General features: G+C 72.6%; 55 protein-coding genes and 1 pseudogene (1 of these 56 cut by a window edge). 36 read left to right on the top strand and 20 right to left on the bottom strand.

Going from position 1 to position 55,978, the window contains the following annotated elements; translation table 11 throughout:
- Together ACGFI8_RS36235 and ACGFI8_RS36230 are read left to right on the top strand one after the other, a co-directional pair.
- Positions 1 to 508, top strand: the 3' portion of a protein-coding gene (locus ACGFI8_RS36235) for an Hsp70 family protein (protein ID WP_392811550.1). Its footprint begins 1,922 nt before the window's first position; only the last 508 of its 2,430 coding nucleotides appear in the window; the start codon falls outside the window, past its left edge; it ends in the stop codon at positions 506 to 508.
- Positions 509 to 673: 165 nt separating this feature from the next.
- The gene (locus ACGFI8_RS36230) at positions 674 to 916 is read left to right on the top strand and encodes a hypothetical protein (RefSeq protein WP_392811548.1); all 243 of its coding nucleotides are present in this window, start codon (positions 674 to 676) and stop codon (positions 914 to 916) included.
- On the opposite strand, the gene ACGFI8_RS36225 is transcribed toward ACGFI8_RS36230, so the two are convergent.
- Both ACGFI8_RS36225 and ACGFI8_RS36220 read right to left on the bottom strand, forming a co-directional pair.
- Positions 887 to 1,447, bottom strand: coding sequence for a Uma2 family endonuclease (locus ACGFI8_RS36225; RefSeq protein WP_392811546.1), 561 nt, complete (start codon positions 1,445 to 1,447; stop codon positions 887 to 889). The genes ACGFI8_RS36230 and ACGFI8_RS36225 overlap by 30 nt on opposite strands.
- A gap of 132 nt (positions 1,448 to 1,579) precedes the next feature.
- Positions 1,580 to 2,728 carry an acyl-CoA dehydrogenase family protein gene (locus tag ACGFI8_RS36220; protein ID WP_392811663.1) on the bottom strand — a complete coding sequence of 383 codons (1,149 nt, stop codon included), beginning with the start codon at positions 2,726 to 2,728 and terminating at the stop codon, positions 1,580 to 1,582.
- A 119-nt stretch (positions 2,729 to 2,847) separates the two neighbouring features.
- Between ACGFI8_RS36220 and ACGFI8_RS36215 the strand changes: the two genes are divergently transcribed.
- From ACGFI8_RS36215 to ACGFI8_RS36190, 6 genes are read left to right on the top strand one after another with little or no spacing between them, the layout of a single operon-like run.
- A complete protein-coding gene (locus tag ACGFI8_RS36215; RefSeq protein ID WP_392811545.1) occupies positions 2,848 to 3,825 on the top strand; it encodes a nuclear transport factor 2 family protein in 978 nt (325 codons plus the stop codon).
- Entirely contained in the window at positions 3,822 to 4,580 is a 759-nt protein-coding gene (locus ACGFI8_RS36210; protein ID WP_392811543.1) for a nitroreductase family protein, read from the top strand. Before ACGFI8_RS36215 ends, ACGFI8_RS36210 begins: the two co-directional genes overlap by 4 nt.
- Positions 4,577 to 5,287, top strand: coding sequence for a nitroreductase family protein (locus ACGFI8_RS36205; protein ID WP_392811541.1), 711 nt, complete (start codon positions 4,577 to 4,579; stop codon positions 5,285 to 5,287). Before ACGFI8_RS36210 ends, ACGFI8_RS36205 begins: the two co-directional genes overlap by 4 nt.
- Entirely contained in the window at positions 5,284 to 6,240 is a 957-nt protein-coding gene (locus ACGFI8_RS36200; RefSeq protein ID WP_392811539.1) for a zinc-binding dehydrogenase, read from the top strand. The genes ACGFI8_RS36205 and ACGFI8_RS36200 overlap by 4 nt, the downstream gene beginning before the upstream one ends.
- Entirely contained in the window at positions 6,237 to 6,962 is a 726-nt protein-coding gene (locus ACGFI8_RS36195) for an enoyl-CoA hydratase/isomerase family protein (protein ID WP_392811537.1), read from the top strand. Before ACGFI8_RS36200 ends, ACGFI8_RS36195 begins: the two co-directional genes overlap by 4 nt.
- 32 nt (positions 6,963 to 6,994) lie before the next feature.
- Positions 6,995 to 7,456 carry a MaoC family dehydratase gene (locus ACGFI8_RS36190; RefSeq protein WP_392811535.1) on the top strand — a complete coding sequence of 154 codons (462 nt, stop codon included), beginning with the start codon at positions 6,995 to 6,997 and terminating at the stop codon, positions 7,454 to 7,456.
- A gap of 82 nt (positions 7,457 to 7,538) precedes the next feature.
- Here the strand turns inward: ACGFI8_RS36190 and ACGFI8_RS36185 are convergent, their stop codons facing one another.
- The 3 genes from ACGFI8_RS36185 to ACGFI8_RS36175 are packed head-to-tail and all read right to left on the bottom strand — an operon-like array spanning position 7,539 to position 9,615.
- On the bottom strand, positions 7,539 to 8,051 hold the full coding sequence (locus tag ACGFI8_RS36185; protein ID WP_392811533.1) for a flavin reductase family protein: 513 nt from the start codon (positions 8,049 to 8,051) through the stop codon (positions 7,539 to 7,541).
- The gene (locus ACGFI8_RS36180; RefSeq protein ID WP_392811532.1) at positions 8,048 to 8,875 is read right to left on the bottom strand and encodes a VOC family protein; all 828 of its coding nucleotides are present in this window, start codon (positions 8,873 to 8,875) and stop codon (positions 8,048 to 8,050) included. Before ACGFI8_RS36180 ends, ACGFI8_RS36185 begins: the two co-directional genes overlap by 4 nt.
- On the bottom strand, positions 8,872 to 9,615 hold the full coding sequence (locus tag ACGFI8_RS36175; RefSeq protein ID WP_392811531.1) for an enoyl-CoA hydratase/isomerase family protein: 744 nt from the start codon (positions 9,613 to 9,615) through the stop codon (positions 8,872 to 8,874). The genes ACGFI8_RS36180 and ACGFI8_RS36175 overlap by 4 nt, the downstream gene beginning before the upstream one ends.
- A 207-nt stretch (positions 9,616 to 9,822) precedes the next feature.
- On the opposite strand from ACGFI8_RS36175, the gene ACGFI8_RS36170 reads away from it, so the two are divergent.
- From ACGFI8_RS36170 to ACGFI8_RS36120, 11 genes are read left to right on the top strand one after another with little or no spacing between them, the layout of a single operon-like run.
- A complete protein-coding gene (locus ACGFI8_RS36170; protein WP_392811530.1) occupies positions 9,823 to 11,331 on the top strand; it encodes an ABC transporter substrate-binding protein in 1,509 nt (502 codons plus the stop codon).
- A gap of 2 nt (positions 11,332 to 11,333) precedes the next feature.
- Positions 11,334 to 12,188, top strand: coding sequence for an ABC transporter ATP-binding protein (locus ACGFI8_RS36165; RefSeq protein WP_392811529.1), 855 nt, complete (start codon positions 11,334 to 11,336; stop codon positions 12,186 to 12,188).
- Positions 12,185 to 13,108 carry an ABC transporter permease gene (locus tag ACGFI8_RS36160; protein ID WP_392811527.1) on the top strand — a complete coding sequence of 308 codons (924 nt, stop codon included), beginning with the start codon at positions 12,185 to 12,187 and terminating at the stop codon, positions 13,106 to 13,108. Before ACGFI8_RS36165 ends, ACGFI8_RS36160 begins: the two co-directional genes overlap by 4 nt.
- 5 nt (positions 13,109 to 13,113) lie before the next feature.
- Entirely contained in the window at positions 13,114 to 14,010 is an 897-nt protein-coding gene (locus tag ACGFI8_RS36155) for an ABC transporter permease (RefSeq protein WP_392811525.1), read from the top strand.
- Positions 14,007 to 14,810, top strand: coding sequence for an ABC transporter ATP-binding protein (locus tag ACGFI8_RS36150; protein ID WP_392811523.1), 804 nt, complete (start codon positions 14,007 to 14,009; stop codon positions 14,808 to 14,810). Before ACGFI8_RS36155 ends, ACGFI8_RS36150 begins: the two co-directional genes overlap by 4 nt.
- Entirely contained in the window at positions 14,801 to 16,240 is a 1,440-nt protein-coding gene (locus ACGFI8_RS36145) for a hypothetical protein (protein WP_392811521.1), read from the top strand. The genes ACGFI8_RS36150 and ACGFI8_RS36145 overlap by 10 nt, the downstream gene beginning before the upstream one ends.
- Positions 16,240 to 17,424: an acetyl-CoA acetyltransferase gene (locus ACGFI8_RS36140; protein ID WP_392811520.1), complete on the top strand. Its 1,185-nt coding sequence runs from the start codon at positions 16,240 to 16,242 to the stop codon at positions 17,422 to 17,424. Before ACGFI8_RS36145 ends, ACGFI8_RS36140 begins: the two co-directional genes overlap by 1 nt.
- Positions 17,421 to 18,332, top strand: coding sequence for an SDR family NAD(P)-dependent oxidoreductase (locus ACGFI8_RS36135; RefSeq protein WP_392811519.1), 912 nt, complete (start codon positions 17,421 to 17,423; stop codon positions 18,330 to 18,332). The genes ACGFI8_RS36140 and ACGFI8_RS36135 overlap by 4 nt, the downstream gene beginning before the upstream one ends.
- A 2-nt stretch (positions 18,333 to 18,334) precedes the next feature.
- Positions 18,335 to 18,829, top strand: coding sequence for a VOC family protein (locus tag ACGFI8_RS36130; RefSeq protein ID WP_392811517.1), 495 nt, complete (start codon positions 18,335 to 18,337; stop codon positions 18,827 to 18,829).
- Positions 18,829 to 20,352 carry a class I adenylate-forming enzyme family protein gene (locus ACGFI8_RS36125; protein WP_392811515.1) on the top strand — a complete coding sequence of 508 codons (1,524 nt, stop codon included), beginning with the start codon at positions 18,829 to 18,831 and terminating at the stop codon, positions 20,350 to 20,352. The genes ACGFI8_RS36130 and ACGFI8_RS36125 overlap by 1 nt, the downstream gene beginning before the upstream one ends.
- Positions 20,349 to 21,887, top strand: coding sequence for a class I adenylate-forming enzyme family protein (locus ACGFI8_RS36120; protein ID WP_392811514.1), 1,539 nt, complete (start codon positions 20,349 to 20,351; stop codon positions 21,885 to 21,887). The genes ACGFI8_RS36125 and ACGFI8_RS36120 overlap by 4 nt, the downstream gene beginning before the upstream one ends.
- Here ACGFI8_RS36120 and ACGFI8_RS36115 read toward each other — a convergent pair.
- Complete coding sequence (locus tag ACGFI8_RS36115; RefSeq protein WP_392811513.1) at positions 21,878 to 22,849, bottom strand: MBL fold metallo-hydrolase; 972 nt, start codon at positions 22,847 to 22,849, stop codon at positions 21,878 to 21,880. The two genes, ACGFI8_RS36120 and ACGFI8_RS36115, sit on opposite strands and share 10 nt — an antisense overlap.
- Positions 22,850 to 22,917: 68 nt before the next feature.
- Between ACGFI8_RS36115 and ACGFI8_RS36110 the strand changes: the two genes are divergently transcribed.
- From ACGFI8_RS36110 to ACGFI8_RS36060, 11 genes are all read left to right on the top strand, one after another.
- The gene (locus tag ACGFI8_RS36110; protein ID WP_392811512.1) at positions 22,918 to 24,477 is read left to right on the top strand and encodes an AMP-binding protein; all 1,560 of its coding nucleotides are present in this window, start codon (positions 22,918 to 22,920) and stop codon (positions 24,475 to 24,477) included.
- Positions 24,464 to 25,615 carry an acyl-CoA dehydrogenase family protein gene (locus tag ACGFI8_RS36105; RefSeq protein ID WP_392811511.1) on the top strand — a complete coding sequence of 384 codons (1,152 nt, stop codon included), beginning with the start codon at positions 24,464 to 24,466 and terminating at the stop codon, positions 25,613 to 25,615. The genes ACGFI8_RS36110 and ACGFI8_RS36105 overlap by 14 nt, the downstream gene beginning before the upstream one ends.
- 13 nt (positions 25,616 to 25,628) lie before the next feature.
- Positions 25,629 to 26,672 (top strand): acyl-CoA dehydrogenase family protein, encoded by a 1,044-nt coding sequence (locus ACGFI8_RS36100; RefSeq protein ID WP_392811510.1) that lies wholly within the window; start codon positions 25,629 to 25,631, stop codon positions 26,670 to 26,672.
- A gap of 88 nt (positions 26,673 to 26,760) precedes the next feature.
- Positions 26,761 to 27,861 (top strand): LLM class flavin-dependent oxidoreductase, encoded by a 1,101-nt coding sequence (locus tag ACGFI8_RS36095; RefSeq protein WP_392811508.1) that lies wholly within the window; start codon positions 26,761 to 26,763, stop codon positions 27,859 to 27,861.
- Positions 27,858 to 28,838, top strand: coding sequence for an LLM class flavin-dependent oxidoreductase (locus tag ACGFI8_RS36090; protein WP_392811505.1), 981 nt, complete (start codon positions 27,858 to 27,860; stop codon positions 28,836 to 28,838). Before ACGFI8_RS36095 ends, ACGFI8_RS36090 begins: the two co-directional genes overlap by 4 nt.
- Entirely contained in the window at positions 28,835 to 30,427 is a 1,593-nt protein-coding gene (locus tag ACGFI8_RS36085; protein ID WP_392811503.1) for a class I adenylate-forming enzyme family protein, read from the top strand. The genes ACGFI8_RS36090 and ACGFI8_RS36085 overlap by 4 nt, the downstream gene beginning before the upstream one ends.
- Entirely contained in the window at positions 30,424 to 31,422 is a 999-nt protein-coding gene (locus ACGFI8_RS36080; RefSeq protein WP_392811501.1) for an LLM class flavin-dependent oxidoreductase, read from the top strand. The genes ACGFI8_RS36085 and ACGFI8_RS36080 overlap by 4 nt, the downstream gene beginning before the upstream one ends.
- A 9-nt stretch (positions 31,423 to 31,431) precedes the next feature.
- Complete coding sequence (locus ACGFI8_RS36075) at positions 31,432 to 32,403, top strand: enoyl-CoA hydratase/isomerase family protein (protein ID WP_392811500.1); 972 nt, start codon at positions 31,432 to 31,434, stop codon at positions 32,401 to 32,403.
- 8 nt (positions 32,404 to 32,411) lie between these two features.
- On the top strand, positions 32,412 to 33,395 hold the full coding sequence (locus ACGFI8_RS36070) for an LLM class flavin-dependent oxidoreductase (RefSeq protein ID WP_392811499.1): 984 nt from the start codon (positions 32,412 to 32,414) through the stop codon (positions 33,393 to 33,395).
- Positions 33,392 to 33,727 (top strand): VOC family protein, encoded by a 336-nt coding sequence (locus tag ACGFI8_RS36065; RefSeq protein ID WP_392811498.1) that lies wholly within the window; start codon positions 33,392 to 33,394, stop codon positions 33,725 to 33,727. The genes ACGFI8_RS36070 and ACGFI8_RS36065 overlap by 4 nt, the downstream gene beginning before the upstream one ends.
- Positions 33,728 to 33,747: 20 nt before the next feature.
- Positions 33,748 to 34,509 carry an SDR family NAD(P)-dependent oxidoreductase gene (locus ACGFI8_RS36060; protein ID WP_392811495.1) on the top strand — a complete coding sequence of 254 codons (762 nt, stop codon included), beginning with the start codon at positions 33,748 to 33,750 and terminating at the stop codon, positions 34,507 to 34,509.
- Between the two features lie 9 nt (positions 34,510 to 34,518).
- On the opposite strand, the gene ACGFI8_RS36055 is transcribed toward ACGFI8_RS36060, so the two are convergent.
- Both ACGFI8_RS36055 and ACGFI8_RS36050 read right to left on the bottom strand, forming a co-directional pair.
- The gene (locus tag ACGFI8_RS36055; protein ID WP_392811494.1) at positions 34,519 to 35,523 is read right to left on the bottom strand and encodes a patatin-like phospholipase family protein; all 1,005 of its coding nucleotides are present in this window, start codon (positions 35,521 to 35,523) and stop codon (positions 34,519 to 34,521) included.
- 91 nt (positions 35,524 to 35,614) lie between these two features.
- Positions 35,615 to 36,724, bottom strand: a complete 1,110-nt coding sequence (locus ACGFI8_RS36050; RefSeq protein WP_392811662.1) for a hypothetical protein — start codon at positions 36,722 to 36,724, stop codon at positions 35,615 to 35,617.
- Between the two features lie 246 nt (positions 36,725 to 36,970).
- Here ACGFI8_RS36050 and ACGFI8_RS36045 point away from each other — a divergent pair, with 246 nt between their 5' ends.
- Positions 36,971 to 37,432 carry an SPW repeat protein gene (locus ACGFI8_RS36045; RefSeq protein ID WP_392811493.1) on the top strand — a complete coding sequence of 154 codons (462 nt, stop codon included), beginning with the start codon at positions 36,971 to 36,973 and terminating at the stop codon, positions 37,430 to 37,432.
- Here ACGFI8_RS36045 and ACGFI8_RS36040 read toward each other — a convergent pair.
- From ACGFI8_RS36040 to ACGFI8_RS36030, 3 genes are all read right to left on the bottom strand, one after another.
- Positions 37,332 to 38,507: a sigma-70 family RNA polymerase sigma factor gene (locus ACGFI8_RS36040; RefSeq protein WP_392811491.1), complete on the bottom strand. Its 1,176-nt coding sequence runs from the start codon at positions 38,505 to 38,507 to the stop codon at positions 37,332 to 37,334. The genes ACGFI8_RS36045 and ACGFI8_RS36040 overlap by 101 nt on opposite strands.
- Before the next feature lie 232 nt (positions 38,508 to 38,739).
- Positions 38,740 to 39,618 (bottom strand): DMT family transporter, encoded by an 879-nt coding sequence (locus ACGFI8_RS36035; protein WP_392811490.1) that lies wholly within the window; start codon positions 39,616 to 39,618, stop codon positions 38,740 to 38,742.
- Positions 39,619 to 39,649: 31 nt separating this feature from the next.
- Entirely contained in the window at positions 39,650 to 40,816 is a 1,167-nt protein-coding gene (locus tag ACGFI8_RS36030) for a glycosyltransferase (RefSeq protein WP_392811488.1), read from the bottom strand.
- Between the two features lie 49 nt (positions 40,817 to 40,865).
- Here ACGFI8_RS36030 and ACGFI8_RS36025 point away from each other — a divergent pair, with 49 nt between their 5' ends.
- On the top strand, positions 40,866 to 41,648 hold the full coding sequence (locus ACGFI8_RS36025; protein ID WP_392811486.1) for an SDR family NAD(P)-dependent oxidoreductase: 783 nt from the start codon (positions 40,866 to 40,868) through the stop codon (positions 41,646 to 41,648).
- Positions 41,649 to 41,650: 2 nt separating this feature from the next.
- Here the strand turns inward: ACGFI8_RS36025 and hpnH are convergent, their stop codons facing one another.
- The 9 genes and pseudogenes from hpnH to ACGFI8_RS35980 all read right to left on the bottom strand — a co-directional run bounded on the left by hpnH (position 41,651) and on the right by ACGFI8_RS35980 (position 51,133).
- On the bottom strand, positions 41,651 to 42,655 hold the full coding sequence (gene hpnH, locus ACGFI8_RS36020; protein WP_392811484.1) for an adenosyl-hopene transferase HpnH: 1,005 nt from the start codon (positions 42,653 to 42,655) through the stop codon (positions 41,651 to 41,653).
- The gene (locus tag ACGFI8_RS36015; protein WP_392811660.1) at positions 42,652 to 43,605 is read right to left on the bottom strand and encodes a 4-hydroxy-3-methylbut-2-enyl diphosphate reductase; all 954 of its coding nucleotides are present in this window, start codon (positions 43,603 to 43,605) and stop codon (positions 42,652 to 42,654) included. Before ACGFI8_RS36015 ends, hpnH begins: the two co-directional genes overlap by 4 nt.
- 87 nt (positions 43,606 to 43,692) lie before the next feature.
- Positions 43,693 to 44,157, bottom strand: a pseudogene (locus ACGFI8_RS36010) (hypothetical protein); the annotation flags it as partial.
- 56 nt (positions 44,158 to 44,213) lie between these two features.
- Positions 44,214 to 46,124, bottom strand: coding sequence for a squalene--hopene cyclase (gene shc / locus ACGFI8_RS36005; protein ID WP_392811482.1), 1,911 nt, complete (start codon positions 46,122 to 46,124; stop codon positions 44,214 to 44,216).
- A complete protein-coding gene (locus ACGFI8_RS36000) occupies positions 46,124 to 47,185 on the bottom strand; it encodes a polyprenyl synthetase family protein (protein ID WP_392811480.1) in 1,062 nt (353 codons plus the stop codon). The genes shc and ACGFI8_RS36000 overlap by 1 nt, the downstream gene beginning before the upstream one ends.
- On the bottom strand, positions 47,182 to 48,591 hold the full coding sequence (gene hpnE, locus ACGFI8_RS35995; protein WP_392811478.1) for a hydroxysqualene dehydroxylase HpnE: 1,410 nt from the start codon (positions 48,589 to 48,591) through the stop codon (positions 47,182 to 47,184). The genes ACGFI8_RS36000 and hpnE overlap by 4 nt, the downstream gene beginning before the upstream one ends.
- A complete protein-coding gene (hpnD, locus tag ACGFI8_RS35990) occupies positions 48,588 to 49,457 on the bottom strand; it encodes a presqualene diphosphate synthase HpnD (protein ID WP_392811477.1) in 870 nt (289 codons plus the stop codon). Before hpnD ends, hpnE begins: the two co-directional genes overlap by 4 nt.
- Positions 49,454 to 50,326 (bottom strand): squalene synthase HpnC, encoded by an 873-nt coding sequence (gene hpnC / locus ACGFI8_RS35985; RefSeq protein WP_392811475.1) that lies wholly within the window; start codon positions 50,324 to 50,326, stop codon positions 49,454 to 49,456. Before hpnC ends, hpnD begins: the two co-directional genes overlap by 4 nt.
- 93 nt (positions 50,327 to 50,419) lie before the next feature.
- Complete coding sequence (locus ACGFI8_RS35980; RefSeq protein ID WP_392811473.1) at positions 50,420 to 51,133, bottom strand: polysaccharide deacetylase family protein; 714 nt, start codon at positions 51,131 to 51,133, stop codon at positions 50,420 to 50,422.
- Between the two features lie 194 nt (positions 51,134 to 51,327).
- Here ACGFI8_RS35980 and pqqE point away from each other — a divergent pair, with 194 nt between their 5' ends.
- The 4 genes from pqqE to ACGFI8_RS35960 all read left to right on the top strand — a co-directional run.
- Positions 51,328 to 52,737: a pyrroloquinoline quinone biosynthesis protein PqqE gene (gene pqqE, locus ACGFI8_RS35975; RefSeq protein WP_392811472.1), complete on the top strand. Its 1,410-nt coding sequence runs from the start codon at positions 51,328 to 51,330 to the stop codon at positions 52,735 to 52,737.
- Positions 52,734 to 53,606: a pyrroloquinoline quinone biosynthesis protein PqqB gene (pqqB, locus tag ACGFI8_RS35970; protein ID WP_392811470.1), complete on the top strand. Its 873-nt coding sequence runs from the start codon at positions 52,734 to 52,736 to the stop codon at positions 53,604 to 53,606. The genes pqqE and pqqB overlap by 4 nt, the downstream gene beginning before the upstream one ends.
- Before the next feature lie 292 nt (positions 53,607 to 53,898).
- Complete coding sequence (locus ACGFI8_RS35965; protein ID WP_392811468.1) at positions 53,899 to 54,900, top strand: cellulase family glycosylhydrolase; 1,002 nt, start codon at positions 53,899 to 53,901, stop codon at positions 54,898 to 54,900.
- Positions 54,901 to 55,085: 185 nt separating this feature from the next.
- A partial coding sequence (locus ACGFI8_RS35960; protein ID WP_392811466.1) for an RNA-guided endonuclease InsQ/TnpB family protein occupies positions 55,086 to 55,978 on the top strand: 893 nt, incomplete at its 3' end.

Here is a 55,978-nt window from a genome sequence, read left to right as displayed (position 1 = left end):
CGGCGTCGAGGGCGCCCTCGGCTTCCCGGTCGGCCCCGAGCGCGACGCGCCGCAGTCCCCGCGGGGCACGACGGGGACGATGCAGCGGTTCGAGGGGCGCTGGGACTGTCGGGCGGAGGGGCAGCCGTGGCCGGAGGCCGGTGATGCGACCGTCTACCGGCCGGGAAACCGTGACTTCGGCACCCACGCCGTGTCCGGAGGCATCGGCGTCGTGCACGAACGCGAGGGCGGTACGGCCGGCTGGCTGGGTTTCCCCACCTCGGGTGAGGTCGACGCGGCGGGCGGGGTCTATCAGCGCTTCGAGGGCGGGACAGTATTCCGGACCGAGGCGCACGACGCCTTGGCCGTTCCGGGTGATTCCCCCGAGCCCGAGGACCTCATCGAGCGTCTCGGGTTTCCGACCACGGCCGAGTATCGTCTCGATGACCGGCGCGTCCAATTCTTCCAGCGCGGCCTCCGATCGGTCGAGAACGACCGCAACCGGTACTGGACCGAGCAGCATCTGTGAGCCGGCGGCCTCTTGCGGTATGTCGTCTTCGACGATCCGATCGGCTACCTACCGCAGGCGGCCGGTTCAGCCTCGTTGGCGTGGTAACCCCGTCCGCGAGGACGTTGCTGGGGGTATGGCCGCCTGCGAGCATGCAGATTCACCCGCCGCGCGCGATGCAGCAGCATGATCACCCGCCCGGTACCGACGCAGGCCGCGGAGGGAGTGATTCCGGGGGACCACTCGATGGCCGGCTCCCAACGTATCTGCGATCTGTGCGTCGCCAAGCGTCGGGACGATGTCGACCGGGAGATCACTGACGCGTACCAGCGCGACCTGGACACCTTGAAGAAGATCACCGATGATGCACCCGAGGCTGGCGTGGCCGTCACGCCAGCCTCACGCGTCGGGCAGGTGATCTCCGGGTGACGTTTGGAGCAGCCACGCGAGGGGCATCTGCGCCGCTCGCTCGTAGGTGCCTGCGGGGCCGAGTCCATACAGGGTCACTGTCTGCGCCGCATCTCGGGCGACGGTCCAGTACCGCGGGATTCCGGCCGCTGCACACTCGTCGACCTTGATGACTCGGTCGGTCGCCTCGGAGCCGCGTGACATGATCTCGACCACGAGCAGCAGGTCGGCCACGGTCAGCCATACGGCATGCTGCTGGGGCCGCGACCAGACCGTGAGGTCCGGAATGCGGCCACCGTCGCCATCCGGACCAGGAATACGGATGCCGGCGGCCTGCATCAGCTGCTCCGCGGGCCAACCCGCGAGACCGAGCCACAGCATCAGACGTGTGGCAATAACGGCGTGCTCGCTGTCGGGGGGTGGCACGACGGAGAGCACTCCCTCGGGACTGGTCTCATACCGACGTCCGTGTGTGTCGGCGGAGATCATGGCTGCCAGGTCACCGAGCGTGATAACGGCAGGCATGTGCCTGCCGACTGCCTCCGCGCTCATGTCTCCATGCTACTTGCCCGGCCCGGTCGGGGCGGGGCGCCGGCGTAAGGCTTCGATGTTCGAGCGGTGGGTGCCGGTCATCCCGGGTCGGCCGCCGATCAGAGGGCCTTTGAGCTGGGAGAACTCTGCATCTCAGTCGTTGAGGAGCTGGCGGGCCATGACGATGCGCTGGACCTGGTTGGTGCCCTCGTAGATCTGGGTGATCTTCGCGTCGCGCATCATGCGCTCCAGGGGGAAGTCCTTCGTGTAGCCGTAGCCGCCCAGCAGTTGCACCGCGTCGGTCGTGATCGACATCGCGGCGTCCGAGGCGAAGCACTTCGCGGCGGCGCCGAAGTAGGTGAGGTCGGTGTCGCCCCGCTCGGACTTGGCGGCGGCGGCGTAGGTGAGCTGGCGGGCCGCCTCCAGTTTCATGCCCATGTCGGCCAGCATGAACTGGATGCCCTGGAAGTCGGCGATGGCCTTGCCGAACTGCTTGCGCTCCTGCACGTAACCCAGCGCGAAGTCGAGCGCGCCCTGCGCGATCCCGAGGGCCTGGGCCGCGATCGTCACCCGGGTGTGGTCCAGGGTGCGCATCGCCGTGGCGAAGCCGGTGCCGGGCTCGCCGATGATGCGGTCCGCGGGGATGCGCACGTTGTCGAGGTACACCTCGCGGGTGGGGCTGCCTTTGATGCCGAGCTTCTTCTCCGGCGCGCCGAAGCTGACGCCTGGGTCGGACTGCTCGACCACGAACGCGGAGATGCCGCGGGAGCGCGCGGCCGGGTCGGTGACGGCGAAGACGGTGTAGTACTCGCTGATGCCGGCGTTGGTGATCCAGCGCTTGACGCCGTTGAGTACCCAGGCGTCGCCGTCGCGCTCGGCGCGGGTCTTCATGCCGGCCGCGTCGCTGCCGGCCTCGGGCTCGGACAGGCAGTACGAGAACATCGCCTCGCCGCGCGCGACCGGGGTCAGGTAGCGGCGCTTGAGTTCCTCGGAGGCGGCCAGCAGCAGCGGCATCGTGCCGAGCTTGTTGACCGCGGGGATGAGTGAGGAGGAGGCGCAGGCCCGGGCGACCTCCTCGATGACGATTGCGGTGGCGAGCGCGTCGGCGCCGGCCCCGCCGTATTCGACGGGGATGTGCGGCGCGTGGAAGTCGGATGCGCGCAGCGCGTCGTAGGAGGTCTGGGGGAACTCGCCGGTCTCGTCGGCGGCCGCAGCGTTGGGCGCGACCTTGCCGTCACACACCGCGCGAACGGCCTCACGAATTGCGGCGTGCTCCTCGGGCAGCTGGAACGCCTCGAACACGACAACCTCCTCGTCCGGAACCTGCCCGGACACAATACCATCTGGTCGGTATGTTATGGCCCTTGAGCCGCCCATGCCCCGTGTGGTAAATACCTTCCAGTCGGTATGTAGGGGGCCGTGTGACACGCGCTGTTCGGGCTGGAATGGACTTCATCTCCGCGCTCGACCGAGGAAGCCTCGGCGGCCTCGCCCGCCTGTGCGCCCCCGGTGCGACCTGGTGGGTCGACAGCGGACCGGACCGCCGCGGCGGCGACCCGGACCTCGCGCCGAACGGCAGCGGCCGCTTCCCGCTGCACGGCGTGATGCGCATGGACGAGAAGCTCGCGCTGATGCGGGCGCTCGGCCCGGACGCGTTCCCGACCGGCTGCCGCCAGATTCCGCGCCGCGTCATCGCCGACGACGACGTGTGCGTCATCGAGGTCGAGGGCTTCGGCGTGCACGCCTCCGGGCTGGAGTACGCCAACCGCTACGGGTTCGTGTTCGACGTCGACGCGGCCGGGGCCGTCGTCTCGGTGCGCGAGTACCTCGACACCATCCACGCCCAGCAGGTCGTGGGCGGTGGCGCGACCGTCCCGCGCAGCAGCCTTGACGGCCGGGCCGGCCGGGCCGATCGGGCCGCGCCCGATCTCGCCGGCGCGCCCCCTTCGGTCGTGTCGTCCCTGGCGATGTGGCCGGCCCTCGCCCGCGGCGACATCGACGCGTTCGCCGCGCTCTTCACCGCCGACGCCACCTGGTGGACCGACTCCGGCCGCGACCGCGACCGCGGGCGCCCGCACGGCAGGGGCGACATCGGTGCCAACGGCCCGTTCCACGGCACCGTCCCCATGGCCGAGAAGCTCCACGCGATGCGGGCGCGCCTGGCCACCGGCGCGTACCGGTCCGCCGCCGTCGACGTGACCGCGCACCGCTGGGTCGCCGACGACACCCTCGTCGCCATCGAGGCCAGCGGCGACGCCACCCTCGGCGACGGGTCCCGGTACCAGAACCGCTACCTCTGGATCGTGGACGTCCGCCCCGGCGGCATCGCCGGTGTCCGCGAGTACTGCGACACCCTGCACATCGCCGACATCATGGGCTTCGAAGCGGAGGACGCATGAGCGGGCACAGCCCTCCCTTCACCGACCTCAACCACGTCCTGACGACGACCCGGTCCGTCCGGCTCCGGCTCGACTACGACCGCCCGGTGCCGCTCGGCGTCGTCGGCGAGTGCCTCCAGCTCGCGCTGCAGGCGCCCACCGGCGGCGCGGCCGAGGACTGGCGCTGGGTCGTCGTGAGCGACCCCGCGCTCAAGGGCGAGCTCGCGAGGCTCTACCACGCCGCGTACGTGGAGTACGTCCACAAGCCCCTGCACAGCGCGGCGGGGGCTGAGAGCCGCATCGTCAAGGGCCGCCTCGGCGGGGTGGACGAGCACGGCGCCGTCAGCGCCCGGACCGCGCGCATCCTCAGCGGCGCCGAGCACCTCGCCGGCAACATCGGCCGCGCGCCGTACCTCGTCATCCCGTGCGCGACCCGCCCCAACCCCGCCAAGGGCGGGCCCGGCACGAACTCCGCCGTCTACGGGTCGCTCTATCCGGCGATCTGGCAGTTCAACCTCGCCCTGCGGGCCCGCGGGCTCGGGACCGTCATCACGACCCTGCACCTGCACCACGCCGCGGCCGCCGCCGAACTGCTCGGCATCCCCGATCACGCGCTGCAGATCACGATGCTCCCGATCGCCTACACCCAGGGCACGGACTTCCGGGTCGCGCCCCGCCGGCCCGTCAACAGCGTCACCTACCTCGACCGGTGGGGAGCGCCGTTCCCCTACGACGACAAGCCCGTCGACCGCCTCACCGGAGAGGACTTCGCATGACCGATCGAGTGATCACCGACATCGACGAGGTCCTGACGACCACCCGCGCGGTGCGCAACCGCATGGACTTCGACCGGCCCGTCGACCGCGCCGTCGTCGAGGAGTGCCTGCGCCTCGCGCAGCAGGCGCCGATGGGCTCCAACCTCGAGGACTGGCGCATCGTCGCGGTCGACGACCCCGCGCTCAAGCGGAAGCTGTCCGAGCTGTACACCGAGGTCTGGTACGAGACCGTCGAGCGCCCGCTCGCCGGCGGCGAGGCGGCGACCACCACCCGCCTGTCGCCGGCCGTCCGCCCCGACGCGCGGTCCCAGGCGCGCCAGGCCCGGATCCTCAAGGCGGTGAAGTACCTCGTCGACCACCTCGAGGAGGTCCCCGTCCTCGTCATCCTCTGCAGCACCAAGCCCATACCGGAGCGCGCCGTCGGCGGCACCGCGTCCGGCTACTACGGGTCGATCTTCCCGTTCGCGTGGTCGTTCCAGCTCGCGCTGCGTTCCCGGGGCCTCGGCTCCGTGATGGCCACCGCCATGGCGCACAAGGCCAGGAAGGTCCAGGCGGTGCTCGGCCTGCCCGACGACTGGCGGCCCGTCACGCTGCTGCCGGTCGCGTACACCAAGGGCCTCGACTTCCGCCCAGCCGCCCGCGCCGACCTCGCGGATGTGGCGTTCTGGAACGGGCCCACCGAGCGGGCGGCGTCGACGTCCGCATGAGGGCCGCCTACGTCACCGAACCCGACGCCGACGACCCGGTCGGCGCCATCCGCGTCGCGGACCTCGACACCCCGGCCCCGCCGCCCGGCTGGGTGAGCGTCGACGTGCGGGCCGGCGCGCTCAACATGCACGACATCTGGACGCTGCGGGGCGCCGGGCGCCGGCCGCCCGGCGGGCCCCATGTCATCGGCAGCGACGCCGCGGGCGTCGCCGGCGGCCGCGACGTCATCGTCTACCCGGTGCTGCCCACCGAACCGAACGGCCGCACCGTCACCCACGCGATCCTGCTCCCCGACGCCGGCCACGGGGTCCTCGCCGAACGCATCGCCGTCCCGGCGGACCACCTCGTGCCCAAGCCGGCCAACCTGGGCTGGGACGAGGCGGCGAGCCTTCCCACCGCCTGGCTGACCGCGTACCGCATGCTGTTCACCAAGACCGCGGTCGCACCCGGGCAGATTGTGCTCGTCCAGGGCGCGGGCGGGGGAGTCGCGACCGCCGCCATCGGCCTCGCCGCGGCGGCCGGCGCCACCGTCATCGTCACGTCCCGCTCCCCGCAGAAGCGTGAACGGGCGCTCGCCCTCGGCGCCGCCGTCGCCCTCGACAGCGGCGAGCGCACGCCGGAGCTCGCCGACATCGTCATCGAGACCGTCGGCCCCGCGACCTTCGAGCATTCGATGCGCTCGACCCGGGCCGGCGGCGCCATCGTCGTCTGCGGCGGCACGAGCGGCTTCACGGCAAGCCTGGACCTGCCGCGCCTGTTCGCCCGGGAGGTCGCCGTCCACGGATCCACCATGGGCACCCTCGACGAGCTCAGGGCCCTGGTCGAGTTCGTGGAGACCCACGACGTGCGGCCCGCCGTCGACAGCACCGTCGACCTCGCCGACATCCACGCCCAGGCGGAACGGATGCTCGCCGGGACCGCGTTCGGCAAGCTCTGCGTGAGCCTGACATGAGCCCCGTCGTCCTCACCAGGCAGGGCCCCGCCCTCTGGGCCCGCATCGACCGCGCCGGGCGCGGCAATGCCTGCGGCTCCGATGTGATGGCCGGCCTCGAGGAGTGGCTCGCCGGGGCGGCCGATCCCGGCGTGCGGGTGCTCGTGCTCACCGGAACCGGCCGGAGCTTCTGCGCCGGCGCCGACCTCACGGAGGCCACGGGTCTGCTCGGCGACCCGCCCGCGCTGCGGGCTTTCCTCGACCGCGGCCGCCGTCTCGTGCGGCAGATCAGGGCGGCCGCGGTACCCACCATCGCCGCCGTCAACGGGGCGGCCTTCGGCGGCGGGCTCGAACTGCTCCTCGCCTGCGACATCGCGGTCGCTGCCGGCAGCGCGCGCGTCGGTGACCGGCACATCGCCGCCGGCCAGGTCCCCGGCTGGGGCTCCAGCGTCCTGCTGCCGCTCGCCGTCGGCCCCGCCGCCGCCCGGCGCCTGCTCATCACCGGCGAGACGTGGACGGCGCAGGAGGCCGCGCGCCGGGGACTGGTCAGCGAGGTGGTCGCCGACGCCGAGCTCACCGGGCACGTCGACACCCTGGCGGGCCGCATCGCCGCCCTCGACCCGGCGGCGGTCCGGCGCATGCTGCGGGTCGCCCGGCCCGTCGACACCGACGCGGCCTGGGCCCGCGAACGGGAAACCCTCGACGAACACGTCGCGGCCCAGGCGCGCCCCGAAACGGAGTGAAGCCGAACATGCGAGCCGCGAGGCGAACGACCGTGCGCACCCCGAGCGACCTGCTGGACCTGGTCGGCCAGGAGCTCGGCGCCAGCGAGCCCCAGGTGGTGACCCAGGAGCAGGTCGACCGGTTCGCCGACGTCACCGGGGACCACCAGTGGATCCACGTCGACGTCGAGCGGGCGCGGTCCGGGCCGTTCGGCACGACGATCGTGCACGGGTTTCTGACCCTGGCGCTCGTGCCGCGCCTGCTCGCGGACATCCTCGAGGTCGAGTCGTACTCGATGGGGGTCAACTACGGCCTGGACCGGGTCCGGTTCATCAAGCCGCTGCCGCCGGGCGTGGAGATCCAGGGCACCGCGACGCTGGTCTCGGCGGAGCCGATCGCCGCCGCGGCTGACTCGGCCGGCGGCGTGCAGGCCAAGGCGTCCGTGGCGGTGGAGTTCGCGGACGGGTCACAGCCCTGCTGCGTGGCGGAGATCCTGTTCCGGTACTACGCCTGAACCGGACGCGACGCCGGCGCGCGCCGGCCGCACGAAACGGCGGCGCGCGCCGGACCGCACGGACGACGGCGCGCGCCGCGTCTCACTCCCCGGCGCCGGACGGGGCGACGAACCGGCCGCGGTAGAACGACAGCGCCGGCACGTTCGTCGGCTTCAGGTGTACGTGGTCGATGTCGAGCAGCACGATCACGTGGTCGCCGCTCGTGATCACCTCGTCGCGCCGCCCGGCGAGGATCGCCGGCGTACCGAGCAGGAGCGGGACACCGTCGGGGCCGGGGACCCAGGACACGCCGCCGAGCTTCTCGGCGCCCGACAGGCCCGAGGTCGCGAACCGCCGCGCCACGTCCTCCTGGTCCTGGCTGAGGATGTGGATCGCGATGCGCTCGGACTCCATCAGGACCTTGAAGCTCGACGAGGAGGTCGCGACGCAGAACAGCACCTTCGCCGGCTCCAGCGAGACCGAGGTGAACGAGTTCACGGTCAGCGCGGCGACGGCGCCGCCGGCGCTCGAGGCGGTCACGGCGGTCACGCCGGTGGGGAAGTGCCCGCACACCTGGCGAAACTCGGCGGAGTCGAACAGGGGCTCGGCCATCATCGGTCCACCGCCGGGTCGCAGGAGTCAGAGGAGTCGCTGTCGGGGCGGAGCCCGCCTTCGAGCTGGATGAGGCACAGCGTGTGCCCGCCGGGGTCCTTCACCAGGTGGAGGCGCCCGTGCGGGCTCTCGACGGGGCCGACGGTCGGCATGCCGCCCAGGGCGGACACCTGGATCAGCGCCTCGTCGAGGGACGCGACGTTGAAGTAGGTGATCCACTTCGACGGGATGAGGTTGGGCCACTCGTTGTCCAGCTCGAGGACGCCGGCGACCGGGACGTCCCCGAGCATCAGCACGGTGTAGGGGCGCGCCGTCGGTGAGTCGCCGTGCTGCTGGGTGGTGTAGCCGAACAGGGACCGGTAGTAGGCCACCGACCGGGCGGGCTCCCCGGTGTCCAGCTCGTTCCAGCACAGCGCGCCGACCGAGTTGAGCACCTGGACGCCCGCGCGTGACTCGCCCTGGTAGAGGCCGAAGGCGGCGCCGAAGGGGTCGATGACCGCCGCGCCGGTGCCGGCCGCGGGCAGATAGCGCGGAGGCGTGACCAGTTCGCCGCCGAGCGTGACCGCCTGGCGTGCGGAGCGCTCGATGTCGTCCACCGCGAAGTACGCGATCCACCCCCGGGGCCGGCCACCGTGCAGGGCCGCGGCGTCGGAGATGCCGGCGACGTCGCGGCCGCCGACGCTGCACATCCGGTACGTCGTGGTGCCCAGCTGTTCGTGCCGGACCGTCCAGCCGAGCAGCGACGCGTAGAAGGCTTCGGCCTTCTCGGGATCCGGCGTGCACAGCTCCACCCAGACGGCCTCGCCGGCCCTGAACCGCTGGCTCATCCGGACACCCCCTGCGCGCTCGCGCTCACGCCCGCGACGATCGTGCGGGCCGAGATCTCGTACGCCCGCTCGGCGCTCTCGCCCGCCAGGCTCGACTCGACGACCTCGACCACCGCCCGCAGCGTCCGCTCCGGCACGGCGGCGAGCGAGTCGACGAGGGCGTCCACCTCGCGGTCGACGTCGTCGCCGGGGACCACCCGGGCGACCAGGCCCCACGCGAGCAGCTGCGGAGCGGTCGCGGTCGCCGCGCCGGTCAGCAGGTCGTAGGCGTGCGGCCGGGGCAGCGACCGGGCGATCGTCCAGCCGACGCCCGCGGGCGCGAACCCGTACCGGGCCTCCGGGAGCGACAGGCGGGCGTCCGCGGCGGCCACCGGGAGATGCACGGCGTTGAGCAGGCCGGCGCCGAACCCGATGACCTGGCCCCGGACGGCGGCGACGACGGGGACGGGAAGCCGCCGGATCCGGTGCAGCGCCGCGTCGCTGTCCCGGAGGCCTGCCGCGACCGCCTCCCGCGTGGCGCCGGCCAGCTCCGCGAACGACGCGGTGTCCCAGCCGCCGCAGAAGTGCCGGCCGGCCATGTCGAGACGGATGACCACGCATGCCCCGTCCGCCGCGGCGGTCTGCAGGGTTTCGACGAGCTCGTGGAGCGTGGCGTCGTCGAAGCAGTTGCCGCGCGCCGCGTTGTCGTAGCGCACGCGAGCGACACGGCCGTCGCGCTCCCGGGTCAGTGTGATGGTCACGCCCGTGATCATACATACCGGTCGGTATGTAGACAATGGCCCTGGCGGGCGGGGGTGCGTCACGCGGTTGTCACCGGCGCGATACCGGTACGACCTGTTGACTTGATACCGGCTGGTCGGTACTTTGTGGCGAGCGTCACGGCCGCGACTCGCGGTGACATGACAGGTCCATCGCTGTGAAGGACATCCATAATGATCCTGAAATCCTTGAGCCTTCGGCGGCCGTTGGCGCTGGCCGCCGCCCTGGCCATCGCGAGCGTCGGCCTCACCGCCTGCGGCGGGTCCGAGCCCGGAGGTGCCGCGTCGTCCGGTCCGCTGACCGTCCGGGCGCTGCTCGCGGCCCAGCCCGCGACGCTCGACCCGATCGTCGGCGCGCGCTCCGCCCAGATCGTCTGGGCGACGATGCTCGAACCCCTGATCAACACCGACAAGGCCCTCGCGCTGACCGACACGGGCCTGGTGACGAGCTGGACCCGCACCGACTCGACGACCTGGACGCTGAAGGTCCGCTCCGGCGTCAGCTTCAGCAACGGCGAGAAGGCGGACGCGGCCGCGGTCGCGAACACCCTCCTGCTCACCCGGGATACCGCCACGTCGCAGCTGAAGTCCTACTTCACGAACGTGACCTCGGTCGAGTCGCCCGACGACACCACCGTCGTGGTGAAGACCAAGACCCCGCAGTACAACATCCCGGACCTGCTCACCACCGTCTACCTGGTGCCGCCGAAGTACTACAAGGACAAGGGCTCGGAGGGCTTCGCCGCCGAACCCGTCGGCACCGGCCCGTACGTGTGGGCGGGCGCGCACGCCGGCCGCGACATGTCGGTCAAGAAGAACCCCGGCTACTGGGGCACGCCGGCGGCGAACGACGGCATCACGTTCACGTGGGCCAACGAGGCCGCGCAGCGGCTCGCGCTGATCCAGAGCAAGAGCGTGGACGTCTCCTTCGACCTTCCGCCGGCGCAGGCGAGCGAGGCCAAGAAGGCCGGCCTCAACGTGGTGAGCACCGAGACCGCGATGAAGATCATCGCGTTCCTCGACTCGACGAAGGCGCCGTTCGACGACCCGAAGCTGCGCGAGGCGGCAGCCCTGGCCATCGACCGCGACGCGATCGTCAAGGGCATCTTCGACGGCCAGGCCGTGGCCGACACCGGCCTGCTCAACATCAAGCCCGGCCAGAAGCCGGCGCAGAGCGTGACCGCCGACCCCGCCAAGGCCAAGGAGCTCGTCGGCGCCTCGGCCCCGGCCGTGCAGATCACCTACCCGGCCGCGCAGTACACCAACATCGAAGAGGTCTCCCAGGCCGTCGGCGGGGCGCTGGAGAAGGCCGGCTTCAAGGTGACCTACGTCCCGATCGACTACGGCACGCTCGTCAAGCGGGTCGTCGGCCGCCAGGTTCCCGGCATCTCGATCTTCGCCGGTGTGCCGAACGTCGCCACCCCGGACTACTTCGCCAGCGGCTTCATGAAGACGAAGTCGATCACCGGCAACTGCCCGGACCCGCAGATCGACGAGCTCATCCAGAAGGCGCTCGAGCAGGACAGCGCCCAGCAGGCCGCCCCGATCTACGAGCAGCTCAACACGATCGGCGTGGTGGACAAGCACTGCTACGTGCCGCTCTACCGGCAGGTCTTCAACTACGCGACCGGTCCCGGCATCAAGGGTCTGGTGTTCGGCCCGCTGAACACCGTCGACTTCACGAAGACGACCCGCTGACGATGCCCGAGGCACCCGAGGCAGTGGAGACGGGGGTGCCGGGCGACGTCGCCCGGCACCCCCGCAACCCCGAGACGGACGCACCCGTGCTGGTGGTCGACAACCTCGTCGTCGACCACCGCAACCGGACCACCGGCGAGGTCTTCCGGGCCGTGGACCACGTGTCGCTGCGCATCGACGCCGGCGAGAGCGTCGCCGTCGTCGGCGAGTCGGGCTCCGGCAAGACGACGCTCGCGATGGCCGCGACCGGGCTCGGGACCCGGGGCGAGGGCGACATCCGGCTGCTCGGGCACTCGCTGTCCTCGGTCAGCCGCAAGCAGCTGCGCCGGCTGCGGCCCGAGGTGCAGGTGGTCTTCCAGGACCCGCACGGCTCGCTCGACCCCCGCCAGTCCGTGCGGTCCGGGCTGCGCGAGCTGCGCTCGCTGCAACCCGGGCGCACCTCCTGGACCGACGACGCCGGCCTGCTCGGCCGCGTCCGGCTCGCGCCGGAGATTCTCGACCGGTACCCGCACCAGCTCTCCGGCGGCCAGGCGCAACGGGTCTGCATCGCCCGCGCGCTGCTCATGCGCCCGCGCCTCATCGTCGCCGACGAACCGACCTCCGGCCTCGACGTCTCCGTCCAGGCCGACGTGCTGGCCCTGCTCAAGGGGATCCGGGCGACCACCGGCGCGGCGCTGCTGATGATCAGCCACGACCTGGCCGTCGTCCGCTCGCTGTGCGACGTCGTGCACGTCATGTACCGCGGCCAGGTCGTCGAGGCCGGGCCCTGCGAGACGGTTTTCGCCGACCCCGAGAACGACTACACGCGCGAACTGCTCGCCGCGATGCCCGGAGCGAAATGGAGGGCCCGCCGATGAAGCCCGGCACCGTTCGCCGCGTCGGCGGCCGGCTCGCCGCGCTGTTCGCCTCGCTGCTCATCGCGCTGAGCATGGCGTTCCTGCTCGGGCGCCTCTCCGGCGACCCGACCGCGACCATCCTCGGGCCGATGGCGCCCCCCGAGCAGCGCGAGCAGCTGCGCCACGAGCTCGGCCTCGACCGGCCGCTCATCGTGCAGTACCTCGACTACCTCAAGGGCGTCTTCACCGGCGACCTCGGCCAGTCGCTGCAGTTCTACCAGCCGAACACCTCGATGATCCTCGACCGGCTGCCGTTCACGCTCCAGCTGGTCGCCGCCGGCATGGCCGTCGCCATCCTCGTCGGCGTCCCCCTCGGCGTGCTCGCCGCGACCCGGGAGGGCACCTGGTGGGACCGCGGCGCCTCCACCCTCGCCCTGCTCGGGCAGTCCGTGCCCGTGTTCTGGTTCGGCATGATGCTCGTGGTGCTGTTCGCCGTGAAGCTCGGCTGGCTGCCCGCCGGGCAGTCGGGCACGCCGAAGCACCTGATCCTGCCGGCCCTGACGATGTCGGTCTATCCGATGGCGCACATCGCCCGGCTCACCCGGGCGTCGATGAGCGAGGCGCTGGCCGAGCCCTACATCGACTCCGCGCGCGCACGGGGGATCGCGAAGCGACGGGTCGTGTGGCGCCACGCGTTCAAGAACGCGATGATGCCGATCCTGACGATCGTCGTACTGCAGACCGGCATCCTGCTCTCCGGCGCCGTCGCGGTGGAGTACGTCTACTCCTGGCCCGGCCTCGGGCAGCTCGCGCTGCAGGCCATCCAGTTCCGTGACTTCCCGCTCGTCCAGGCGATCGTCGTCTTCGGTGCGCTGGTCTTCGTCGTGCTGAACCTGATCGTCGACATCATCCACTCGATCGTCGACCCGAGGGTGAGGTGAGTGCCGTGAGCCGGCTCGAACTCGACCCGGTCGCCGGCGAGGGCGAGGTGCCGCCGCCGCGCCGCACCGGCCGGCGCGGGCGCACCTCGGTCTTCTGGCTGTCCCTGCCGCTCGTGGTCGCCGCCGTCGCAGTGTTCGTGCTGCCGCTGACCGGGCTGCTGCCGGAGGCCGGCCAGGATCTGGCGGCGACCCGCAGGCCGCCGGGCTTCCTCGGCGGCGGGTCGTGGGCGCACCCCCTCGGCACCGACAAGCTCGGCCAGGACGTGCTCACCCAGTTCATCACGGCCGGCCGCCTGACGATCATGATCGGCCTGGTCGGGGCGGTCGTCGCGATCGGACCCGGCACGCTGCTCGGCCTGCTGGCCGGCTACTTCCGCGGCTGGGTCGACCGGGTCATCTCGGTGCTCATCGACGCCCAGCTCGCCCTGCCGTTCATCCTGATCGCCCTCGCGATCATCTCGAACCGGGGCAGCTCGCTGCCGGTGCTGTTCCTGGTGCTGGCGCTCACCGGCTGGGCCGTGTGCGCCCGCGTCACCCGCTCGGCCACCCTGGCGATCCGCGAACGCCAGTTCGTGTTCGGCCTGCGCGCGGCCGGCGCCTCGGAGTCCCGGATCGTGTTCCGGCACATCCTGCCCAACCTGGCCGGGACGATCGTCGCGCTCGGCACCCTGCAGGTCGGCACGGCGATCCTGGTCGAGAGCGCGCTGAGCTTCCTCGGCCTGGGCGTGGTACCGCCGATGCACAGCTGGGGCTCGATGCTGGCCTCCGGCCAGGACGAGCTGAGCCAGGCCTGGTGGATCGCGTTCTTCCCCGGGCTCGCCATCACCCTGCTGGTGCTGCTGGTCAACCTGCTCGGTGACGCGCTGCTCACGCACCACGACCCCCGGAAGAGGCGCCGATGACCGGACCGAAGACCGGGCTGCTGAAGATCTCCGGCCTTTCCATCACCGCCCGGCTGGCGGCCGACGACCTGCGCCTGCTGGACGGCGTCGACCTCGAGGTCCGCCGCGGCCAGATCGTCGGCGTCGTCGGCGAGTCCGGCAGCGGCAAGACCACCCTGGCCAGGTCCGTCGTCGGGCTGCTCGAACGCAACGTCCGGGTCGAGCGCGGCTCCATCGAGCTCGCCGGCGACCCGGTGGTGGCGCCCGGCGTCGACCGGACCGACCGGGTCCGCGGCAGCGCCGTCGGCATGGTCTTCCAGGACGCCTCGCGGTCGTTGAACCCGCTGATGAAGGTGCGCACCCATCTCGCCGAGGTGCTGCGCCGGCACGTCCGCGACATCAGCCGGGCCGACGTCGAGCGGCGCTCGGTGGAGGTGCTGGAGCAGATGCGCATCACCGACACCGCCCGCGTCCTGGACAGCTACCCCCACCAGCTCTCCGGCGGGCTGCGCCAGCGGGTCGCGATCGGCCTCGCCGTCGTCACCCGCCCCTCGCTCGTGATCGCCGACGAGTGCACCACCGCCCTCGACGTCACGACGCAGACCAAGGTCGTCGGCCTGTTCCGCACCCTGGTCGACGAGCTCGGCATCGGCCTGCTGTTCGTCACCCACGACCTCATGCTGGCCAGCGACCTGTGCGACCGCATCGCGGTGATGAGCGGCGGGCGGGTCGTCGAACAGGGCGAGGCCATGCACGTGCTGGACGAACCGCAGCAGGAGTACACGCGGCGACTGCTCGCCGCCATCCCCACGTGGAGCTGAAGGAGAACCCGCAACACATGCCCGAGCAGCCCGGCATCGACGCCTACGCGGCCTACCTCCCGGCGTACGCGCTCAACGACAACAGACTCGACGCGACCGAGCCGCCGCGACCCGGCGGCCCGGCCCGCAGCGTCGCCGCGTTCGACGAGGACGCCATCACGATGGCCGTCGAGGCGCTGCGGCACATCGCGACGGCCACCCCGGCGGGCCGGCAGCTGCTGCTCGCGACCACCAGCGCGCCCTACGAGGCGAAGACCTCGGCCGGCGTGGTGCACGAGGCTCTGGGGCTCGACCCGGGCGTCGGCGCGGTCGACCTCCGCGGCCACCGTTCCGGCGCGGCCGCCCTCGATCTTGTCGTGCGGGCCGGTGCCGTGGCAGCCATGGCCGACGTGCGTACCACCCGCCCCGGCGCACCCGACGAGCTGGCCCAGGGCGACGCCGCGGCCGCGTTCGCCGGCGGCCGGGACGCCGCCGTGCTCGTCACCCGCGCCGCTCACACCACCGAGGTCCTCGAACGCTGGCGGCTGCCCGGCGAGCGGCACGACCGCGTCTGGGACGAGCGGTTCACCGCCGAGGTCCTCGTCGCGGCCGGCCTCGACGCCGCCCGCCGTGCCCTGTCCGAGGCCTCCCTCGACGCGGCCGATCACGTCGTCGTGTCGTCGTCGAACCCGCGCGCCGCTTCGGCGCTGCGCCGCGCGCTCGGCGGCTCGGGGGAGGACGCGAAGATCGAGCGGGCCACCGGCTTCACCGGCGCCGCCCACCCCGGGCTCCTGCTCGCCGCGGCGCTCGACGAGGCGCGGCCCGGCCAGACGATCCTGCTGCTGTCGGCCACCGAGGGTGCCGACGCGTTCGTCTTCCGCGCCGGCGTCGGGGTGCGGGCGGCGCGCCGCGGGCCGTCCGTGCGCGACCAGCTCGCCGCGCGGCAGCCCGTCGGCTACGGCCGGTACCTGCGCTGGCGCGGGCTCCTGGACGTGCAGGGGCCGGCCCGGCCCGCGGCGCCGGCCCCGGCGTCGCCGCCCATGCACCGCCGAGCCGGCTGGAAGTACCGGCTGGAGGGCAGCCTGTGCGGCGCCTGCGGCAAGGTCACCACGCCGCCCGGCCGTGTGTGCGCGTCCTGCGGCATCCCCGGCGAGGGTGACGCTTCCGCGAAGGTCTCGCTGCGCGACAAGGCCGCCCGGGTCGTCTCCGTGACCCGGGACCACCTGACGACCATGCCGGAGCCGGAGGTCGTGATCGTCGTCGCCGACGTGGACGGGGGCGGGCGGCTCAGCGCGTACGCGACCGACGTCCCGCCCGGCGACGTGGCGGTGGGCATGCGGATGACGCCGACCTTCCGGCGGCTCTGGACCACCGACGCGATCCACAACTACTTCTGGAAGCTGCGCCCAGGAAAGGACACCAATGACGGCCAGGCGGAAGGGCAGGACTGATGGCCAGTAGGCGCACGGCCCATGACGTCGCGATCGTCGCGATGGGCTGCACCCCGTTCCGGGACCACTGGAACCTCTCGGCCGACGACCTCCTCGTCGACGCCGTGCACGAGTGCGTCGGGTCCCTCCCGGCCGTGACCCTCGACGACATCGACGCGTTCTGGGTCGGCACCCAGGGCTCGGGCATGTCCGGGCAGACCCTGGCCCGGCCGCTGCGCCTCGTCGGCAAGCCCGTCACCCGTGTGGAGAACTACTGTGCCACCGGCTCGGAGGCGTTGCGCAACGCGGCGTTCGCGGTCGCGTCCGGCGCCTACGACATGGTCATGGCGACCGGGGTCGAGAAGCTCAAGGACTCCTCGTTCTCCGGCCTGTCCGCGGTTTACCCGCCCGCCGACGGCACCGAAGTGGACTGGACCGCCCCGGCCGGGTTCTCGCTGCTCGCCCCGGCCTATCAGGAGGCGTACGGTGTGGACGCCCGCGGCATGCGCAGCGCCCTGACCAAGGTCGCCATGAAGAACCACGCGAACGGCGCGCTGAACGAGCGCGCCCAGTTCCGCAAGGCCGTCACCGCCGAGACCGTCGAGAACGCCCCGCGCATCGCCGGGCCGCTCGGCGTCATGGACTGCTCGGGCGTCTCCGACGGCGCGGCCGCGGCCATCCTGGTCCGCGCCGAGGACGCCCACCGGTACACCGACAAGCCGGTGTTCCTGCGCGGCATGAGCTTCGTCGCCGGGTCGGGTGCGGGGCTCGCCACCGACGGCTACGACTTCACGACCTTCCCGGAGGTGGTCGCCGCGGCCCGGCAGGCCTACGAACAGGCGGGCGTCACCGACCCGGCGTCGCAGATCTCGCTGGCCGAGGTGCACGACTGCTTCACGCCGACCGAGGTGGTCCTCATGGAGGACCTCGGGTTCTCCGAGCGTGGCAAGGCCTGGCGCGACATCCTCGACGGCCGCTACGACCTCGACGGGGCGCTGCCGGTCAACACCGACGGCGGCCTCAAGTCGTTCGGCCACCCGATCGGCGCGACCGGGCTGCGCATGATGTTCGAGTGCTTCACGCAGCTGCGCGGTGAGGCCGGCGACCGTCAGGTACCGAACGCCCGGCTCGCGGTCGCCCAGAACCTCGGCGGGCAGCCGGGCTCGTGCGTCGCGTTCGTCGCCGTCCTGGGCAACGAGCGATGAGCGCGCGGGTCAGCTTGGACGGCCGGGTCGTCGTCGTGACGGGCGCCGGCAACGGGATCGGGCGGGCGCACGCCCTCGCCCTCGCCGAGCGCGGGGCGCTGGTGGTCGTCAACGACCTCGGCGGGGCCGTGGACGGGTCGGGCTCCTCGGGAGCGGCCGAGCGGGTCGTGGCGGAGATCCACGCGGCCGGCGGTACCGCCGTCGCGTCCACCGACTCCGTCGCGACCGCGGACGGGGGTGCCAGCCTCGTCCGGTGTGCTGTCGACGAATTCGGCCGGGTCGACGCCGTGATCCACAACGCCGGCATCCTGCGGGACCGCACGCTGGCCAAGATGGGCGACGAGGACGTCACCGCCGTGCTCGACGTGCACCTCACCGGCGCGTTCAATGTGCTGCGCCCCGCCTGGCCGCACATGGTCGAGCGGGGGTACGGCCGCATCGTGCTGACCAGCTCGGCGTCCGGGCTGTTCGGCAACTTCGGCCAGGCCAACTACGGGGCCGCCAAGACCGGCCTCATCGGCCTGATGAACGTCCTGGCCCTGGAGGGCGCCCGCCGCGGCATCCTGGTCAACGCGATCGCGCCCACCGCGGCGACCCGCATGACGGACGGCCTGCTCGGCGACCTGGCCGACCGGTTCGACCCGCGGCACGTCGCCGCCGTGGCGACGTTCCTTGCCTCGGAGCAGTGCACGCTCAGCCGGCACATCCTCACCGTCGGGGGCGGGCGCGTCGGGCGGATCTTCCTGGGCGTCACCCCCGGCTGGTACGGCGGGCCCGAGCCGGCCTCGCCCGACGACATCCTCGAGGCCATCGACGACATCTGCTCCCTGGACGACTTCATCGTCCCCGACAGCGGGGCTGACGAGGTCGCGCTGATCCAGCAGGCCCTCACCGAAGAAAGCGAATGACAATGCCGGTCAGCGAAGTGCACCACGTGGCCATGACCGTCTCCGACGTCGAGCGCGCCGCGGACTTCTACGAGAAGGCGCTGGGCTACCGCAAGACGCTGCGGACCGACGTCGGCGGGCCCGGGATCGAGGTGTCGCTGGGGCTGCCCGCCGGCACCACCGGCCGGGTCCAGTACATGCAGGGGCCCAGCCGGATCGGCCAGCTCGAGCTCATCGAGTGGAACGGCACCAAGACCCGGACCGCGACCGCCGGCCACCTCGAGCTGGGCACCTTCCTGCTCAGCTTCGAGGTGCCGCTGGAGGAGATGGACGAGCTCCACCGGCGCATGGTCGACCTGGGCGCCGAGTGCCTGACCGAGCCAAACCGGGTCCTGCTGGAGAACTACGGGTACATCACCGCGTTCGCGGCCCGCGACCTCGACGGCAACCTGCTGGAGTTCGTGTCGCTGCCGACCCGGGAGGAGATCCTGGCCCACCGACGTGGAAGCGGCAGCTGATGGCCACCAGCAACTTCGCCGAGACCCTGCGCCTGCAGGCGCTGCGGCGCGCCGGCCGCGAGGCCCTGGTCGACGGGGACGCCCGCTGGACCTACGCCGAGCTCGACGCCGACGTCGATCGGCACGCGGCCGCGCTGCTCAGCGCCGGCATCACCGACGGTGACCTGGTCGGCGTGCTCGGGCGCAACACCGCGACCTACGTCATCGAGCTGCTCGCGCTCAGCCGGATCGGCGCGATCTCGGTCCCGCTCAACTGGCGGCTGCACGCGAACGAGCAGGCGTACGTCATCGACCAGGCCGGCATCACCTGGCTGCTCTACGACGACGACTTCGCCGGCGACGCCGCTCACCTGGCGGCCGGGACCGGCGTGCGCGGCGTCGCCAACGGCGAACGGGTCGTCGCCGGCGCCGACCGGCTGGCCGTCCTGCTCGACGGGCAGCCGCCCGGCGTCCGGGTCGCGGACGCGGAGAAGGGGCCCGGCGACATCCACCGCCTGCTCTACACCTCGGGCACCACGGCGCATCCCAAGGGGGTCGTCCACACCTGCGGGAACCTCACCGCGAACCACCTCGCGCAGGTGCTCGAGCTCGAGCTCACCCAGCACGACCGGATCCTCGTCTCCGCGCCGCTGTTCCACGTCAGCGGGCTGGAAGCACCGGGCCTGGCGACGTTCGTGGCGGGCGCGACGATGGTGCTCACGCCCACGTTCAAGGCGGAGGACATCGCCCGCGTCGCCGCGCGGGAGCGCATCACAGGCATGGTCCTCGCGGCGCAGATCCTGTTCGGCCTGCTCGACCTGGACAGCCCGCCGGACCTCGGCTCGCTGCGGTACCTCCTCTTCGCCGGAGTCGCCCCGAGCGTGCGGCGTAAGGTCAAGGGGCGCCTGCCGCACGTCCGCCTCATCGACACCTTCGGCATGACCGAGCTGTGCAACGGCGTCTGCTACATGGACGCCGCCCACGAGGAGAGCAAGATGGGCGCGCTCGGGGCCCCGTTCCCCGGCGTGCACATCAGGATCGTCGACGAGCACTTCCGCCCGGTCGCGCCCGGCGTCGAGGGGGAGATCATCGTCCGCGGCGCGAAGATCTCGCCCGGCTACTGGAACGACGACGAGGCCAACCGGCGCACCCGGCGCGACGGCTGGTTCCTGACCGGCGACGTCGGCCGGATCGACGAGGACGGCTACCTGTGGTTCGTCGACCGGCGCGCCGACCTGATCAAGTCCGGCGGGGAGAACGTCGCCAGCGCCGAGATCGAGCGGGTCATCGCGCAGCACCCCGACGTCAGCGAGGTCGCCGTCATCGGCGTCGCGGACCCGACGTGGGACGAGGTCCCCAAGGCGTTCGTCATCCTCAGGGACGGCGCGGCCACGACCGCCGAGGACATCCGCGAGCACTGCCGGGCCGCCCTGGCGAAGTACAAGGTGCCGAAGTACGTTCAGGTCGTGGCGTCGCTGCCGCGCAACGACTCCGGCAAGGTCCTCAAGAAGGGCCTGCGCGAGGCCGAGGCCGCGATCTCATGAGCACCGCGAACATCGCCGCGATGCTGGCCGGCAACGCCCTGCGGTTCGCCGAGCGGGACGCGCTCGTCTTCGAGGGGCGCCGGTGGACCCACCGGCAGCTCGACGACGACGTCAACGCCTTGGCCGCCGGCCTGACGGCCGAGGGCGTCGGCCGGGACGACCGGGTGGCGATCGTGGCGAACAACGTGCCCGAGTTCCTCATCCTGTCGCTGGCGCTGTCGAAGCTCGGCGCCGTCTTCGTGCCGCTGAACTACCGGCTCACCGCGGGGGAGCTCGCGCAGCTGCTCGGTCACGCCGGGGTCCGGGCGGTGGCGACCGTACCGGAGTTCGCCGAGCTCACCGCGGCCGCGATCGCCGGCCTGCCGCAGGTGCGCCGGTTCGCGCTGGAGCCGATCGACGACGGCTGGGTCGACCTGCGGGCGCTCGTCGAGTCCCACCGCGGCGCCCGGGTCGCCGACGCCGAGCTCGACGACGCGGCACTGCAGCGCATCGTCTACACCTCCGGCACGACCAGCCTGCCCAAGGGCGTCATGCTCACCCACGGCAACGTGAACATGAACATGCACGCCCAGATCGTCGAGCTCGGGCTGCGCCCGACCGACCGGATCCTCAACTTCGCGCCGCTGTACCACGTCGGCGGCACCGACCTGCCCGGCTACGGCATCTGGCACGTCGGCGGCTGCATGGTGCTGCAGCGGCGGTTCGACCCGGCGGCCGTCCTGCGCGCGATCGAGACCGAGCGGATCACCGGCATGGTCATGGCGGCGACGATGCTCGACATGGTCCGCCGCGCGGCGGAGGCCGTGCCGGCCGACCTGTCGCCGGTGCGCTGGATCATCTACTCCCAGGTGACCTCCGCGCTGTTCGCCGTGGCCCGTGGCCTGTTCCCGAACGCGCGGCTGATCGAGGGCTACGGCCTCACCGAGACCTGCAGCGGGCTGACCTACCTCGACGAGGCCCACATGGAGTCCAAGCAGGGCTCGGTCGGCATCGCGGTGCCGTGGGTCCAGGTCCGGGTCGTCGACGCGGACGGCGACGACGTGCCGGTCGGCGAGAACGGCGAGGTGGTCGCGCGCGGGCCGAAGGTGAGCCCCGGCTACCTCGACGACCCGGAGGCGACCCGCGGCGCGTTCCGCGACGGCTGGTTCCACACCGGCGACGTCGGCTGCTTCGACGAGGACGGCTACCTCTACATCCGCGACCGCCTCAAGGACATGATCCGCAGCGGCGGGGAGAACATGTCCAGCGCCGAGATCGAGAACGTGCTCGCCGACCACCCGCTCGTGCTGGCCGCGTCGGTCGTGGCGGCGCCGCACCCGAAGTGGCAGGAGGTCCCGGTCGCGTTCGTGATCGGCCGTCCGGGCCTGGAGCCCGGCGACCTCATCGCCCACGCGCGGGAGCGCCTCGGCAAGTTCAAGGTGCCGAAGGAGCTCTACATCGTGGACGAGTTCCCGACCAACCCGTCGGGCAAGGTCCTCAAGCGCACCCTGCGCGACCTGCGCTCCGGCATGACACCGGACTGGACCTACGGCTGAGCGCGCAGCAGGGCGAGCGTGTGGACGAGGCAGAAGCGCCTGGTGCCCCGGCCCAGCTCGGCCCACGGCTTCTTCCACGTCATCCGCCGCGCGACGTCCCACGCGGTGGCGTCGCCGTGCGCCAGCTCGTGCGCCGCGGCGACCTCGGCCCGGTGAAACGCCTTGAGCTGCTCGGCGCGGGCGGCCACGTCGCCGTACGGGTACTGGTGTGCGGGGCACGCGATCGCCGCGCCGAGGTCGCGGATGCGGTCCAGCGACCGGAACAGGTCGCCGGCCGGGTCGTCGCCGGGCCGGCTCACGATCGCGAGCTGGGTGGGGCCCTCGGCCATCATGGTGTCGCCGGTGAACACCAGCCCGCGGGTGTCGAAGTACACCGTGTGCCCGTAGGTGTGCCCCGGGGTGCTCACCGCGCGGATGGTCACGTCGCCGAAGCCGAACTCCCGGTCCTGCGTCAGGACGACGTCGAGCTCCAGATTCTCGTCGTGCACGGCGACCGTCAGGGCGTCGGCGTACATCTCGTCGATGACGGCGCGCGGCGCGCCCGTCAGCTCGAGCGACGCGCCGAGCTGGCCGAGGAAGTCCCCGCGCGCGGCGTGCATGGTCGCGAAGTCGTCGGCCTGCCCCATGACGACCCGCGCGCCGGACACCTCCCGGATGCGACCGGCGAAGCCGACGTGGTCGGGGTGGTTGTGCGTGATGAGGACGGTCGAGATCGCCTCGACCCGGTGGCCGACCGAGGTCACCGACCGCTGGAACGACGCCCAGCAGCTCGGGTGCCGGTAGCCGGCGTCGACGAGGACGAGCCCGCCCGCGGTCTCGATCAGGAACACCGTGACGTACCGCAGGGCATGGCCGTTGAGGGGGACGGGGATCGCCCAGACGCCGTCGACGACCTCGGCGGGGGTCGGCACCTCGCGGGCGCGGTAGCTCGCCGCGTGTGCCTCGCTTGCGGGTATGGACATCGTCTGAGGGCTCCCTTACTGTTGAGCCATAACATACCGGATGGTCGGAATTTAACTCAAGGAGTCCGATGAGCGACGAGCGGACCGGCTTCCGGCTCTGGGCGGCCGCCGAGCCGGACCTGTGCGCGATCGTGACGGCCGACGATCGGCGGATCTCCTACGGGGAGCTCTTCGCCGAGGTGAACCGGATCTCGCACGGCCTGCGCACCCGAGCCGGTCTCGAGGCCGGCGACACGGTCGCGGCGGTCATGACCAACAGCGCCGGCATGGTCGCGCTGTACCTCGCGGCGATGCAGTCGGGGCTGTACCTGGTGACGCTCAACTACCACCTCACCGAGCCAGAGGTCGCCTACATCCTCGGCGACAGCGGGGCCAAGGTGGTCGTCGGCTCCGAGCGCGTCGAGGACGTCGTCGTCGCCGCGGCCGCGCCCGGCGTCCAGGTCTTCGTCGACGGTTCGCCCGCCACGGACCGGGCCAAGCCGCTGTCCGAGCTCACCGCGGGCATGCCCGGGACGAGCCCGCGGGACACGCCGGCGGGCTCGCTCATGATGTACACCTCGGGGACCACCGGCCGCTCGAAGGGCGTCAAGCGGCCGCTCAGCGGCATCGACGCGGACGCCGGGGCGCTCACCTACGTGTGGCTGTTCAAGGAGTTCGGGATGCGGCGCGAGGCGTTCGCGTCCTGGCTCGTCTCCGCCCCGATGTACCACTCCGCCAACATCACCCCGGCCATCGGCGCCCTGCACGCCGGCGGCACGCTGGTCCTGATGGACGGCTGGACGCCCGAGGGCTTCCTGCGGCGGGTCCACGAGCTGCGCGTCACGGGCTCCAGCATGGTGCCGACGCACTTCTACCGGCTGCTGCAGCTGCCGCAGGAGGTGCGCGACGGCTACGACGTCTCCTCGCTGCGCTACGTGCTGCACGGCGCCGCCCCGTGCCCGCGCGACGTGAAGCAGCGGATCCTCGACTGGTTCGGCCCCGTGGTCTACGAGTACTACGGCTCGACCGAGGTCGGCACGACCGTCGCGCGCCCGCACGAGTGGCTCGCCCACCCGGGCACGGTCGGGCGCCCGGCCTCGATCTCGACCCTGAAGATCCTCGACGAGCAGGGCAACGAGGTGCCCGCCGGGCAGACCGGCATCGTGTACATGCGGCAGGGCGACGACAAGGTCGAGTACCACAACGACCCGGGCAAGACCGACGGCGCGCGCCGCGACGGCCTGATGACCGTCTGGGACGTCGGCCACGTCGACGAGGACGGCTTCCTGTACATCACCGGCCGCGCGGCCGAGCTCATCCTGGTCGGCGGGGTCAACGTCTACCCGGCCGAGATCGAGGCGGCGCTGATGGGCCATGACTGGGTCGCGGACGCCGGCGTCGTCGGCGTGCCCGACCCGGAGTTCGGCGAGGTCGCGCAGGCTCACGTCGTCCTGCGCGACGACGCGCCCGAGGCCGCCACGGTGGTCGAGGCGCTGCGGGTGTACCTCGAAAGCCGCCTCGCGAAGCCGAAGCGCCCGAAGTTCTACGTCGTGCACGAGGCCCTGCCGAGGGACCCGAACGGCAAGCTCTACAAGGCCCGGCTCGCCCGCCGCGACGACCTGGTGGAAGGTGGACATGGACTTCGATGACAGCGAGGCCGACCTGGCGTTCCGGCGGGAGGCCGGCGGCTGGCTCGACGACGCGCTGCGGGACGTGCCCGACCAGGAGGAGCTGTCGCAGTCCGACCGCGAGCGCTGGTCCCGGGTGTGGCAGGACCGGCTGTGCGCCGGCAACTGGGCCGGGCTGTCGTGGCCGGTCGAGCACGGCGGGCGGGGGATGGACTCGCTTGCGCAGGCCATCTTCAACGAGGAGGCCGCCGTGCGCGGCGCGCCCTACCCGCTCAACGGCGTCGGCATGATGCTGGCCGGGCCGACGATCATCGCGCACGGCACCGCCGGGCAGCAGGCGCGTCACCTGCCCGGGATCCTGCGCGGCGAGGAGTACTGGTGCCAGGGCTTCAGCGAGCCCGGCTCCGGTTCGGACCTGGCGAGCCTGCGCACGGCCGCGACCCGGGTCGACGGCGGCTGGCGTATCAACGGCTCGAAGATCTGGACCTCCAACGCGCACAACGCGTCGAAATGCCTGCTGCTGGCGCGCACCGACCCCGGCGCGCCGAAGCACCAGGGCATCACCTACTTCCTCGCGCCGATGGACGGGTTCACCGTCCGCTCGCTGGTGATGATCAACGGCGACACCGAGTTCAACGAGATGTTCCTCGACGACGTGTTCGTCCCCGACGAGGACGTGCTCGGCGGCGTCGGCAACGGCTGGAGAGTCGCGCTCACGACGCTCGCGTTCGAGCGCGGCAGCATGGCGCTGAACCTGTGGGTGTGGGCCCGCCAGGCGGTGGACCGGGTCATCGACGTCGCGATCGAGCGCGGCGTGGCCGGCGACAGCGCGTTCCTCGACGCGGTGGGTGCGCTGCAGTGCGACGCCGAGGCGGTCCGGATCGGGTCGATGCGCATGCTCGGCGAGAGCCAGGCCGGCGGCGTCCCTGGGCCGGAGACCTCGGCGCTGAAGAGCCTGTGGGCCGGGGTGGTGCAGAACGCCAACCGGCTCGCGGTACAGCTCGACGAGGCCGGCGGGGTCCTGCTCGACGGCGACGGCGCCGCCGCAAGGATGCGCCGGTACCTGCGCGCCCGCGCCCACACGATCGAGGGCGGCACCGAGGAAGTCCAGAAGTCGATTCTCGCGGAGCGGGTGCTCGACCTGCCCCGCTCACGCTGAGCGGAGCCGCCGCATGCGCGCGACATTCACCCAGGAACAGCTGGAGATCGGTAAGACCGTGGGGTCCCTCGCGGAGGGGGAGGGCGTCACCGCCCGCGACGCCCTGTCCGGTCCGTGGCGCGCCCCGGCGTGCGACGGCCCGCTGCTGCGTGACTTCGGGCTCCTCGGGGTGCCCGAGGCGGCCGGGGGCATCGGTTCGAGCCTCATCGACCTGCTCGTCGCCGTCGAGGCGCTCGGCGAGCGCCTCGTCCCGAGCCGGTTCCCGGCACACATGGCCGCCGTCCAGCTGTTGTGCGGCGCCGGCGCCTTGTCCGGCGCCTTGTCCGGCGACGTCCTCGACGGCCGCCGTGTCCTCACCCCCGCGGTCGGCGTGCCGGGCGCGCCCGGGATCCCCGGGACCCCTGAGACCCCCGGGACCCCCGGGACCGTGGTCCGGACGCTGGTGCGCTACGCGGCGCAGGCGGACGGCTTCGCCGCCCTGGGCGACGGCGGCGTCTGGATCGCCGAGGCGGCCGGCATCGCCCCGCGGCGGTCGCTCGACCCCTCGGTGCCGCTCTCGGACGTCACCCTGGCCGCGCCCGAGCCCGGCGGCGTCGCCCTGGCCGGCGATGGCCTGCGGCGCTCGACGCTGGTCGTGGCCGCCGAGCTGTGCGGCGTCGCGCAGGGCGCGATCGACCTGGCCGCCGAGCAGGCCCGCACCCGCCGGCAGTTCGGCCGGGTGATCGGCTCGTTCCAGGGGGTCGCGTTCCAGCTCGCCGAGGCCGCCACCATGCGCAAGGCCGCGTGGGACCTGACCCTGTACGCCGCGTGGGCGGTCGACAACGCCCGCCCCGACGCCGAGATCCAGGTGCACGCGGCGAAGGCCGCCGCCGGCCGGGCGGCCGTCTTCGCCGCCGAGCGCTGCATCCAGGTCCACGGCGGCATGGGCATCACCATGGAGGCGGACCCGCACCTCTTCCTGCGCCGGGCCTTCGTGCTCGACGCCGCGTTCGGGCGCGGCTCCTGGCACCGCCGCCGCACCGGTGAGCTGCGCGTCCGGGCCCGCCGGGCGGGTTAGGCCCTAGAGGGCCTGGCCTGCGGCGCCCTTGCAGGCCATTCGCAAGACCAGTAACATACCGGCTGGTCGGAATACACGAGGAGAGACCGTGAAGTTCGGCATCATGAACCTGTTCCCGGCGAGCGACGGCACATCGGATCACCAGGTGCTTCGAGAAACGCTCGACGAGATCCAGCTGGCGGACGAGCTCGGGTTCGACTCGGTCTGGCTGGCCGAGCACCACTTCTCGAAGTACGGCATCCTCGGCGGTCCGGTGAACTTCGGCATGGCCGTCGCCGAGCGCACCAAGCGGATCACCATCGGCACCGCCGTCGTCGTGCTGCCGCTGCACAACCCGCTGCGCCTGGCCGAGGACATCGCCGCCCTCGACGTGCTCAGCGGCGGCCGGGTCTCGATCGGCGTCGGCCGCGGCTACCAGCCCTCCGAGTTCGCCGGCTTCGGCATCCCGCTCGAGGAGTCCAAGCAGCGCTACCAGGAGACCCTCGACGTCCTGCGGCTGGCGCTGTCGCAGGAGAACTTCTCCTACCACGGCCAGCACTTCCAGTACGACAACATCACGACCTACCCGCGGCCCTTCACCCCCGGCGGCCCGCCGATCCTGCAGGGCACCGTCTCCCCGGACAGCTTCCGCGAGCGCGGCGCGGTGGGCGAGCCGATCATCACCTCGCCGAACTTCACGCCGCTGGGCATCATGCAGAAGAACTTCAGCCTGTACCGGCAGAGCATGCTGGACAACGGGTTCGACATCTCCACCTACGACCTGCCGTTCATGCAGCAGGTCTGGTGCGGCGACGGCGAGGAGGGCCTCAAGCAGGCCGCCCAGGCCGCGATGAACTACTACAAGTCGGTCGGGAAGGTCATCCCGGGCTCCGAGGAGGCCATCGAGAAGGAGCGCAACTACTACGCGGCGGTCGCGAAGAACATCGAGCTGCTGACGCTCGAGCAGACGCTCACGCACGGCGGGAACTTCGGCTCGGCGCAGCGGGTCATCGAGACGATCGAGCTGCTGCGCGAGCAGCTCGGCATCAACCACTACATCGGCTGGCTGCGGATCCCGTCGCTGGACCGCAAGGCCGCGCTCAAGTCGATGGAGGAGTTCGCCGCGAAGGTCATCCCGCACTTCCGCGCCGCCGACAAGGCCGCGGACCACAGTGGCAGTGACAACGTGACCGAGGCGGTCGTCGGGTGAAGATCAGCTGCTTCCTGAGCGCCCAGTTCGATCCGTCGGCGCCCGCCGTCCACGGCATCGACGACGTGGTGACCCAGGCGGCCGCTGCGGAGGCGGCTGGATTCCACGCCGTCTACCTCGGACACCACTACCTGGCCCGGTCGGCGTTCGTGCAGCCGGTACCGCTGGCCGGCTACCTCGCCCACGCGACCTCGCGCGTTCGCATCGGCTTCGCGGTCCTGCTGGCCCCCCTGCTGAACCCGGTCGCGCTCGCCGAGGACCTCGCGTCGCTCGACGTGCTCTCCCGCGGGCGGCTGACCGTCGGCCTCGGCGCCGGCTACCGCAAGCGCGAGACCGCCGCCTTCGGTGTCGCGTGGGACGACCGGTTGCGGCGCCTGCGCGAGTACGTGCCGATCCTGCGGTCGCTGTGGAACGGCGAGACGATCGACGTCGCCGGCAGCTGGGGTGAGGTCCCCGGCGCGTCCCTGGCCCTGCGCCCGGTGCAGCCCGGCGGCCCGCCGCTGTGGATCGGTGCGTTCGCCGAGCCCGCGATCCGCCGCGCCGCGCGGCTGGACGCGCCGTGGCTCATCGGCCCCAAGGGCAACGACGAGGAGCTCGCCCGGCTGCTCGGGATCTACCGCGGCGACCTGGCCGAGCACGGCTTCGCCCTGGACCGGGAGTACCCCATGACCCGCGAGGCCTACATCGGCGACAGCTACGCGGCCGCCGTCGCGGGGGTGCGCCCGCACCTGCGGCGCCAGTACGCCGGCTACAAGTCGTGGGACGACGCCCAGTCGCTGGACCTGGACCGCTACCTGGCCGAGGACTGCCTGGTCGGGTCGGCGGACGAGATCGTCGAGAAGCTCCGCCGCTGGGAGACCGACCTCGGCATCACGGAGATCTCGCTGCGCCACCAGTTCGTCGGCGCCGGACAGGAGGAGGCCATGGAGCAGCTCGCCCGCTTCGGCGCCGAGGTCATCCCGCGGGTGACGGGATGACGACGGATATGAACGGCGTGAACCTCGCCCGGATTCTGCAAGGGCGCCGCACGGACCGCCGCGACGTGCCGGGCCTGCACGGCGACGACGGCCGCTGCTGGACCTTCGACCAGATCGACCTGCTCGCCGGCGGCGTCGCCACCGCGCTGCGCGCCGAGGGCATCGGCCCGGGGGACCGGGTCGCGTTCTACCTGACCAACGGCCCCGAGATCGTGTTCTTCCTGTTCGGCGCCTGGAAGATCGGCGCGGTCCCGGTCACGGTCAGCAGCCTGTACAACGCCTCCGAGCTCGCCGAGTCGGTCGCGAAGACCGGCCCGCGCCTGCTGCTCGTCGACGGGCGCCGCCCGGACGTGGTCGCCGAGTTCCTTGCCAGCGCTGAGGCCGGCGCCGAGGCCGGGGCCGGCGCCGCCGTCCAGGTCCGCTCCGTCGCGCCGGAAGTCGACGGCGTCCCGCCGCTGCGCTGGGAGCGGGAGGTCCGGGTGCCGGCCGTCGGCGTCGCCCCGGACTCCGAGGCCTGCATCCTGTTCACCGGCGGCACGACCGGGCGGCCGAAGGCGGTCAGCGTCACGCACGGCGGGACGCGCGGGTCGCTCGAACGCCTCGCCCGGGTCTCCACCGGTACCGACGCCGAGGGCACCGCCGCCCTCGACGCCAAGCCGAACCTCATCGCCCTGCCGCTGTTCCACAGCGGCGGTCAGCACTCGCTGCTGTTCGCGTTCTTCGTCGGCCGGCCGGCGGTGGTCTGGGAGCGCTTCGGCGTCGACCGCCTCGCCGGCCTGATGGCCCGGTTCGAGTTCGACAACTTCTTCTTCCTGCCCACGATGGTCTTCGACATCGTCCACGCCGAGCGGGACCTCCCGTTCGGCGGGGTCAAGTCCGTCCTCGTCGCCGGGCAGGCGATCTCGTGGCCGGTGCGGCGGGCGTTCGAGGAGCGCTACCACGTCCCCATCCTGGTCAACTACGGCTCGACGGAGGCCGGGCACATCGCCGGCTGGAACGGCCGGGACATGAAGGCCGGCCTGTGGAAGCCCGGATCTGCCGGCCGGGTGTACCCGGGCGTGGAGCTCGAGATCCGCGACGACGACGGCAACGCCCTGCCGACCGGCTCGGAGGGCGAGGTGGTCGTGCGCTCCGAGCTGACCAGGGGCTACGTCGACGACGCCGAGGCGTCCCGCGCGCTGGTCCGCGACGGCTGGGTGCACACCGGCGACATGGGCTACGTCGACGAGGACGGCGTGCTGTTCCTCGTCGGCCGCAAGCGCGACATGATCAAGTGTGGCGGGTTCCAGGTGTGGCCCGAGGAGATCGAGGACGAGCTGCGCGCGCACCCGCTCGTGCACGACGTCCGCGTCCTCGGCCTGCCCGACGACCGGCTGGGCGAGATCCCGGTGGCGCTCGTCGTGCGGGAGGCCGACGACTCGATCTCCGACGCGGACCTCGCCGAGCGCCTCGTCGCGTTCGCCCGCGACCGGCTCGCCCACTTCAAGACCCCCCGCCGGATCGAGTTCGTGCCCGCACTGGAGCGCAGCACGACCGGCAAGATCAGCCGGGCCTCGACGCCCGTGCTGGACGGAGGCGTGAGCGGATGAAGTTCGGCATCATGGCGTCGCACCAGTACCCGCACGGCGACGACCTCGGCAAGCACCTCGACGACCTGTTCGGCACCGTCGAGCTCGCCGCGGAGCTGGGCTACGACTCGGTGTGGACGATCAACCACTTCCAGTCCAACCTCGCCACCCCGCAGCCGATCTCGATGATGGCGAGCCTGATCCCGCGCTCCGGCGACATGCTGCTCGGGACCGGCATCCTGCTGCTACCGATGTTCCACCCGGTGCACATCGCCGAGGAGTTCGCGACGCTGGACCACCTGTCCGGCGGGCGGGTGATCCTCGGCGTCGGCGCCGGCTACCGCGACAACGAGTTCGCCGCCTTCGGCATCGACCCGGCCACCCGGTTCCGCCGCCTCGACGAGAGCCTGCGGCTCATCCGCGCGCTGTGGACCGGGGAGCCGGTCACCTCCGGCGGCGAGTTCTACCCGCAGACCGACGCCACGATCGGCGTGCGGCCGCTGACCCCGGGCGGGCCGCCGATCTGGATCGGTGCCGGGGGCAAGAAGGCGGTCCGCCGGGCCGCGCGGCTCGGCGACGCCTGGTACGCGCCGGGCAACTCCCCGAGCCGGCGGTTCCTGCCCGAGCACCTCGCCGTCTACAACGACGCGCTGGCCGAGTACGGCCGGGACCCGGCGTCGGTGCGGCGGCCGGTTGGCGTCGAGCTCTACTGCGCGCCGAGCACCGAGCGGGCCGCCGAGGAGGCGCTGCCGCACGCCCGGGTGGAGTACTCGACCTACGCCGAGTACCCGGCGCTGCGGTGGCAGCGGGACCGGTTCGACGAACTCGTCCGCAACACGCTGCTGCTGGGCTCGCCGGAGTTCCTCGTCGAGCGGATCTCCGCCCTGCGCGACATGGGGTTCGACCACCTCATCTTCCGCCCCGGCTGGCTCGGCATGCCGACCGAGAAGGTCCGTGCCTCGCTGCGGCTGTTCGCCACCGAAGTGTTCCCCGCCTTCCGAGAAGTCACACCCTAAGGAATCGCCGTGAAGAAGACCGAAGCCGAGCTGCTGGAGAACCAGTGGGACGTCGAGAACATGGAGGTCGACCCCGAGGTCCTCGCGAAGTACGTGCGGTACGACGTCGACGAGCAGCGGGCCGTCGCCACCATCACCTTCGACCGGCCCGAGCGGCTCAACGCCGTCCCGGTGGCCGCGTTCGAACGGGTCGGCGACCTGGTCCGTGAGGCCGAGGCCGACGACCGGGTCAAGGTCATCGTGTTCAAGGGGGAGGGCGAGCACTTCGGCACCGGCGCCGACGCCTCGGAGCTCGGCCACTACATCGGCTACAAGGCCGGCACGGACAAGGCGTCGCGGCGCCGGCCCGCGCAGCGGCAGCGCATCCTGCCCGACCGCAACGTGCTGAGCTCCGGCTTCACCCGCCCGATCATCGAGTCGCTCAAGGCGACCATCTGCCAGGTCCAGGGATACTGCTACGGCGGGCACTTCCAGATCGCGCTGTCCGCCGACATCGTCATCGCCACCCCCGACGCCAGGTTCACCCACCCGGCGTTCCGATACCTCGGCCCCGCCCCGCAGGACATGTACCACTGGATCGAGAAGGTGGGCCTGACGACGATGAAGGACGTCATGCTCACCATGCGGGCCATCGGCGCCGAGGAGGGCGAGCGCAAGGGCCTGGTCACCAAGGTCGTCGAGCGCCACGAGCTGCAGCGGTGGGTCGACGACTACGCCGACGCGATCGCGGTCATGCCGCTGGACTCGCTGATGATGGGCAAGTCGATGATGCAGTTCATCATGGAGGCCCGCGGCAAGGGCCTGGGGGCGATGACCGGCTGGGTCGGGCACGGCTGGGCCACCAACGTCAGCTTCGACGAGGGAGACTGGAACTTCCTCAAGGAGCGCCGCGAGAAGGGCGTCCGCCAGGCGCTGGCCGACCGCGACCGGCTGGTCGCGCCCTACTTCCGGCTCAGCGACACCCGTTCGCGCGAGGAGTAGGCGTACCGGTGAAGTTCGGCATCCTGCTCGACCACCAGTACGAGCCCGGCGACGACCTGCGGCGGCGGACCGGCGAGACCGTCGAGTACGTCCAGCACATCCGCGACCTCGGCTACGACTCGGTGTTCGGCATCCACCACTACCTGTCGTCGCTGAGCACGCCGCAGCCGCTGCCGCTGCTGAGCCGGCTCATCGACCACTCCGGCACCATGCGGCTGGGCACGGGCATCCTCATCCTGCCGCTGGGTCACCCGGTGCACTGGGCCGAGGAGATCGCGACGATCGACCAGATGTCCGGCGGCCGGTTCGTCCTCGGGATCGGCTCGGGCTACCGCGACGTCGAGTTCGCGTCGTTCGGCATCGACCGGCGGACCCGGGTGTCCCGGATGAACGAGGCCCTCGAGGTGATGCGGCGGCTGTGGACCGGCGAGACGGTCACCCACAAGGGCAGGCACTTCGAGCTCGACGGCGTGCGGTGCAGCGTGCTGCCCGTCCAGCGGCCGCATCCGCCGGTGTGGGTCGGCGCCAACGGCCCGATCGGCATCGCCCGGATCGCCCGGCAGGGCCTGCCGTGGCTGGCCCCGTCGAACGTCCGCCGCAACTGGGCCGTCGGCAACCTCGCCGACTACCGCGACCACCGCAGGGCGGCCGGGTTCGGCGAGGAGGGCGCGGTCTTCCCGATCCACCGCGACCTGTGCGTCGCGGACTCGTTCGACGCTGCCTACGCGCTGGCCGGCGAGCCGGTGCGCCGCTCCTACGGCGAGTACGTCCAGTACGGCATGGACTACTTCGAGTCGCAGTGGGACGGCATCAAGGAGAAGGCGCTGTTCTTCGGCTCGCCCGACGACATCGCCGCGAAGATCCGCGACTTCGCCGCCGCCGGCTACAACCACTTCGTCTTCCGCGCCCAGTGGCTCGGGCTGCCGATCGAGCGGTCGATCGAGATCGTCGAGCGGTTCGCGCGCGAGGTCATGCCGAGGTTCCGCGCATGAGGATCGGACACGTGATCGTCCCCGCCGGCGACCTGGACGCCCAGATCGGCTTCTACGCCGCCCTCGGGCTGACGACGAAGTTCCGCGACGGCGACCGGTACGCCGCCCTCACCGACGGCGCGGTGACCATCGGCCTCGCCGACGAGTCGCAGCAGCCCGTCCCGGGCCGGACCGTGCTCAGCATCCAGGTCGACGACCTGGACGCCTGCGTCGCGCGGCTGGCCGCGGCGGGCGCCACCGCGGGAGAACCGGTGGTGGGGCCGCACGAGCGGCGGACGCTGGTCACCGACCCGGCCGGCAACCCGGTCGTCCTCTACGAGCGGGCGGCATGAGCGCGAAGGAGCAAGTAGGGATGGAACTCGCCCGGACCGCCGCGATCGTCACCGGCGCCGCCTCCGGCCTCGGCGCGGCCACGGCCGCCGCGCTGGCCGGCCGCGGAGCGACCGTGTACGGCTTCGACCTCGAGCCCGCCATCGACGCCGTGCACGGCACGCAGGCCGGGGTGGAGTACGTCGGCGTCGACGTGACCGACCCCGCCGCGGTCCGCGACGCGGTCGCGCGCGCGGCGGGCGGCGCCGACCCGCTGCGAGTCGTCGTGAACTGCGCCGGGATCGCGCCCTCGGAACGCATCCTCGGCAAGCGGGGCGTCCACGACCTCGAGCGGTACGCCAGGGTCGTCCAGGTCAACCTGATCGGCACCTTCAACGTCATGGCGCTGGCCGCCGAACGCATCGCGGAAGGGTCCCCGGACGCCCGCGGCCAGCGCGGCGTGATCGTGAACACCGCCTCCGTCGCCGCCTACGAGGGGCAGGTCGGCCAGGCCGCGTACGCCTCCTCGAAGGGCGGCATCGTCGGCCTCACCCTGCCCGCCGCCCGCGACCTGGCCCAGCACGGCATCCGGGTCATGACGATCGCACCCGGCATCATGCTGACACCGATGATGCAGACGGTTTCGGAGGAGTACCGCAGGGGCCTCGCCGCCGGCGTGCCGTTCCCGAGCCGCCTCGGCGACCCGGAGGAGTACGCCGGTCTCGTGCTGTCCATCATCGCCAACGACTACCTCAACGGCGAGGTCATCCGCCTCGACGGCGCCCTTCGCATGCCACCCCGCTGACCGTCCCGGCTACCGTACCCGGCTCGGCACCGACCGGTGCCTGGCGACGTAGGCGTCGAAGTCCCAGGCCGGGCGGTCGCCGGTGCCGTCGAGGAACTCCTGGGCCGCCCTGCGCCCGTTCTGGAACAGCATGTTCTGGCTCTCCGCGTCGAGCTCGAAGTCGGTGGCCCGGACGTGGCCGGTGTCGACGAAGATGGTGCGCTCCACCGCGTCCTGGCTGTCGATGTGCATGCGGTCGTAGAACCCGGTGAGCGTCTTGAGCATGGCGATGCTCATGCTCGCGATCCCGGTGATCGGGTTGACGATGCCCTGGGCGGCATCCGGGCGGGCGGACAGCTTGATCCCCAGCGTCGGCCAGCGCGGTCGCCGGCCGGGTTCGGCGTCGAAGACGTCGATGGGGTAGTTCGACAGCATGCCGCCGTCGACGAGCCACGAGTCCTGCCCGTCGGCGGATTCCCAGTGCACCGGCGTGTAGAAGAACGGGATCGACATGGAGGCGCGGACCGCGTCGACGATGAACTCGTCGTCCCGGGCCCGTTCCCGGCGGTAGTGCCCGAGGTCCCAGGGCAGCCGGCGCAGGCAGCCCTGGCTGATGTCGGAGGCCATGACCACGAGCCGGTACCGGCGTTCGGGCGGGAGCGGCCGATCGGGGTCGGAATATCGCAGGTCGCCGAACGTGCGCACGCCGGCGGCGTTGAGCTGCTCCGCCAGCCACGCACGCAGGTAGTTGCCGTGGAAGATCCCCTGGTCGAACACCAGGCCGAAGGCCTTGCCGACCGTGAACCGCTCGGCCCAGTCGGCGTCCTGGAAGGCGCGGTAGTCCACCTTCCGCATGATCTGGGTCAGCGTCGTCGCGGGGATGCCGGCGGCGACGAGCGAGCCGACGATCGCGCCCGCCGAGGTGCCCGCCACGCGCTTGAACTCGTATCCGCGCTCCTCGAGGACGCTGATCGCCCCGACCAGGGCGATGCCCTTCACGCCGCCACCCTCGAGCACGAGATCCGCACCGGGCATCGCAGCTCCTCTCACCGGTCCGGCCCCGTTGCCTACCCGCGACGACGCCCGCAAACCGGGAAGGGAGTGACGGCGCAGGTGGCCGGCGCCGCTACAGGTCGTACAGCAGCCGGCCGGTCAGCGGGTCCTGGCCGTAGCGGTCGCACAACTCCGCGAGCACGTCCTCGTGCGTGACGGCGACGTTCATGACGGTGTCGTTGCCGGCGTAGTAGACGACGATCGTGCCGTCGGCGCGGCGCACCAGGCCGCAGGAGAAGACGACGTTGGGCACGTGCACGTAGTCGGTGTCGGCGACGCGGCAGTCGGCCCGCGACGGGAACAGCACCGGGATGCTGGACATGCGCACCCGGCGGGGATCGTCGAGGTCGTGCAGCGCCACGCCGAGCACGTACGGGTTGCCGTCCATCGTCGTGCGCACGCCGTGGAACACGTTGAGCCAGCCGTGCCGGGTGCGCACCGGCGGTGCGCCCGGCCCGATCTTGTCGGAGAAGGCGCTCGGGCCCGCGCCGGTCCGCATGATCGGCTTGTCGGCGATCTCCCACGGCCCGGTGCGGAAGTCCTCCGCGTAGCCGATGCGGATCTGGGTGTACGTGCCGCCCGTGTCGCCGGGGCCGACGTCGTTGGGCCGGAACAGGCCGACGTACCGCCCGCCGATCGGCTCCGGGAACAGCACCACGTTGCGCATGTCGCGGTCGAGGATCGGCCCGTGCCGGGTGAACGTGGTGAAGTCGTCGGTCAGCGCGAGCGACACGCGCACGCGGTTGCGGATCCCGGCGTGGTAGGCGCTGTAGGTGACGGCGAACGTGTCCCCGACGGGGTTGATCCGGGCGTCCTCGACACCGCCGGACTCGACCTCCGCGATGTCCTGCCAGTCCAGGCCGGCGGCGTACTGGTCACCCTTGGTGGCCGGGGACAGCACCGGCCGCGGACGGACCGCCCAGCCGGAGACGCCGTCCTCGCTCGTGGCCAGGCCGAGGACGCTGATGCCGCAGCGCAGGTGCGACCGGAACAGCAGCACGGTCCGATCCGCCAGCGCCACTGCCCCGGCGTTGTGCACCGTCGTCACCCGCAGGTGCGGCTCCCGCCACACCTCGTTGACCCGGTGCGCGGTCAGGATCGGGTTGGCCGGGTGCCGCAGGACGGGCGCGTCGAGCGACACGACGCCGGCGGTCCCGTCGCCGAACTGCACCTCGCGTGTCATCACAGCGTTCACGGTCGCATTCCGGGCACGGCTCGCGCGGCGTTATCGCGAACTGCGGGTCCGGGGCCGGCCCGCGTGCCTGAGCTGGTGACGGTCGAGCCAGCGCAGGGTCACCTGGGTGGCTTGCCGAACCACCCGCTCCATGGCACCGAGCCGGCCGAAGTGCGGGCCGATGAACATTCCGGCGGTCGGATGGGTAGCTGAGCAGTGTACGGGACGACGCATATGAGGTTCAGGAGGTGCGTCATGTCCGACGTATCCGACTACAGAGAGATTTCCGAACACCCGGACGTCGCCGAGATGCGTCAGCGGCTCGAACGGGTGACCGCCAGCGGCCAGGCGATAGTCATCGACGGTCTCGTCCTGCTGGCCGGCGCGTGGCTGGCCATTTCCCCATGGGTCGTGCACTTCAACGGCACGGCGCCGAGCGTCACGGTCAACAACCTGATCCTGGGGATCATGATCGGCGTGATCGCGCTCGGCCTCACCTGGGCGCCGGCGCGGATGTACCGGCTGAGCTGGGCGATGGCGGCCGTAGGTGCCTGGGTCATCATCGTGCCGTTCGTGGCCCGGGAGGTGCACGCCGGCGTCGTCTGGACCAATGCGGTCACCGGAGCCGTGACGGTCCTGCTCGGCCTCGCCGCCGTAGGGATGCTGTTGTCGACCGGCCCGACGGGCGGCAGGCAGACATTGGCGCATCAGCGGTGAGCGCGGCGGAATTCCGTGGCGCCTGCCCGCGGGTGGGCGCCACTGACGTGCGGCGCTGACCCCAATTCTGGGGTGTGCTCCCTCGACGACGGTGCCCACGAACCGTCGAAAACACAGAACCGCCGGAAACACGAATGCCGTCCGGGCCGGACGGTGGCCCCCGAGCCGGAGGTCTCGATCGGCGCCTCCGGGTCTTCGCGGCCGGAGGGCGACCTCCGCCCCCGAAGACCCGGCCGCCGTTGCGTGCCGGTGGCGCGGCGTGCCGTGCCGTACCGTGCCGCGCCGTACCGGCCGGCCGGATGGGAGCCGGGCGAGGAGCCGACGCGGGTGCGGGGCGGTGCCTCCGGCGCGGCACCTGGCGCGGCGGTGTGGCGGGGCCGTCCAGCGCGGCACGCAGCCGGTCGAGCGCGGTGCGCAGCAGCCGGGACACCTGGGTGGCCGAGCGGCCGACCTCTTCGCCGATCTCCGCATACGTGCGGTTGCCGTAGAAACGCAGGACGACGACCCGCAGCTCCCGTCGGGGCAGGCGGCGCAGTTGCGTGTGGAGCGCTTCGCGATCGTCGATCGTGGCGGTCTCGTCGGTGTCGTCGGCGAGGGTGTCGGCGAGCGAGGTGCCGTCGTCGGGGCCGGCGGGCCCGTCGAGCGACAGCATGTGCTGCTCGTACAGCACCCGCAGGCTGCTGGTCACGTCGGATTCGCGGCACCGCGTCGCGGTGGCCGTCTCGGCGGCGGTGGGATCGCGGCCCAGGTGCTGTGTCAGCCGGTCGCGGGCGTCGGCCACCCGGGCGAGGACTTCGCCGTGGTGCCGGGGTGTGTGCAGTGCCCAGCGGTTGTCCCGGATGTAGCGCTTCAGCGCCCCCGTGAGGGTGTGGGTGGCGTACGCGGAGAACGGCACGCCACGCCCGGGGTCGAACCGTCCGGCGGCCTCGACGAGGGCGAGTGCCGCGACCTGGCGGATGTCCTGGGCGCGCGGATCGTGGCAGTACCGTGCGGCGACCTTCTCGGCGAGCCTCAGGTGCCGCTCGACGAGGCGATTGCGCAGGGCGGTTCGCCGTGTGGTGTCCGCAAGCCGCATCTCGGCGAACGCGGCACCGCACCCGGGGTCGCCGCATCGGCACCCGGGCCCGGTCGTGGCCGCGCCTGCTCGCCGTTCGCGGACCGACGGGTTCACGATCCGTGATCCTTTCTACCGGTCTACCGGCCTGGCCCCCGACACTTCGACCCTACCCCTTGTTGCACTGTGCAAACATTGCACGGCTGCTCCCGGCGGCCGGGTTGTCGGCTCGCATCCGTTCGGCACGGTGTCGTCAAGCCGTGGGTACCGCTCGCGGCCGCGCCTGTCGGGCGTCCGAATGGGTCGTGCTGGCGAACCAGATCCCACCGACCATGGCGATCGCGGCGGCCAGTTCGACCGCGAGCCGCGGCCCGTCGGTGGAGATGCTCTCGTGGAACGCCGTGACCCCGATCGCGACGCTGGCAGCCGGGTCGAGAATGGTGATCGCGGTGAGCGGAACGGCGATCCGTGAGCTCTGGAAGGCGTCCTGGTTGAGGATCACCGCGCCGAGCCCGACGACGACGAGCGCATAGACCTCCCCGCGGGTGAACACCGCGAGCGGGTCCACCGCGATCTGTGCGGTCAACGCCTTGAGCAGCGAGGCGGCGATGCCGTACAGCAGCCCGGTCGCGACGCCCAGCAGCGCGGCGCGGGTGCCGTTCCTGGCGCACCATCCGGCGATCAGGCACGCCGCCAGCACCGGCCCGGCCCAGAGCGCGACACTCAGCCAGCCCTCGACCGACGGTTGGTCGATGCCGGCGCGGGGCTGGGCGGCGAGCAGGAACGCGGCCAGGCCGGCCCCGCCGAGCGCCACCACGGCGAAGTCCCGTCCGTGGACGCGGCGCCGGTTGAGGGCGGCCGCCAGCGGTATGGCCAGGAACAGGCCGCTCACCAGCAGCGGCTCGACCAGGACGAGCGGTCCGAAGTGCAGCGCTACCGCCTGCAGGGCGGTACCGACGGCCTCGGGAATCCAGCCCAGCAGCCACATGGGCCGGCGCATCAGCCGGATGAGCAGCCGGGGATCGAGCGGCGACGTGCGCTGCTCCCGCGCGGCCGCGCGCTGCTCGAGCGCGGATGCGACGGCGAAGGCCGCGGCAGCCCCGACTCCCGCGAGCACCGCGGCAACATTCATGATTCGTGACCCTCGACCGGCTCGCCGGACGTCAGCGACGGCTCGTCGTGCCCGTCGAGGCGGACGACGCCCGCTCACCCGCGGCGACGTCCGCGATCACCGCCGCCGGATCGGAGCCGAACAGCGCCAGGCCGGCGTCGCGCTGGCGCCGGCCCCGCTCCCCGTCGAGGAGTTCGGCCAGTGCCGGTCCGAGCTCGGCGCGGCTGCGGACCAGGGTCGCCACCCCGGCCTCGGCCATGGTGGCCGCGCTGGCCTTGCCGTGCCCGGGTATCGGCCGGTACGTGAGGACGGGAAGCCCGCACGCCATGGCCTCCAGCGCGGTGAGCCCGCCGCCGTTCTCCACGAGAACGTCGGCGGCCTGCAGCAGCTCCGGCATGTCCGGCACCCAGCCGAAGACATGGCCGACGCCGCGGCGGCGGAGCCGGCGGTACAGCGCCCGGTTCCGCCCGCAGACCGTGACCGGCGTTGCCATGCCCGTGGCCGCGATCTCGGCCGCCGCCGCGCCCACCTCGCCGACGCCCCACGCGCCGGCGACGAGCAGCGCCAGCCGGTCGTGCGGCGGCAGGCCGAAGCGTTCGCGCGCCTCCCGCTTCGCCGCCGCCGAGGCGGGCCGGCACCGGGCGGACACCAGCCGCCCGGCCACCCGGACGTCGGCGGCGCCGTAGGCGACGGCCTGGGCCCCGCTGGTGGCGTGCGCCGCGCAGTGCAGGTCGATGCCGGGGGCGACCCAGGTCGGGTGGACGGCGAAGTCGGTCAGGTAGGTGATCACCGGCGCGCCGAGGTGCCCGTCGCGGCGCAGCGGGCCGAGCAGTTGGCTGGCGATCGGGTAGGTCGACACGACGGCGCTCGTGTCGGCGGGCAGGGCCCGGCGCATCCGTGGCCGCACCGGGCGCAACAGGGCGCGGGTGGCCGGACCCGCGCCCCGGAACCGGCAGCTGATCGCGAACAGCGCGTCGTAGATCCACGGCAGCCGCAGCAGCATGCCACGGTACGTGCCGCGCAGCAACCGTCCGGTCCGCCACGGGAAGACGTCGGTGACGTCCAGGCAGTCGACCCGCAAGCCGCGGCCGCGCAGCCGGGCCGCCAGTTCGCGGGTCGTGCCGTCGTGCCCGGCACCGACGCTGGCTGAGATCACCACGACGCGGCGGCGCTGGTCGGCGCCGCCTTGCTCAACATCGTCAACATCGGCAATGGACACGCAAAGTGCTCTACCGCAGTTGGCGTCGTTGTAACCTGCGATCGCGGGGGTGGCGCAGTCCGCCGGGATGGGGGTGCCGATGCGGATCGCGGACCGGGTTGCGCTGATCACCGGCGCCTCGTCCGGCATCGGCCGGGCCACCGCGCTCCGGCTGGCCGACGCGGGTGCTCGGCTGGTCCTGCACGGGCGGGACCACCAGCGGCTGTCGGAGCTGGCCGAGCGCACCGGCGGGTGTGCGGTGGCGGGCGATCTTGCCGAGCCGGACGAGGTGAGCCGCCTGGTGGCGGAGGTCGAGCGGCTCGTCGGCGGCGTGGACATCGTCGTCAACAACGCCGGGGTGGGCTGGGCCGGGTCGTTCGGGGAGATGGCGCCGGCCGACATCGAGCGGCTGGTCGCGGTCAATCTGGTCGCCCCGATGCGGCTCACCAGGGCGCTGCTGCCGGCGATGTGCGCCCGCCGGGACGGGTATGTGCTGTTCGTGACGTCGATCGCCGGTCGGCTCGGCGTGGCCGGCGAGGCGGTCTACGCGGCGACGAAGGCCGGCCTCGACGGTTTCGCCGAGAGCCTGCGGCTGGAGGTGCGCGGTTCGCGGGTGCGGGTCGGTGTGTTCGTGCCCGGCGTCGTCCAGACCGAGTTCTTCCAGCGCCGGGGGCGGCCGTACGAGCGCAGCAGCCCCCGGCCGCTGGGCGTGGACCGGGTCGCGGACCTGCTGGTCGAGACGATCGCGGCCGGTGCCGCCGAGCGCTACACGCCCGGCTGGCTGCGACTGCCGGTCGCGGTCCGCGGGGTGGCCCCGGGACTGTACCGGCGGCTGGCCGCCCGGTTCGGCTGACGCTATCCGGCGCGCAACGCCCGCAGCGACTCCTTCAGCGACGCCATCGTCGCCAGCACGGCCGTGGGCTCGTAGCCGCAGTGGGCCATGCAGTTGGCGCATCGTGGGTCGCGGCCGCGGCCGTAGCGCTCCCAGTCGGTGGTCTCCACCAGCTCCCGGTAGGTGCTGACGTATCCGTCGGACATCAGGTAGCAGGGGCGCTGCCAGCCGAACAGCGAGTACGACGGCACGGCCCAGGCCGTGCACGGGAAGTCGATCCTGCCCTCGAGGAAGTCGAGGAACAGGGGGGAGTGGCTGAGGCGCCAGCGCTGCCGCCGGCCGTCGGCGAAGGCCTTGCGGAACAGCTCGCGGGTCTGTTCGACGCCGAGGAAGTGCTCCTGGTCCGGGGCCTTCTCGTAGGCGTACGCCGGGGAGATCATCATCTCGTCGACCCGGAGCTCGTCGTTGAGGTGGTCGAGGACGTCGATGACGGTCTGCGGCGTGTCGGTGTTGAAGAACGTCGTGTTGGTGCTGACGCGGAAGCCGCGCCGTTGCGCGTCGCGCACGGCGGCCACGGCCTCGTCGAACACGCCCTCCTTGCACACCGACGCGTCGTGACGCTCCCGGAGGCCGTCGATGTGGACGGTGAACGTGAGGAACCGCGACGGCCGGAACTTGTCGATCTTCTTCGGCAGCAGCACGGCGTTGGTGCACAGGAACACGTACTTCTTGCGCTTCACCAGTTCGGCGGCGAGGGTGTCGATCTGCGGGTGCATGAGCGGCTCGCCGCCGGCGATGGAGACCATCGGCGCGCCGCACTCGTCGATCGCGGCGAGCGCCTGCTCGACGGGCATCCGACGCTTGAGGACGTCGGCCGGGTGCTCGATCTTGCCGCAGCCGGCGCACTTGAGGTTGCAGGCGAACAGCGGCTCCAGTTCGACCAGCAACGGAAACTTCTCGCGGCGGCGCACCTTCTGCTCGATCAGGTACCGGCCTATCCGCAGTCGTTGCCGCAGAGGGATGCTCATGGTCGTACCTCCTTAGGCAGCATGAATCGGACGTCCTCGCTCACGGCGGTGTGCTCCTCGACCGTGCGCGCACCGAGCCCGCACAGAGCGCCGACCACCTCGTCGACGAGGACGGGCGGTGCCGAGGCGCCCGCGGACACGCCGACCGTGCGGGCGCCGGCAAGCCAGCGCAGGTCGATGCCGGCCGCGCCGTCGACGAGGTACGCGGGCGTCCCGGCCCGTTCGGCGACCTCGACCAGGCGGCGGGAGTTCGACGAGTTGGCGGAGCCGACGACGATCATCGCGTCGCAGGCGGCCGCCACCTCGTACACCGCGCGCTGCCGGTTGGTCGTGGCATAGCAGATGTCGTCCGACGGCGGGGCGGCCAGCTCGGGGAACCGGTCCCGCAGCACCGCGAGGATGTCGCTGACATCGTCCACGGCCAGGGTCGTCTGGACCAGGTAGGACACCCGCCGCGGGTCGTCGACCCGCACCCGTTCGGCCTCCCGGACGTCCTGGACGAGCCGGATCCGGCCGGGCGCCTCGCCGAGGACGCCGTCGGTCTCCTCGTGGCCGGCGTGCCCGATGAGCAGGACGGTGTCGCCGTGCTCGGCGAACCGGCGGGCCTCGGCGTGCACCTTCGTGACGAGCGGGCAGGTGGCGTCTATTGTGGACAGCCGCCGCTCGGTGGCGGCCGACCGGACCGCGGGGGAGACGCCGTGGGCGGAGAACACGGCCACCGCCCCTTCCGGGATGTCCTCGACGCCGTCGACGAAGACCGCACCCCGCGCGGACAGGTCGGCGACCACGTGCGTGTTGTGCACGATCTGCTTGCGGACGTACACCGGCGGGCCGTGCAGCTCGAGGGCGCGCTCGACGACGAGGATGGCGCGCTCCACCCCGGCGCAGAACGAGCGGGGAGCGGCGAGGACGACACGGCGCACCGTGGTGGCGGCCGCCCACTCGCGCAGCCCGGCCGCCACGGCCGGCAGGGCCGCCAGCGCCGTGCGCATCTGCGCCAGGGTGCCCGGCTGGAAGAGCGGACCGGTGTCGGCGACGACCCGTACGCAGGCGGCGGGCCGTCCGGCCGTGCTGGCACTGCCGCTCAGCAGCCAGGCCGACTCCAGGTCCACGGTCAGGGCGCCGGTGGCGGCGAGGCGGTCACGCGTCGCCCCGTGGGCCAGCCGCTCGGTGCTGACCACCGGGCCGGTCCGGACGGTGAGCCCCTGACGGCGCAGCGCGCCCTCGAGCATGGCGGCCGCGGGGAGTGTGGTCGTCGCGGGCCGGGGGTCGGCGACCCACGGGTCGGCGCGGACCTCGGTGGCCACGACGACGTCGCCGGGTTTCAGGGCCGCGTCCAGCCCGCCGCCGATGCCGGCCACGGCGAGCGCGCCGGCGTTCGTCACGACGGCCGATCCGGCGGCGCGCTCGGACCGGCGGCGCCCGGCGCCGGTGTGCAGGACGGCGCCGGCCGATCCGTGCCTGCCTGCTCGCACGGCGCGACGCAGCGCCGCCGCCTCCATGCGCATCGGTGCGCAGAGCACCCAGTCCTCCTCCGCTCGTTGCGGTGCCGGCGTGCTCATCGGTCCTCCCGCGCGGTGTCGCGCAGAATGCGGCCGAGGGCGCTGATCGGGAACACCAGCCGGTACAGGTGATAGTTGATGTAGAAGTCGCCCGGGAAGCCGGTGCCGGTGTAGTGCGGCTCGTCCCAGCCGCCGTCCGGGCGTTGCGTGCGGACCAGCCACGCCAGCGCCTTGCGTGTTGCCGGCGTTCGATGCTCACCGGCGGCGTGCAGCGCGAGCAGGGCCCAGGCGGTCTGCGACGCGGTCGAGGCCCCGCGCCCGCGCTGCGCCGCGTCGTCGTAGGACCGCATGTCCTCGCCCCAGCCGCCGTCGCCGTTCTGGTGGCGCAGGAGCCAGTTCACGGCGCGGCGGATCATCGGGTGGTCCGCCGGGACGCCGGCGGCGACCAGGGCGGGCAGGACGCAGCCGGTGCCGTACACGTGGTTGGCGCCCCACCGGCCGAACCAGGATCCGTCCGGCTCCTGCGCCCGCAACAGCCATCGCACGCCCCGGCTGGTGGCGGCCGAGTCCGTCAGGCCCTGGGCGCACAGCGCCTCCACGATGTGCGCGGTGACGTCGGCGCTGGGCGGGTCGATGACCTCGCCGAAGTCGCAGAACGGCAGGTCGGCGACGAGCGTGCGGTCGTTGTCGGCGTCGAAGGCGCCCCAGCCGCCGTCGCGGGACTGCATGCCGATCAGCCAGCGGGTGGCCCGGTGCACCGAGGGGTCGTGCCGCAGCGGGGTGCGCCGCAACGCGAGGATCACCTCGGCGGTGTCGTCGGTGTCGGGGTAGCCGTCGTTGTCGAACTCGAACGCCCACCCGCCCGCCGGGACGCCCGAGCGGCGGACGGCCCAGTCGCCACGAGCGGTGATCTCCTGACCGACCAGCCAGTCTCCGGCGCGTGCGAGCGCGGGATCGTCGGCCGGCAACCCGGCGTCGGCCAGCGCCGTGACCGCGAGCGCGGTGTCCCATACCGGTGACTGGCACGCCTCCAGCCGGCGGATCGTGCCGTCGGGCGTCTCCTCGCGGACGGTGAAGCGCTCCAGCCCGTCGAGCCCCGCCCGCAGCACCGGATGCGTGAGGGGATACCCGAGCAGGTGCAGGGCCATGAGCGAGTACACCCACGGCGGCTGGATGCCGCCCCACGAACCGTCGGCCTCCTGCCGGGCCACGATCCACTCGGCGGCGCGGCGCAGCGCGTGGCGGCGCAGCGAGCGGGCGGCGACGCGTTCGTAGCCGCGCGCGGCCAGGTCGAGACGGTGCAGCCAGCCGGCACGGCGCGACAGCGGCGGCGGTGGCGGCGGGCGCAGTCCCGTGCGCAGCTCGGACAGCGAGAAACCCAGCGACCGCACGGGCCGCGTCGCCCGCACGACCGCCAGCGGCACGATGGTCTGCCTGGCCCAGCACGCGAAGTCGTACACGTTGAACGGCATCCAGGCGGGCAGCAGCACGAGCTCGGGCGGGATCGCGGGCAGGCGCTGCCACGGCCACTCGCCGAACAGCGCGAGCCAGATCCGGGTGAACACCCGGCTGCGCTCGATGCCGCCGCGGTCGCGGACGAACCCGGCGGCCGCCGCCATGTGCGGCGCGTCGGGGGCGTCGCCGGCCAGGCGCAGGGCCGCGTACGCCTCGATGGTGGTGGACAGGTCGCCCGGCCCGTCGTGGTACGTCGCCCAGGTGCCGTCGTCGCGCTGCCGCGAGCGGATCCAGCGGGCGGTCTGCGCGGTCAACCGCTCGTCGCTGATGCCGAGGAACCGGCGCAGCAGCAGGTCCTCGGCCTCCATCGTCACGTTGGTCTCCAGCTCGCCCTTCCACCAGCCGGCGCCGTCCTGCAGATCGAGCAGCCGTGCCGTCGCCCGATCCAGGCCGGCCCGGGCCCGGTCGAGGATCCCGTCGGCGTCGGCCGCGTGCGCGAGCAGTTGCGTCATCAGTGATCACGTCCGGTCACGAGGCGGGCGAGGTCCACCAGGTCGTCGTGCACGCCCGCGGGCAGTTCGAGCGCGGCGAGCTCGTCGAGTGCCCGGGTCAGATGACGATCGGCCGCGGTCTGGGCCCAGTCCCGTGAACCGGACTCCTCCAGGAGCCGGCCGGCGAGCACGAGGTCGGCCTCGTCCAGTTCGCGCGCGGACGCGTACAGCGCCCGCAACGCCTCGCCGGCGGCGGTGCCGGAGGTGAGCGCGTGCACGATCGGCACGGACTTCTTGCGTGCCCGCAGATCGGAGCCCACCGGCTTGCCGGTGCGCCCGGGCTCGCCCCAGATGCCGAGCAGGTCGTCGACGAGCTGGAAGCTCATCCCGAGGTGGTCGCCGAAGCGCGACAGGCCGCGGGTCACGGCCGCGGGGGCGCCGCACAGCAGCGCTCCCAGCGCGCAGGCGCAGGACATCAGCGCCGCGGTCTTGTCGGCGCTCATCGCCAGGCACTCGTCGAGACTGACGTCGTCGCGGCGTTCGAACTCCAGGTCGGCGGCCTGCCCGGCGATGAGCCGGTGTACGTCCGTGTCCAATCGCCGGATCGCCTCGGCGCCGCCCGGCCGGGCAACGCCCGCGAACGCGTCGTGGGCTTCGTCGCCGAGTGCGTCGTGGGCTTCGCCGGCGAGTGCGTCATGGGCCAGGACCATCAGGGCGTCGCCGGCCAGGATCGCGGCGGGCGGGCCGAAGACCGCCCAGGCGGTCGGGCGGTGCCGGCGCAGCGTGTCCTGGTCCATGACGTCGTCGTGCAGCAACGAGAAGTTGTGGGCGAGCTCGACGGCGACGGCGGCGGCGACACCCCGTTCGGGCGGTTGCCCGGCGGCGCGGGCCGAGAGCAGGGCCAGGGCCGGACGGATGCCCTTGCCCCCGGCGGCGGTCGGTGCGCCGTCGGCGTCGCAGTAGCCCAGGTGGTAGGCGGCGACCCGGCGGTTGCGGGGATCGAGGCGGCCGAGGAGGTCTCGGATCCGGGGCTCGACGAGCGTGGGCACCTGATCGAGGCAGGCGACGGGTGCGATGGTCATCGTGTGCCCTCCAGCTTTCGGGTCGGGGATGCCGGCAGACCTCGCAGGTGGGCGAGCACGACGTCGGCGGCGCGGTGACCGCTGCGGACAGCGCCCTCCATCGTGTCCGGCCATCCCGTGTCGGTCCACGCCCCGGCCAGTACGAGGCCGGGCAGGCGTGTCGCCGCACCGGGTCGCAGCGTGCGGGTACCGGGAGCCTGCCGGAACGTGGCATGCGGCTCGCGGGTGACGAAGGCCTCCAGCAGCGTCGCGGACCGCGCCGCGGGGAACAGCTCGGCGATGGCGTTGGCGTGCGTGCGGACCAGTTGCCTGGCGGGAAGGGCGATGGCGTCGTCCGCGGCGGAGATCGAGCCCACCAGGTACTGCCCGTCGCCGATGGAAGGCGGGGTGCGGTCGAAGATCCACTGTGCGGGGGAGTCGACCGCCACGGCGAACGGCAGCCGGGTGACGGCCGAGTCGTATCGCAGGTGCACATTGACGATCGGGGCGCTGCCCAGCAGGTGCCAGCTGTCCCGGTCGTCGCATGCCGCGGCCGGCACCAGCCGCGCGGCGGCCGGATGCGCAGCGGCCAGGACGACCGCGTCGGCGGCGAGTTCCTCCCGGGCCGAGCGACCGCCGGCGCCGCCGATCGCGACCCGGTATCCGGAGGTGTCCGGCTCGACGCGCTCGACCCTGCTCCCGGTGACCACCTGCACGCCGAGCCGCGTCAGCAGCCGGAGGGCGGCACGGCCGTGCAGATCGGACAGCGGTACCAGCGGGCGCCCGATGTCACCGGCGTCGGCCCGCTCCAGCAGCCCGGTCCGGAAGACCCGCGCGGCGAGGGCGAGCGAGGCGCGCTCCGCCGGGGTGTTCAACGCGGCGACGGTGATCAGATCCCACAGCCGCCGCACGGCCCGCGGGCCCTGGCCGTGCGCGGCGAGCCAGTCACCGAAGGCGCGCCGGTCGTTGCCCGGGTCGTCGGGGTCCACGCCGCGCAGTGCGTTGGCCGCGCCGATCGCGCGCAGCCGCTCGCGAACGCTCAGCAGCGGATACCTCGCCAGCGCCGGAAGCAGGTGCGCCGGGGCGGGCAGCCGGCGCGCCCGCGCGAGTACGTGCGGCCGGTGCCGGGGCCGCAGTACCGGCACCGAGAAGCGCTGTTGCAGCTGCGTCAGGCCGCCGGTGCCGAGGCGGTCGAGCAGGGCCCGGTAGTGCTCGTAGCAGCGCAGGAACACGTGCTGCCCGGTGTCCACGACGAGGTCGCCGTGCTCGAACGAGTACGTCGCCCCGCCGAGTTCGCTGCGCCGTTCGAGCAGCGTGACCCGAGCCCCGGCGTCGGCGAGGCGGATCGCGGCGGCGATGCCGGCGAGCCCACCGCCGACGACGCACACGTCGTAGCCGGCGCTCAGCGCCGGTGGGCTCGGCGTCACGCCGCCCGCCTGACGAGCGCGCGCACGGCGACCGTCGCCTTCTCCCGGGGCGGCAGCGAGAGCCGTGTCCGCGTGACGGCCATCGGGTCGCGCACGATGCGGCCCAGCAGCCGGTGGTAGATGCCGGCCATGGCGGCGGTGCACGCGGCGCTGCGCGCATCCAGCATCGGCAGCAGCCGCAGGCCGGTCTCGTACCACTGCTCGGCACGCTCGGCCTCGAAGCGCACGAGGGCGACGAAGCGGTCCGGCGGGTCGGCGAAGCCGTCGCCGTCGAGCTCCAGGTTGCAGCCGAACCGGTCCAGATCGTCCTTGGGCAGGTACACCCGCCCGTTGCCGCGATCCTCCCGCAGATCGCGCAGGATGTTGGTCATCTGCAGCGCGATGCCCAGCGCATCGGCCCGGTCGGCGGCCAGCCCCGGCGCGCCGGTGCCGAACACGCCGAGCGACAGGCGCCCGACCGAGCCGGCCACGCAGCGGCAGTACCACAGCAGGTCGTCGAACGTGGCATAGGTTGTGCCACGGACGTCGGCGGCGCAGCCGTCGATCAGCTCCTCGAACGCCTCCAGCGGGATGGGCAGCCGCCCCGCGGCGTCGTGCAACGCCAGCAGCACCGCGTCGTCGGGGGCCGTGTCCGGCAGCCGGCGCAGCGACTCGCGGATCTGGCCGAGCCGGGCCAGCTTCTCGTCGGGGGGCAGGTCACCGTCGCCGATGTCGTCGATGCGGCGAGCGGTGGCGTACACCGCCGACAGCGCGCGCCGTTTCTCCTTCGGCAGCAGCCGGATGCCGTAGGAGAAGTTGCGCGCCTCACGCCGGGTGATCTCCTCGCACCGCCGGTACGCCGCGTCGACGGTGGTGGCAGCGCTCACCCGACGCTCCTGACCATCGCGGCCAGCCAGGACGTCGCGACGTCCCGCCTGCGGGGCCGCGGCGGACCGGGCAGCGGGTCGTACCGGCTGCGCTCCAGCGCCCTCAGCGTCGCATACCCACCGGCCAGATACCCGGCGACCGCCGCGCGCGCCCAGCCGTGCAGCGCCGCGAGCAGCGGTGCCCCGGCGTCCAGGCGGGCCCTCGCGCGGCCGGCCTCGAAGCGGACGAGTGCGCGCAGCGCGCCGCTCGCCCTCGCCGCGGCCAGGTCGCCGTCGCGCACACCGAACCGGTCGAGGTCGGCCCCGGGCAGGTAGACGCGGCCGCGGCGGTGGTCCTCGGCGACGTCCTGGAGGTGTTCGACGATCTGCAGCGCGGTGCAGATGCGGTCCGACAGCGCGATCCGCGCCGGGTCGGCCTGGCCGAACACGTGCAGGACGAGCTCACCGACGGGATCGGCCGACAGCGAGCAGTACCCCACGAGCTCCTCGAAGGTGGTGTAGCCGGTGACGACCTGGTCGACGCGGTTCGCCTCGATCAGGCGCAGCAGCGGCCCGGCGGGAAGCCGGCACGCGACCACCGTGGGGGCGAGCGCGCACAGCACCGGGTGCTCGATCCGGTGCCCGTCGTACAGCCGGTGGACCTGCGCTTCGAAGGCGTCGAGCCGCGCCGTGCGGTCGGCCGCCGTCACTCCCGGGAGCGGCTCGTCGCCCAGGTCGTCGACGAACCGGGCGTAGCGGTACAGCGCGTGCAGGTGCCGGCGGGTGGTTCTGGGAAGGATCCGCATGGCCACCGGGAAGTTCTCGTCGCCGGCGCGCTTTTCCGGGCGTACGCCCCCACCGGCCGTCGCCGTCGACTCCGTCGTCACCATAGCGGCGCGCTACCCCGGATCGTGCGCTCGTAACGGCCTGGCGGCACCTCGTCGCAGGCCCGTCCGACATCTGCTTCGCACGGCCGCCGGCCGTCACGGGAGGTGGTCGCTGATCCGGGCGAGGCGCAGACCCTGCCGCTCGCAGTCGCCGGCGATCGCCGTCAGCGCGCCGAGGGCCGACCGCCAGGCACCGGGGGCCGCCGCGCAGTCGCTGTCGTGCAGCAGCAGGGTGGCGCCGCCGCGGATGCCTCCGGAGCGGAGGTGGGTGAGCACCGTGTCCGGGGTGGCGCCGGCCTCCCAGTCGCGACCCCACGCGCTCCACAGCACCGGGCGCAGGCCGAGCCGGGCGGCGGCGAGCAGGCTTCCCGCGGAGAGGATGCCGTACGGAGGGCGGAACCAGATGGGCGGGACCCCGCAGGTGTCCAGGAGCAGATCGGCCGTCCGGGCCAGTTCGTCGTGGACGAGGCCGGGTCTCATGCGCAGGTGATCGCGGTGCGTCCAGCCGTGCACGCCGATCTCGTGCCCGTCGTCGCGGATGCGCCGCAGCAGGTCGGGCGCCTTCGCGGCCATGCCGCCGAGCACGAAGAAGGTCGCGGGCACGCGCAGCCGCGCGAGCGATCGCAGGAAGGCCGGCGTGGAGCCGGGATCCGGACCGTCGTCCAGGGTGAGCGCGACCGTGCCCGGCCGGCCGACGCCGCTGAGCGCCCGCAGTTGCCGGCGGACCGGTGCCAGCGCCGTCAGCGCCGGGCCGGCGTGCAGCGCGACGACGGCCGCGGACAGGCCCGTGGCCAGAAGCCATTTCCTCACGCCGCCGCGTTCCCGGTGGGGCGGCGCCGAAACCGGCGGAGCGCACCGAACCGCCGGCGCTGCGGGCGATTCCCGGGTTACTCCGGCGCGGGTGAGACGGACCGTCCGCGTCCCCGTCAAGCCGGCCGGGCCGGCCTGCTTCGAGTAGCGGATTCCGGTGGCCCCCGGCGACAGCGCCGATACGCTCGGACGACATGACCAGCCTCACGAACCGCCGGCCCGGGCTCGCCCGCGGCGTCCGCCTCGAGTGGGACCCGGTGCGGGCCGGGCATGCGCTGCTGTACCCGGAGGGCGTGCTGCTGCTCGACCCGGTCGCGGCGGACGTGGTGCGGGCGTGCGACGGCCGGCGCGACCTGGCCGGCATCGTCGAGCTGCTCGCGCAGGACTACGCGGACGTCGACGTCGGCGATGTCGAGCGGCTGCTGGCCGACCTGAGTGACAGGAGGCTGCTGACCGACGGCCGCACCGCCGGACCCACTGCACCGCACGCCGGTGCGCGGGCGGGCGGCGCGGCCGGGGCGACCCGCTGGACGGGTGCGCATCCGCGGCCGACCGGGCTGCTCGCCGAGCTCACGTACCGGTGCCCGCTGCAGTGTGCGTACTGCTCGAATCCGGTGGAGCTCGCGGCGTACCGCGACGAACTCGGCACGGCGCAGTGGTGCGACGTGCTGGATCAGGCGCGCGCCGCGGGCGTCCTGCAGGTGCACCTCTCCGGCGGCGAGCCGCTGCTGCGCCGCGATCTGCCGGAGCTCGTCGGGCACGCGAGCCGGCTCGGCATGTACACCAACCTCGTCACCAGCGGCATCCCGCTCGACGCCGACCGCCTGGCGGCGCTGCTGGCGGCGGGCCTGGACCACCTGCAGCTGTCGATCCAGGACGCCCGGCAGGCGGAGGCGGACCGGGTCGCCGGCGGCCGGTTCCACGACCGCAAGCTCGCCGCGGCCGGGCTGATCCGCGCGTCAGGGATCCCGTTGACGGTCAACGTGGTCCTGCACGCCGGCAACGTGGCCAGGCTGGAGGAGATCGCCGAGCTGGCGGTGGCGCTCGGCGCCGACCGGCTGGAGCTCGCCCACACGCAGTTCTACGGCTGGGGGCTGCGCAACCGGGCGGCGCTCATGCCGACCAGGGCCCAGGTGGACGCCGCGGCCGAGGCGGCCGCTGAGGTGCACCGCCGCCACGGCGAGCGGGTCGAGATCGTGTACGTGCGGCCCGACTACCACACCGGCACGCCGAAGCCGTGCATGCAAGGCTGGGGCGCCCGGCAACTCGTCGTGACACCCAACGGCGACGCGCTGCCGTGCCTCGCCGCCGGGCAGCTGCCGGGCCTCGAGGTGCCGTCGGTCCGCACCGCTCCGCTGGCCGGCATCTGGCAGGACTCGCCGCTGTTCAACGCCTTCCGCGGTACCGCATGGATGCCCCAACCGTGCCGCGACTGCGCCCTGCGTGACATCGACTTCGGCGGCTGCCGCTGCCAGGCGTTCCAGCTCACCGGCGACGCGTCGGCGACCGACCCGGCCTGCCGCTGGTCCCCGCACCACGACACGGTCGTCGCCGCCACCACCGGCGAAAGCCGCCCGGCGGCGATCCCGCGGAGGGCGCGGTGAGGATCCGCATCCTCGGCAGCGCGGCCGGCGGCGGCGTTCCACAGTGGAACTGTGCCTGCGCCGGCTGCTCGGCGGCGCGGGCGAGCGGCACGCACCGCACCCAGGACAGCGTCGCGGTCACCGGCGACGGCACGGCGTGGTACCTCCTCAACGCCTCGCCCGACATCCGCGCCCAGCTGCTCGCCGCCGAGCCCCTCCGGCCGGGACCCGGCCCGCGGGACACCCCGATCCGCGGCGTGCTGCTCACCACCGCCGAGATCGACCACACCGCCGGCCTGCTCAGCCTCCGCGAGGCGGGCGCCCTGACCCTCTACGCGACCGGCACCGTACTCGGCGCGCTGCGGACCGCGCTGCCGATCGTCCCGGTGCTGCGCCGGTACACCGAGCTGCGGGTGCACGCGCTGCCCATCGGCGAGCCGGTGCCGCTGGAGGGCGGGCTGACCGTCCGCGCCGCGGCGATCGGGGCCAAGGTGCCGCGCTACGCCGACCAGTGCGCCGCCGATGAGCGCGCCGGCGACGACTGGGTCTGCGCCCTGCGCGTCAGCGACGACCGGACGGGGCGCGCGTTCGTCTACGCCACCTGCCTGCCCGAGTGGTCGGACACCTTCGACGAGTTCCTCGACGGCGCCGACGCCGCCCTGCTCGACGGCACGTTCGCCACCGAGGACGAGCCGGCCCGGCAGGCCGGCCTGTCCAGGACCCCGCGCCAGATGGGCCACCTGCCGATCACCGGCGCGATCCCCGCGCTGCGCCGCCACGGCCGCACCCGGGTGCTCTTCGGCCACCTCAACAACACCAACCCGTTCGCCGGCACCGGGGCGGAGACCCCCGTGGAGATCGCGCAGGACGGGCAGGAGCTCGACTGCTGAGCCTCACCGGCCACCGGACGGTCGTCCTGATGGCGATGCGCACGGTCCCGATCGCGGCCGGGCCGACGGCCCGGCGAGGCGCCGGGGAAGCCGATGCGTGGCCGTGGCGGCCGCACCCGGGATGGTAGGTTCCAGCCAGCCGCGGGCTGAAGCGGCGAGCCCGCCCGGCGGGTCATGCGGGAACACGAGGTAGCCGCAGCCGGAGTGCGTGGGGGTCACCCGCGCACTTTTTCGCGGCCGGCGACCGCTGCCGAAGGAGATCATGAGAAAAGCAGCTGTTAAAGTGGGCGTAGTGTGCGCCGCACTGATCGCGTTCATGCTCGCCGCCACACATCATCCGGCCCGGTCGGCCAAGGCGGCACAGACGCCACGCTCCGCGCAGGACGGGGTCGGCCTGCACGTCAGCGGCAGGAACATCGTCGAGGCCAACGGCAACAGCTTCGTCATGCGCGGCGTCAGTCACGGATACGCCTGGCACAAGGACCAGAACCAGTCGTTCGCCGACGTCAAGAAGCTGGGTGCCAACTCGCTGCGCGTGGTGCTGACGGCCGACGTCGGCGCCGGCGAGGTGGCCGACATCGTCTCGAGGTGCAAGCAGAACCGGCTCATCTGTGTCCTGGAGTACCACGACACCACCGGGCACGGCGACAGCGGCGGCGGCAGCAGCACGCTGGACCAGGCCGCCGACTACTGGGTCGGGCTGCACGACGTGCTTGCCGGCCAGGAGAGCTTTGTCGTCGTCAACATCGGCAACGAGCCGTACGGCAACAGCGACACCTCGAGCTGGGCCGGCGCGACGAGCGCGGCGATCAGGAAGCTGCGCGACGCCGGCCTGCGGCACATGATCATGGTCGACGGGCCGAACTGGGGACAGGACTGGTCGGGGATCATGCGCGGCAACGCCCCGGCGGTGTTCAACAGCGACCCGCAGCGCAACACCGTCTTCTCCGTCCACATGTACGGCGTGTACGGCTCCGCCGCGAAGGTCACCGACTACTACAACGCCTTCCAGAGCGCCGGACTGCCGCTGGTGGTCGGCGAGTTCGGGTGGAAGCACTCCGACGGTGACGTGGACGAGGACACCATCATCAACGAGGCGCAGTCCCGCGGGATCGGGTACCTGGGCTGGTCCTGGAGCGGCAACGGCGGCGGCGTCGAGTACCTTGACGCGGCCGACGGCTTCGACCCCGACCGGTTGACCTCATGGGGCCGGCGCCTCTTCGAGGGCGCGAACGGCATCAGGGCGACCGCGAAGGAGGCCACCGTCTACGGTGACCTCCGGCCTCGGTCATGACGGGTCCTGACGAGGTCCTGACGGGTCATCAGATCCCTTCCGTGGATACCCCGGCCTTCAGGCCGGGGAGGAAACGGAACCCCTGCGGAGCAGGGCAGGAACAGCCGATTCGCCGCCAAGGCGGATCGGCGTCTGCCGGCGTGTCACCGCAAGGTTCACAAAATAGATCGGCCAATATGTGAGGCGTGTTCAGGACGGTGAAGCGGGCGTTCAAGTACCGCTGCTACCCGACCTGCGCGCAGGCCGCTGAGCTGGCCCGGACGTTCGGGTGCGTCCGGAAGGTCTACAACCTGGCATTGGCCGCCCGTACCGAGGCGTGGACGTTACGGCGGGAGCGGGTGGGCTACAACGCGACCTCGGCGATGCTGACCGCGTGGAAGCGGACCGAGGAGCTGGCGTTCCTCAACGACGTCTCCTCCGTACCGTTGCAGCAAGCCCTGCGGCACCTGCAAGCCGGGTTCACGAACTTCTTCGCCGGCCGCGCCCGCTACCCGAACTTCAAGTCGAAGAAGAAGTCCCGGAAGTCGGCGGAGTACACCACCAGCGTGTTCCGCTACCGCGACGGCAGGCTCACCCTGGCGAAGATGGCCCAACCGCTGGACATCGTGTGGTCGCGGCCCCTGCCCGAGGGCGCGGCTCCGTCCACCGTGACCGTGTCGCAGGACGCGGCCGGACGCTGGTACGTGTCCCTGCTCTGCCAAGATCTGATCCCCGACGCCCCGGCAGCGGCTGCTGCGGTCGGGGTCGACGCCGGGCTGGACAGCCTGCTCACCCTCTCCACCGGGGAGAAGATCCCCAACCCGCGGCACGAGCGCGCCGACCGGGCACGGCTGGCCCGCGCGCAGCGGGCGTTGTCCCGCAAGGAGAAGGGTTCCGCGAATCGGGCGAAGGCCCGGGTCAAGGTCGCCCGCGTCCATGCCCGGATCGCCGACCGGCGCCGGGATCACCTGCACAAGCTGAGTACTCGGCTCGTTCGTGACAATCAAACGATCGTGATCGAGGACCTGACCGTACGGAACATGGTCAAGAATCGCACGCTGGCCCGTGCCATCTCGGACGCGGCGTGGCGGCAGTTCCG

The sequence above is a fragment of the Dactylosporangium sp. NPDC048998 genome (assembly GCF_043197855.1).
In the GTDB taxonomy this organism is placed as follows: Bacteria; Actinomycetota; Actinomycetes; order Mycobacteriales; family Micromonosporaceae; genus Dactylosporangium.
The sequence above is the reverse complement of the archived record's forward strand: the minus strand, read 5'-3'. Positions and strand labels throughout refer to the sequence as shown.

Coding starts and splice junctions, on each gene's coding strand:
- ACGFI8_RS36230 (WP_392811548.1), top strand. CDS start 674: ATGATCACCCGCCCGGTACCGACGCAGGCCGCGGAGGGAGTGATTCCG.
- ACGFI8_RS36225 (WP_392811546.1), bottom strand. CDS start 1,447: ATGAGCGCGGAGGCAGTCGGCAGGCACATGCCTGCCGTTATCACGCTC.
- ACGFI8_RS36210 (WP_392811543.1), top strand. CDS start 3,822: ATGAGCGGGCACAGCCCTCCCTTCACCGACCTCAACCACGTCCTGACG.
- ACGFI8_RS36205 (WP_392811541.1), top strand. CDS start 4,577: ATGACCGATCGAGTGATCACCGACATCGACGAGGTCCTGACGACCACC.
- ACGFI8_RS36200 (WP_392811539.1), top strand. CDS start 5,284: ATGAGGGCCGCCTACGTCACCGAACCCGACGCCGACGACCCGGTCGGC.
- ACGFI8_RS36195 (WP_392811537.1), top strand. CDS start 6,237: ATGAGCCCCGTCGTCCTCACCAGGCAGGGCCCCGCCCTCTGGGCCCGC.
- ACGFI8_RS36185 (WP_392811533.1), bottom strand. CDS start 8,051: ATGATGGCCGAGCCCCTGTTCGACTCCGCCGAGTTTCGCCAGGTGTGC.
- ACGFI8_RS36180 (WP_392811532.1), bottom strand. CDS start 8,875: ATGAGCCAGCGGTTCAGGGCCGGCGAGGCCGTCTGGGTGGAGCTGTGC.
- ACGFI8_RS36165 (WP_392811529.1), top strand. CDS start 11,334: ATGCCCGAGGCACCCGAGGCAGTGGAGACGGGGGTGCCGGGCGACGTC.
- ACGFI8_RS36160 (WP_392811527.1), top strand. CDS start 12,185: ATGAAGCCCGGCACCGTTCGCCGCGTCGGCGGCCGGCTCGCCGCGCTG.
- ACGFI8_RS36150 (WP_392811523.1), top strand. CDS start 14,007: ATGACCGGACCGAAGACCGGGCTGCTGAAGATCTCCGGCCTTTCCATC.
- ACGFI8_RS36140 (WP_392811520.1), top strand. CDS start 16,240: ATGGCCAGTAGGCGCACGGCCCATGACGTCGCGATCGTCGCGATGGGC.
- ACGFI8_RS36135 (WP_392811519.1), top strand. CDS start 17,421: ATGAGCGCGCGGGTCAGCTTGGACGGCCGGGTCGTCGTCGTGACGGGC.
- ACGFI8_RS36130 (WP_392811517.1), top strand. CDS start 18,335: ATGCCGGTCAGCGAAGTGCACCACGTGGCCATGACCGTCTCCGACGTC.
- ACGFI8_RS36125 (WP_392811515.1), top strand. CDS start 18,829: ATGGCCACCAGCAACTTCGCCGAGACCCTGCGCCTGCAGGCGCTGCGG.
- ACGFI8_RS36120 (WP_392811514.1), top strand. CDS start 20,349: ATGAGCACCGCGAACATCGCCGCGATGCTGGCCGGCAACGCCCTGCGG.
- ACGFI8_RS36115 (WP_392811513.1), bottom strand. CDS start 22,849: ATGTCCATACCCGCAAGCGAGGCACACGCGGCGAGCTACCGCGCCCGC.
- ACGFI8_RS36110 (WP_392811512.1), top strand. CDS start 22,918: ATGAGCGACGAGCGGACCGGCTTCCGGCTCTGGGCGGCCGCCGAGCCG.
- ACGFI8_RS36105 (WP_392811511.1), top strand. CDS start 24,464: ATGGACTTCGATGACAGCGAGGCCGACCTGGCGTTCCGGCGGGAGGCC.
- ACGFI8_RS36100 (WP_392811510.1), top strand. CDS start 25,629: ATGCGCGCGACATTCACCCAGGAACAGCTGGAGATCGGTAAGACCGTG.
- ACGFI8_RS36085 (WP_392811503.1), top strand. CDS start 28,835: ATGACGACGGATATGAACGGCGTGAACCTCGCCCGGATTCTGCAAGGG.
- ACGFI8_RS36080 (WP_392811501.1), top strand. CDS start 30,424: ATGAAGTTCGGCATCATGGCGTCGCACCAGTACCCGCACGGCGACGAC.
- ACGFI8_RS36065 (WP_392811498.1), top strand. CDS start 33,392: ATGAGGATCGGACACGTGATCGTCCCCGCCGGCGACCTGGACGCCCAG.
- ACGFI8_RS36060 (WP_392811495.1), top strand. CDS start 33,748: ATGGAACTCGCCCGGACCGCCGCGATCGTCACCGGCGCCGCCTCCGGC.
- ACGFI8_RS36055 (WP_392811494.1), bottom strand. CDS start 35,523: ATGCCCGGTGCGGATCTCGTGCTCGAGGGTGGCGGCGTGAAGGGCATC.
- ACGFI8_RS36050 (WP_392811662.1), bottom strand. CDS start 36,724: ATGACACGCGAGGTGCAGTTCGGCGACGGGACCGCCGGCGTCGTGTCG.
- ACGFI8_RS36045 (WP_392811493.1), top strand. CDS start 36,971: ATGTCCGACGTATCCGACTACAGAGAGATTTCCGAACACCCGGACGTC.
- ACGFI8_RS36040 (WP_392811491.1), bottom strand. CDS start 38,507: ATGCGGCTTGCGGACACCACACGGCGAACCGCCCTGCGCAATCGCCTC.
- ACGFI8_RS36035 (WP_392811490.1), bottom strand. CDS start 39,618: ATGAATGTTGCCGCGGTGCTCGCGGGAGTCGGGGCTGCCGCGGCCTTC.
- hpnH (WP_392811484.1), bottom strand. CDS start 42,655: ATGAGCATCCCTCTGCGGCAACGACTGCGGATAGGCCGGTACCTGATC.
- shc (WP_392811482.1), bottom strand. CDS start 46,124: ATGACGCAACTGCTCGCGCACGCGGCCGACGCCGACGGGATCCTCGAC.
- ACGFI8_RS36000 (WP_392811480.1), bottom strand. CDS start 47,185: ATGACCATCGCACCCGTCGCCTGCCTCGATCAGGTGCCCACGCTCGTC.
- hpnC (WP_392811475.1), bottom strand. CDS start 50,326: ATGGTGACGACGGAGTCGACGGCGACGGCCGGTGGGGGCGTACGCCCG.
- pqqE (WP_392811472.1), top strand. CDS start 51,328: ATGACCAGCCTCACGAACCGCCGGCCCGGGCTCGCCCGCGGCGTCCGC.